This window comes from Paenibacillus tyrphae (genome assembly GCF_027925525.1).
In the GTDB taxonomy this organism is placed as follows: domain Bacteria; phylum Bacillota; class Bacilli; order Paenibacillales; family NBRC-103111; genus Paenibacillus_G; species Paenibacillus_G tyrfis_B.
The window spans coordinates 1-57,671 of sequence record NZ_BSDJ01000002.1 but is presented as its reverse complement, the minus strand read 5'-3'; the positions used below and the strand labels follow the sequence as shown (position 1 = coordinate 57,671).

General features: G+C 54.6%; 16 protein-coding genes and 5 pseudogenes (1 of these 21 running past the window's edge). All 21 read left to right on the top strand.

Annotated elements, in window-relative coordinates; translation table 11 throughout:
- Positions 1–727: the 3' portion of an FAD-dependent oxidoreductase gene (locus tag QMG93_RS02415; RefSeq protein ID WP_281933303.1), read on the top strand. It extends 515 nt beyond the left edge of the window; only the last 727 of its 1,242 coding nucleotides appear in the window; its start codon lies beyond the left edge, outside the window; the stop codon is at positions 725–727.
- Positions 728–767: 40 nt separating this feature from the next.
- A complete protein-coding gene (locus tag QMG93_RS02410; RefSeq protein ID WP_281933302.1) occupies positions 768–5,948 on the top strand; it encodes an SDR family NAD(P)-dependent oxidoreductase in 5,181 nt (1,726 codons plus the stop codon).
- Positions 5,949–6,005: 57 nt separating this feature from the next.
- A pseudogene (locus tag QMG93_RS35335) lies at positions 6,006–6,989 on the top strand (class I SAM-dependent methyltransferase); the annotation flags it as partial.
- 267 nt (positions 6,990–7,256) lie between these two features.
- Positions 7,257–9,752, top strand: a pseudogene (locus QMG93_RS35330) (beta-ketoacyl synthase N-terminal-like domain-containing protein); the annotation flags it as partial.
- A 129-nt stretch (positions 9,753–9,881) separates the two neighbouring features.
- Positions 9,882–11,819 (top strand): SDR family oxidoreductase, encoded by a 1,938-nt coding sequence (locus tag QMG93_RS35325; RefSeq protein ID WP_413789258.1) that lies wholly within the window; start codon positions 9,882–9,884, stop codon positions 11,817–11,819.
- A 39-nt stretch (positions 11,820–11,858) separates the two neighbouring features.
- Positions 11,859–29,372: an SDR family NAD(P)-dependent oxidoreductase gene (locus QMG93_RS02400; protein ID WP_281933300.1), complete on the top strand. Its 17,514-nt coding sequence runs from the start codon at positions 11,859–11,861 to the stop codon at positions 29,370–29,372.
- Between the two features lie 4 nt (positions 29,373–29,376).
- Entirely contained in the window at positions 29,377–40,056 is a 10,680-nt protein-coding gene (locus QMG93_RS02395) for an SDR family NAD(P)-dependent oxidoreductase (RefSeq protein ID WP_413789257.1), read from the top strand.
- Between the two features lie 20 nt (positions 40,057–40,076).
- Positions 40,077–44,345 (top strand): annotated as a pseudogene (locus QMG93_RS35320) (SDR family NAD(P)-dependent oxidoreductase); the annotation flags it as partial.
- A gap of 384 nt (positions 44,346–44,729) precedes the next feature.
- A pseudogene (locus QMG93_RS35315) lies at positions 44,730–46,952 on the top strand (beta-ketoacyl synthase N-terminal-like domain-containing protein); the annotation flags it as partial.
- A gap of 144 nt (positions 46,953–47,096) precedes the next feature.
- Positions 47,097–47,309: an acyl carrier protein gene (locus QMG93_RS35310; protein WP_413789256.1), complete on the top strand. Its 213-nt coding sequence runs from the start codon at positions 47,097–47,099 to the stop codon at positions 47,307–47,309.
- A 25-nt stretch (positions 47,310–47,334) separates the two neighbouring features.
- Entirely contained in the window at positions 47,335–47,850 is a 516-nt protein-coding gene (locus QMG93_RS02385; protein ID WP_281933297.1) for an isoprenylcysteine carboxylmethyltransferase family protein, read from the top strand.
- A 36-nt stretch (positions 47,851–47,886) separates the two neighbouring features.
- On the top strand, positions 47,887–49,110 hold the full coding sequence (locus tag QMG93_RS02380) for a cytochrome P450 (protein ID WP_281933296.1): 1,224 nt from the start codon (positions 47,887–47,889) through the stop codon (positions 49,108–49,110).
- A gap of 480 nt (positions 49,111–49,590) precedes the next feature.
- Positions 49,591–50,172 (top strand): TetR/AcrR family transcriptional regulator, encoded by a 582-nt coding sequence (locus tag QMG93_RS02375; protein WP_281933295.1) that lies wholly within the window; start codon positions 49,591–49,593, stop codon positions 50,170–50,172.
- A gap of 327 nt (positions 50,173–50,499) precedes the next feature.
- Entirely contained in the window at positions 50,500–50,646 is a 147-nt protein-coding gene (locus QMG93_RS02370) for a hypothetical protein (protein WP_281933586.1), read from the top strand.
- 212 nt (positions 50,647–50,858) lie between these two features.
- The gene (locus QMG93_RS02365) at positions 50,859–51,890 is read left to right on the top strand and encodes a Cfr family 23S rRNA (adenine(2503)-C(8))-methyltransferase (protein WP_281933294.1); all 1,032 of its coding nucleotides are present in this window, start codon (positions 50,859–50,861) and stop codon (positions 51,888–51,890) included.
- A gap of 514 nt (positions 51,891–52,404) precedes the next feature.
- Positions 52,405–53,289, top strand: coding sequence for a carbohydrate ABC transporter permease (locus QMG93_RS02360; RefSeq protein ID WP_281933293.1), 885 nt, complete (start codon positions 52,405–52,407; stop codon positions 53,287–53,289).
- A gap of 12 nt (positions 53,290–53,301) precedes the next feature.
- On the top strand, positions 53,302–54,171 hold the full coding sequence (locus QMG93_RS02355) for a carbohydrate ABC transporter permease (RefSeq protein ID WP_281933292.1): 870 nt from the start codon (positions 53,302–53,304) through the stop codon (positions 54,169–54,171).
- 13 nt (positions 54,172–54,184) lie between these two features.
- Positions 54,185–55,357: an efflux RND transporter periplasmic adaptor subunit gene (locus QMG93_RS02350; RefSeq protein WP_281933291.1), complete on the top strand. Its 1,173-nt coding sequence runs from the start codon at positions 54,185–54,187 to the stop codon at positions 55,355–55,357.
- A gap of 181 nt (positions 55,358–55,538) precedes the next feature.
- Entirely contained in the window at positions 55,539–56,720 is a 1,182-nt protein-coding gene (locus tag QMG93_RS02345; protein ID WP_281933290.1) for an ABC transporter substrate-binding protein, read from the top strand.
- 34 nt (positions 56,721–56,754) lie between these two features.
- The gene (locus QMG93_RS02340; protein ID WP_281933289.1) at positions 56,755–57,387 is read left to right on the top strand and encodes a hypothetical protein; all 633 of its coding nucleotides are present in this window, start codon (positions 56,755–56,757) and stop codon (positions 57,385–57,387) included.
- A 157-nt stretch (positions 57,388–57,544) separates the two neighbouring features.
- Positions 57,545–57,671: pseudogene (locus QMG93_RS02335) on the top strand (phosphohydrolase); the annotation flags it as partial.

Genomic DNA, 57,671 nt, shown 5'->3' with positions numbered 1-57,671 from the left:
GCTTGCCCTGAAATATAATCTTTATCCTTACGAAGAGAAGAAGGCCAAAATGTTCGTTTTTACGCTTCATACGGCAATCACTCCGGAGGCCGAAGCCAGCTTTTATTTTGGGCAGGGCGTCAGCTGCGGCGCATTTCCACTGCCTGATAACCGGGTTCGGGTGTATTTGGCTCTCCGCAAAGACTTATGGCAGAAAATCAAAGACGAAGGCATCGAAGCTTTGCAAGCATTGCTGCATTCCCTGTACCCCAGCCTGAAAGATGAGGTGGCCCAAATCGCCGACTTTAAGCAGGTTCAGTCCGTACCGGCCTTTTATTTGCATACTCCAAAATGGGCGGTGGACGGAGCTGTTCTGCTGGGAGACGCTTGCCATGCTCTAAGTCCGGCGCTCGGACAAGGGATGAATTTGGCTATCCAAGGGGCGATGGAGCTGGCGGGCACGCTGGAAGCGGCGCTGAGCACCGGCGATTATTCCGAAAATACGCTGCGTTCGTATGAAAAGAAGAGGCGCAAATACGTCCGGTTAATTCAGCAGAACAGCACCGCCCACACGTTTTGCTGGTTCGTGAAAAACGCAGCTTTCGTCAAAATGCGCAACGCCGCCTTCCGTCGAATGGGAAACTGCCCGAATTTGCTGAAAGAGCAAATGCTTACGACATCCGGGTACAGCGATAAACCGCCCTCGCTTTCCCATTTGCTCCGCTTCGCCGGGCTAATGAAGCCGTGACGCTTACGACGAAGTTCAAGTTAATGGAAAGGAGAGGAGGATGACGTTGAATCGTGTGGATATCGCGGTTGTAGGAGTGTCTTGCCGGTTTCCCGATGCCGATGGATATCGTCAGTTTTGGACAAATCTTGTGTCCGGGATGAATTCGATCCGCGAAATTCCCCCGGACCGATGGAATGTAGAGGATTACTATTCCCCGGATGTCAATGAAGCCGGCAAAAGCAACAGCAAGTGGTGCGGTTCGCTTGACAACGTGTATGACTTTGATCATCGTTTTTTTCATCTATCGCCCCGCGAAGCCGGAAGTATGGACCCGCAGCACAGATTGCTGCTGGAGGAGACGTGGCGCTGCATTGAGGATTCGGGCATCCCGCTTCGGTTGCTTCAGGAACGGGTGACTTCCGTGTACGCGGGAATCATGTCACCCGATTATCTTCAGGAGCTGAGCGGTAGCGGTGCGTCCGCAGCAGACAGCTACGCCTGCCTGGGCACCTATGAGAGTCTGCTCGCCAATCGGATCTCGTATGCATTCCACTTACGGGGAACGAGCATACCCGTCAACGCGGCATGCGCCTCATCGCTGGTCGCCGTTCATGAAGCCCGGCGCGCTTTGATGCAAGGAGAATGCGATTACGCTTTCGCTTCAGCGGTAAACTTGAATCTCCATCCTTTGAAATATGTTTCTTTCTCCAAGTCGAGGATGCTGAGTCCGGACGGGCAGTGCAAGACGTTCGACAAAGATGCCAACGGTTACGTTCCGGGAGACGGCGTAGGCGTGCTGCTGCTGCAGCGGCTCGATCAAGCCGTGGAGGAAGGCAACCGTATCTATGGGATCATCAAAGGCTCCGCCGTCAATCACGTCGGCAAAAGCCCGTCTATCACGGCGCCGAAAGTCCAAGCGCAGCGCGATGTCATTCTAAGCGCGTACAAGTCGGCGGGCATTCGTCCCGAGACGGTGACGTATGTCGAAGCGCACGGGACGGGAACTTCGCTCGGTGATCCGATCGAGGTGGAAGCTTTAACCCAGGCATTTCGCCAGGATACGGAAGACTCCGGATTTTGCAAAATCGGCTCGGTCAAAACGAATATCGGCCACTTGGAAAGTGCAGCGGGGATGGCCGGAATCATTAAAGTTCTTATGATGATGAAACATCGGACCATCCCTGCATCCCTTAACGTGAAGGTGCCGAATCCGATCATCGATTTCGCGGCAACTCCTTTTGAAATCGCAACCGAGTCAAGCGAATGGCGGAGCAGGGAAGAGGGGCAGCCATTGAGAGCGGGGGTCAGTTCATTCGGTTTCGGCGGTGTCAATGCGCATGTCCTGCTCGAACAGTACAAGGAAGCGCCGAATGCAGCGAAAAAAAGGAAGAGCAGGAGCGGCAAAACCGCTGCTTCGGCCGGCGGCAGGCTGTTCGTTTTATCGGCCAAAAGCGAGGAAAGTCTGAAGCGGATCATCACCGATTGGAAGCAGTGGACGGCAAGCACGGAGTTCATGAATGAGGTGGCGTTGGACGATATATGCATGTCGCTGCTTATGGGACGTGAGTCGTTCCTATACCGGTTCGGCGGATTGGTTGAGAGCAAGCAGGATCTATGCGCGATGCTGGAACAAAACGCCGACATCGCGCGCGCAGCGGAACAGCTCTGGTGTTTGCACGTTGACGATCCGAAGTGGCAGGGCTATAAGGATATCGGTTGGAGCGGGGCGGAAAGTGTTCTGCTGAAGAGGAGAGAGGAACAATTCATCGCCGTCCTGAGGAAGCTGGGAATAGAGAGCAGCATCGCGCGCGGGTTTTATGACGATACGTGGAGCTGCGAATATCGGGAACTATATTTGTTCGCAGCCGGTTATATTCATGCATCGGCTCTTATGGAACTTGGATGGTCTCCGGCCTGCGTGGCAGGATCGAAGTCGGGAGCATGGGTCAGCCTGGCGGTCAGTGGCATGCTCTCTCTCGACGACATCGTGGCCGTCCTTACCGGTCATAAGAAGCGCGACGATATCCAACCGGGAAGGCCGTCCATGCCGCTGTATCTATCCGGCGGGCAGATGCTGATGCCTTATGCTTTTGATGAAGCGTATGTGGAGAAAATCGTTGGTGCGTTAAGGCATATTGCCGATAGCCGGTACGACGGTGTGTACGCACAATTGATGGACAAGGCAAAACAGCTGTACGCGAATCAATATACGTTTAAAACGTTGATGGATGAGTGGCATACGGCGATTCAATCCGTTACAGGGGCAAATAGTAAAAGGTGGCTGGACGAAGGGGCTGACGGAGTTACCGCAGCGGCTGAACTTTTCAATCCGGCGGAAGCGAAGCGACTGTTGATGCTGATGATTGCAAGTTCCATTCAAAAATTGAATCGGAAATGGGACTTGCAAGAGCAGCGGCAATTTGATCATCCGCCGTTTTACGAACTGCTCGATTTGCTGGCGGACGATGTGATCACGAAACAAATGGCGGTGCGGCTCGCTGCGGACAACTATCACGATTTTCGGGAAGCGGCGGCTGTAATGAACCGCAACTGGAGCAAAATGAAACCGGGCCGCCCCTATTCGGTTATTAAAGAACATAGCAGGCTTGTCGGCGTTGCCCGTAATAACGGACAATGGCTGGAATCCTTTATCCATGCGGATGATGAAACGGATCAAATCTTGTCGGCTGTAACGGCGCAGCTGGAAGCAGGGACGCCAATCACTTGCCTGAAGCTGGACCGGCCTTTCATGGAGAACGCGCTCAATCTTTGGCTCTGCAATTCGGACATGCGCTTGACCGAGCTGAACAGTGACAAGAGGTATACCAAAATCAGCTTGCCGCTTTATGCTTTTCAGCGGAAAACGTTTCGCTTGTCCAACCATCGGTCCGTGCAGGGGGCAGAGGCGGAGGGTGCCGTCATGCTTCATCCTCTGCTGCACCGAAATCGTTCCGGCGCTCATCAACTGCAGTTCAGCTCGGTCTTCAGCGGGCGGGAGTTTTTTATCGCCGATCATCAAGTGAAAGGCAGCAGGGTGCTTCCCGGCGCCGCTTATTTGGAAATGGCCGGAGCGGCGGTGCGGCAAGCCGGAGGGCTGCTTGCGCAAAGTCAAGAAGGATTTACGCTAAGAAATGTCGTTTGGATGAACCCGATTCGCGTAGGCCAAGATGCGGTCACGGTTCATACCGCTCTATACCCGGACAATAACGGCGACATCCGGTATGAAATTTATTACGAGGAGCGGGTGGACAACCGGACTGTCGTATGCGGAAGCGGCAGGGCGTCCATACAGACAGCCCTCGCCGGGGCCAATCTGAATATCAGTGCTGTACAGACACAAGTCGGCGGCCGATTGTTGAGCGCTGCTGCTTGCTATGAACGATTGCGAAAGCTGGGCCTTGAGTATGGGCCGAGTCATCAAGGGATACAAGAAATGTACTTGGGGCGGGAGCAAGCTCTTGCCAAGCTGGCGCTGCCGTCCTGTATTTCGGATACAGGAGAACAATATCGGCTTCATCCGAGCTTGCTGGATGCAGCGCTCCAGGCGGCCATCCTCTTTGCGGATGGAGATCGACAATCGGACGCCGCCGCAGCGAAGTCGCCGCTTCCATTTGCGCTGGACACGCTAGAGCTGATACGTCCGTGCACGCCGCGGATGTGGGCGTATATTCGGTTCAGCAGCGGCAGCTCCAGAGGCGACAAGGTGGAGTATCTCGATATTGACATGTGCGATGAATCCGGCGCATGCTGCGTGCGGATCAACAGATACACCTCCAGAAACCTCGAAGGAGAATTGCCGCAGCGGCCATTTGCCGACGATTTGCCGACAGGGCTGCCTGAAGACGCTGTGCTCTTGACACCGGTATGGGACACCTTCCGGCTTACAGCCGATGTCGTCGCACCGGTCCCCTTACATGATCGCATGGTCGTCATTGGCGGGAATATGCACGATTGGAATGCGATTCAAAAGCGTTATCCGGGTGCGCTGGCCATGGACGGAACGACGGATTACACGCTGGACGAACTGGCTCATAAGCTGGAAGCTTGCGGACCCATCGATCATCTCCTCTGGATTGTACCCGCTTCCCCTGGGGATATGGAAGCACCTATCTCGGGCGAAGCGATGATCATGGGGCAGCAGCGGGGAGTGATTCAACTGTTTAGACTGGTGAAGAGCTTGCTTCGGATCGGATACGGAAGCAAGCCGCTCCAGTGGACTGTACTCACTTTCCAGACACAGCCCGTCCATAAGGCCGATCGCGTTGATCCTGTTCATGCCGGCGTTCATGGCCTGATCGGATCGCTCGCCAAGGAATATCCCGGCTGGAGCATTCGGCTTGCCGATCTGGAGGCCGGAGCCGATCGTCCGTGGGAGGAATTGTTCGCGCTTCCGGCGGACCCGGCGGGAGGCGCATTCGTTTATCGCGGTAAGCAATGGCATAAGCGGGTGCTGGTGCCGGTCGCATGTCCGGCACCAAGCGGTTCGGCCTACCGGCGCGGTGGCGTATACGTTGTCATCGGAGGCGCGGGCGGGCTGGGGACTGCATGGAGCGAATACATGATCCGCACGTATCAGGCCCGTATCTTTTGGATCGGCCGAAGGGAGATGGATGCGGACATCGAAGCAAGCTTGCAAAGGCTTGCGCGGCACGGCCCTCCGCCACAGTATATAAGTGCGGATGCGGCGAACCCGGAAGAGCTGCACCGCGCGTATCAAACCATTAAAGAGCGCTGTACGCGAATCCATGGTGTCATCCATGCAGCGATCGCTCTGCTGGACAGCAGCATACTGAAAATGGACGAAAGCCGATTCCGGGCCGGATTGGTTGCCAAAGCGGATGTTTGCGTCAGCATCGATCTCGTATTTCGGCACGACGACCTTGATTTCGTATTGTTCTTTTCCTCCATGAACTCCTTCGCTACGCCCCCCGGCCAAAGCAACTATGCTGCCGGATGCGCGTTCAAGGACGCTTTTGCGCAATGGCTTGCACATGAACGCGCGTATGCGGTTAAAGTGATGAACTGGGGATACTGGGGAAGCGTCGGAGCCGTGGCTTCCGGCGATTACCGGAAGCGGATGGCGAAGATGGGAATCGGGTCCGTAGAGCAGCCGGAAGCGATGTTGGCTTTGGAAATACTTCTTGGAGGGCCTTTGCATCAATTAGGTCTTATCAAGACGGAAGGCGGACGTAACCCATACCATATCGATCGGCGGGAATTGGTTACCGTACATCCATGACACATGGCGCGGTAAATGGTGAATTGACGGTGATGAGCAGAGGGGGAGGGTGAGAACATGCGAAACGATGAGCGGCTGGCACAACAACATCGTCAGGTGGTGGAACTCGATGAATTTCTCATCCGTTTGCTTCGTGTGCAGCTGCATTCCATTGGATATAAGCCCGATGCAGCCGATTGCCGCGTGAAGGAAAATGTTTCGGAAATACGCGACCTGTATCGCAGGTGGCTGGAGCATACCGCATTCGTGCTGAAGGAGCAGCCTCCAACCGGCGCCGGGGATAGCGGGGAGCTGTGGAAGGAATGGGATCTCCGCATGCAGCAATGGCTTGCGGATGAGAACATGCGGGCGAAGGCGCTGCTGGCCGATACGATGCTGAAAGCTTTGCCGGACATTTTGACAGGCCGCCGGTCAGCAACGGACATCATGTTCCCGAATGCCTCGATGCGAATGGTGGAAGGCGTTTATAAACAAAATCTCATCGCAGACCACTTCAATGAAGTCGTCGCGGAACAAGCCGTGAAGCATGTGCAGCAAGTGATTGATAGCGGCCGAAGGCAGGGCTTGCGCATTTTGGAGATCGGGGCGGGTACCGGGGGTACTACCGAGATGCTTTTATCGCGGCTCAGCCCTCACGGCGCGCATATTCAGGAATATGGCTACACGGACATTTCAAAGTCCTTTCTAAGCTATGCCAAAACAAAATATAAAGAAAAGTATCCGTATCTTGCCTATCATATTTTAAACATTGAAGAACCAATCGCGGACCAGAATTTGGCTGCGGGCCAATACGATCTGGTTGTGGCAACGAACGTGCTGCATGCGACCCGCAACATAAGACAGACGCTTCGCAATGCAAAAGCGCTCCTGAAACGCAAGGGCGTTTTATTAATGAACGAAATAACCGAAAACTCCTTGTTCAACCATGTGACCTTCGGTTTGCTGAAAGGCTGGTGGCTGTACGAGGATGAGGAGGTGCGCCTGCCCGGCTGCCCAGCATTAAGCCCGGAGATGTGGAACGTGGTGCTGGAGCAGGAAGGGTTTGAATCGGTCGCTTATCCGGCGGCGGATGCCGATTTTTTGGGGCAGCAGGTCATTGCCGCCGTCAGTGACGGAATTGTGCGGCAAATGCGAAACGCTGCGCCGGGAGGCGCCGTTCAGGAAGCGGATCTTGTGGCGCCGAACGACCAAGCGAGCCAGGCTAAGCAGGCCGACCTGGCCAAGCAAGCTAGCCAAGCTGCCGCCGGCGAAGAAGGCGACAGCGCGAATCGTCTGTCGGACAAACAGTTCAGGCAAAAAGGCAGGGCGTATTTCAAAGCGCTGATCGGGGAAATTTTGGAGGTCGAGGCGGGCAGCATTGATGCCGGCGAAGCCTTGGAGATGTACGGCATGGACTCGATTTTAATTATTCAGCTAACTGATCGTTTGAACAAAGTGATGGATGAGCATGTGAGCAGTACGCTTTTCTTTGAATATTCGACGATTGACACTTTGGTGGACTACTTTATGCAAAATCGGCGGCAAGCGCTGATCGCGATGGTCGGGGATGGGGAAGCGGGGGCTGCCCCACCGGAGGATGCCAGAGATATCGAACAGCGCTCTGATGCGTCGATGATGAAGCGGTCAGTCGCTGTGACGGTCCGGCCGGCGGAATCCGCTTTCGGAAGCAAAGATATAGCGGTCATCGGTCTTGCGGGGCGATATGCCCAAGCCGATCATCTAGGCGAATTTTGGGAAAATTTAAAACGAGGCAAACACTGCATCACGGAAATTCCCGAAGCCCGCTGGAACTGGAGGGAGCACTATCATCCCGAGAAAGGCCGGAAAAGTTCGACATACAGCAAGTGGGGCGGATTCATCAGGGGGATCGATACATTCGATCCTTTGTTTTTTTACATTTCCCCTAAAGAAGCCGAGCAGATGGACCCGCAGGAGCGGCAGTTTTTGCAAATAGCCTATTCGAGCATAGAAGATGCGGGCTATAGCCCGGAGGCTTTGAGCTGTTCGCGCAAAGTCGGCGTGTTCGTCGGCATTATGAACGGCAATTATCCGACAGGTGCTTCTTACTGGTCTGTGGCGAACAGAGTATCCTACAGTTTAAATTTTACCGGTCCGAGCCTTGCGGTCGACACAGCTTGCTCCTCATCGCTGACGGCAATCCATCTGGCGCTGGAGAGCCTGTACAGCGGCAGCAGCGACTGCGCTATCGCCGGGGGAGTGAATTTGATCGTGGACCCGGTGCATTATGTGCGGTTGTCGGAAAAGACGATGCTGTCGGGTGGCGATCAGAACCGGGCGTTCGGCGATCGGGCGGACGGCTTTGTCGATGGCGAGGGAGTAGGGGCCGTCGTATTGAAGCCGCTGCCGCTCGCGGAAGCGGACGGCGATCACATTTACGGCGTCATTAAAGGCAGCGCGATTAACGCCGGAGGCAAGGTGAAGGGCTACACGGTTCCGAATCCGGGCAAACAGTCGCAAGTCGTGATGGAAGCCATTCAGCGGGCAGGGGTCGAGGCGCGGGCAATCAGCTATATAGAGGCGCACGGGACGGGAACGGCATTAGGCGATCCTATCGAAATTGAAGGACTGCGGAGAGCTTTTGAACACAATACGCAGGACAAACAGTTTTGTGCGATCGGTTCGGTCAAATCCAACATCGGCCACTGCGAAAGCGCGGCAGGGATAGCGGGCCTGAGCAAAATATTGCTGCAGATGAAACACGGCCAACTGGCGCCTTCCCTGCATGCTGAAGCGCTTAACCCGAATATCCGGTTCGGCGAGACGCCGTTTTACGTGCAGCAAGAGCTGACGGAGTGGAAACGGCCTGTCATCGAATGCGACGGAGTCTTCCGGGAGGTGCCGAGAACGGCCGGTATTTCTTCATTCGGGGCCGGAGGAGCCAATGCGCATGTGATCGTGGAAGAGTACATCCCGGATCGGGCAATGCTTCCTGCAAAGGCGGTATCGTCGGGAAAACCCCATATGATCGTGCTGTCCGCGCAAAATATGGACCGCCTTCGGGCGAAGGCTTCCCAACTGCTTCATGCTGTCGCAGCGGGAATTTACGCGGACGGCCAGCTAGGCGACATTGCCTATACGCTGCAGACGGGGCGGGTGGCAATGGAAGCCCGGCTTGCTTTTATCGCGTGTTCCGTGGAGGAGTTGAAAGAGCAATTAAACCGTTTTATTGCCGGGCATGCGGAGCAGGCGCAGCAGTTCTTCGGGGAAGTACAGAGCCGTAAAGAAGCGGTGGCCGAGCTGGCCGCAGACGAGGCCATGCAGGAGATGGTCGCAAGCTGGATCCGGGACAAGAAATATGCGCAGCTGCTGCAGATTTGGGTCAAAGGGTTCGAGATCGACTGGGATGCCTGTTACGGCAGCGATAGGCCGGGCCGCATCAGTTTGCCTGCTTATCCGTTCGCCCAAGAACGTTATTGGGTTCCAGTCCGTCAGGACAAAAAAGACGCGGACGAAGGGCATGCTGCGTCGTCGTCCGCGGATGGGTTTTTGCACCCGCTGCTGCATCGCAACACGTCGCATTTGCTGGAGCAGCGGTTCAGTTCCGTATTCGACGGCCGGGAGTTTTTCCTAAGCGATCATCGCGTCAATAACGTCCGCGTCCTGCCTGGGGCTGCTCAACTGGAAATGGCTCTAGCCGCTGTGATGCGGGCTGCGCCGCCGGACGGCGCAAATGCCGGCGTTGCGCTCACGAATATGGTGTGGGTACGCCCGGTTACGGTGGAGCAAGAGCCTGTTTCCGTGCATATTGGCCTGCATCTTAACCAAAACCGGGAAATCGACTTTGAGATTTATAGTGTTCCCGAACAAGGGGAAGAAACCGTTCTGTACAGCCAGGGGCGGGCAACGTTAACCGGAAAACCGGAAAGCAGACGCATCGATATATCTGCTGTCAAACCGTTATGCGACAAGGGAATGATGTCGTCTGAGGAATGTTACGCGGCTTTTGCGGAGATGGGACTGTTCTACGGCGAGAGGCACAGAGGCATTGAACGGCTTTATTTGGGCCGCAATCAGGTGCTGGCCAAGCTGGCGCTGCCCGCTTCCGTATCGGATACGCTGCAGGCGTACACGCTGCACCCGGTTCTCATCGATTCGGCATTCCAGGCGTCGCTTGGCTTGACTTTGGATTTGATGCAGCGGCCGCTTCTTCCGCTTCGGACGCCGCTGCCGTTTGCTTTGCAGCGGCTTGAAATGCCGGGCGGCTGTGCTCCCGTCATGTGGGCGCACGTTCAATACAGCGTTCCCCGCGGGGCAGAAGATGGCGTGATGAAGCTGGACATCGATTTGTGCGACGAGAGCGGCAACGTTTGCGTGCACATGCAAGGATTCACGACCCGGCTGTATTCAGCGGAGGGGGAAAGTTATGCACAGGCGCAGGCCTTAGCACAGGTGCGCGATTCCGTCGCGGAAGAGGCCGTTTCTTCGTCCGGTCCCCCGGCGGCGCGAGCGTTAATGCTAGCTCCGGTGTGGGAAGCTTTTGAAGCCGAGCACCGGCTCCAACGTCAAGATCCATTATCCGTGTCAACCGCCAAACCGTTATTCGTCGGCGGAAATGAAGACTTGCTTGAAACGCTGCGTGCCGCAGTTCCGGATGCAAGTGTGGCGCATATTCCCCACAACGCTTCGGTCGCACAAATAAAGGGAATATTGGAAGCGTTCGAGGGACGTATCCGGAACATCGTATGGGTGGCGTCAACCCCTGCCCACGCTGTTAAAGCGGGAGCGGAGCAGAGTACGGTTCGCCGCCAGGAGAGCGAGCTGATCCAAGTATTCAGACTGACGAAAAGCTTGCTTCAGCTTGGCTTCGGAAGCCGGGGGCTCGACTTGACCGCAATTACGTTCCAAGCGGAGGCCGTTTATCCCGATGACCGTGCCAATCCCGGGCAGGCGGCCGTGCACGGGTTCATGGGTTCGCTGGCCAAGGAATATCCAAATTGGAATATTCGCGTTGTCGATCTCGAAGCGGCGGAAGGATGCACGTTGCAGGATATATTGGCGCTGCCCCCCGATCCGCTGGGCAATGCTTATGTGTACCGCGAAGAGGAATGGTACAGGCAAGAGCTCGTTCCCGTAGAGTATGGGCCTTTACAGCATACCGTCTACCGGCGCGGCGGCGTTTATGTTGTAATCGGCGGCGCGGGCGGCATCGGCGAAGTATGGAGCGAATATATGATCCGTACTTATCAAGCCCGCATCGTCTGGATCGGCAGAAAAAACATGGATGCCGTTATTCAGGCGAAGCTGGACCGTTTGGCCGCTGCAGGTCCGCAGCCGGCCTATATCCAGGCAAACGCGGCGGACCTAAGCGAGTTGCAGCGGGCATATGAGCGGATCAGAGGGCAGTATTCCCGTATCGACGGTATCGTGCATTCGGCGCTTGTGCTGTCCGACCGCAGCGCTGCCAATATGGAGGAAGAGGAATTTCGGGCTGCGCTTGCCGCGAAGCTGGATGTGAGCGTGAATATGGCGCATGTGTTTAGAAATGAAGAGCCGGATTTTGTCCTTTTCTTCTCCTCCTTAAATTCATTTCTGAAGCTGCCCGGCCAAAGCAATTATGTGTCAGGCTGCACCTATGCGGACGCTTTCGCCCGCCAACTGTCACTGGAATGGCCTTGCCCGGTCAAAGTCATGAACTGGGGGTATTGGGGCAGCGTGGGCTCTGTGACGTCCGCGCAAATTCGTCATAGCATGGAGCAAAAAGGAATCGGTTCGATCGAGCCCGCTGAAGCCAATCAGGCGTTAGAGCAGCTTCTGGCAGGCCCGCTGGATCAAATTGTGATGATGAAGATCATAAAGCGGCCCGACTTGCCGGCGCTGAATGAGAGTAAGACGGTCACCGTATTTCGCTGAACGACACATTTTACCCAACGGCAAAAGGAGTGACTTCGCATGGAAAACACCCGGCGCCTGGATTCGGTTCAAGAGCAACTGGAGCAGCTGGACAGTATAAACCGGCTGCTCGTGAAATTGATGTGGGCCCAGTTGCATCGGTTAGGATGCTTTGCACCGCATTTTGCGCTGAACAGCGGAACAAAAGCGTTTTATTCCAAGTGGTTGCACGAAAGTTTGAACATCCTGCGCGACCATCGGCATTCGCTGCCTGTGAACGATGCAAATGCCGATGCGGAGACAGCGTCTTCCTTCATCCAAGAGGCGTGGAAGGAATGGGATAGCAAGCTGCCGGAATGGCTGGCCCATCGTGATCTCAAAGCGCATGTGCGGCTGGCGGACAAAATGGTGCGCCATTTGCCGGATATTCTTGGCGGAAACAGGCTGGCGACGGAAACGATGTTCCCTGAGTCGTCCATGGAGCTGGTCGAAGGTGTCTATAAGCATAACGCGATCGCGGATTATTTTAACGAGACGCTGGCGAAAGAAGCGGCGAATTACGTGCACAACCAGGCGCAGAGCGCAAGGGAAATGCGGATTCTGGAAATCGGGGCCGGCACGGGCGGCACAAGCGAAGTCGTATTTCAATATTTGCAGCCTTTGCAGCAGTTCGTCCGGGAATATTGCTATACCGACATTTCCAAGGCGTTTCTCATGCACGCGGAACAGACATACGGTCCCCGGGTCCCTTATTTAGGGTACAAAATAGCAGATTTGAGCTTTCCCTTCACAGAACAGGGACTTGAAGCAGGCGCATACGATTTGGTCATCGCCAGCAATGTGCTGCATTCGACGCGGGATATCAGACATGCACTGCGCATCGTCAAAACGGTCATGAAGAAGAACGGGCTGCTGCTGTTGAATGAGATTACAGACAAAACGGTCATCAACCATTTGACTTTCGGGTTGCTGGAAGGCTGGTGGCAGTATGAAGACAAGAGGCTGCGCGTACCCGGCTCCCCGGCGCTGTCTGCGGAATCGTGGAGGAAAGCGCTGCAGCGGGAAGGGTTTCATTCCATCGCTTATCCGGCTATTGAGGCTGCCCATTACAAACAACAGATTATTGCCGCCAGAAGCGACGGGGTCGTCATCCAGTCCGTTACTTCCGGCAGCAAGTCGGTGGAAGCATCGTCTCCTGCAGCGCCGCAGCGGAAATATGCAGATGTGAACAAGTCGCTTTCTTCAGATGCCCATGTGGAGCCTGAAGCGGCCTCCGATCGAACGGCGGCAGATGATGAGGTGCAGACAAGCGGCATAGCGCCGGTTCCAATAGCGGTGACCGACCAAATGATCGAGGAACACGTAAGATCGGCCATCCGCGAGAGCATCGCCGGCGATCTGAAAATCGACGAAGGCCGCATCCAAAATGACCGCAGCTTTTCCGAATACGGCATAGATTCGATTATCGCCGTTCACTTGGTGAATCTTATCAATAAGAAATGCGGACTGACGCTGCAAACGACAGTTGTGTTCGATTATAACAATGTGGATCAACTGGTGCGGCATATTATACGGGAGCATCATTCTGCGATTAAGACGCTGCTGTACAGCGTTAAGGCGGAGGCCTCCCGTACAGAGCAAGCGGCGGGGGTGTCTGGCGGGGCGCTCGAAACAACGTCCTCCGGGGAGAGGCATTCCGTTACCGCTGCCCCCCGTGAAAGGGAGCGGATTGCTTCGGCTGCGCCAGAGCGGCGCGACGCTCTCCGAAGCGCGGTAGCCACGGCACCGGGGCGGCATGAAGCCCGCATGTTTCACAGAGCGGTCATCGAGGGGCCGTCAGCGGATTGCGATGTGCAGATCCGTCAGGCCGAGGCACCGACGCTTCACGAAGACGAGGTGCGCATCGCCGTTCGCGCATTTTCTTTAAATTTTGGCGATTTATTATGCGTGAAGGGACTATACCCAACGATGCCGCCCTATCCGTTTACACCAGGATTCGAGGCCGGGGGAATCGTCGTTGAGACGGGAACGGCCGTGACCTCCGTCCGCTGCGGCGATGAAGTGATCTTTTATGCCGGAGAGCATATGGGCGGGCATGCGTCTGCCATAACATGTCATGAGTCTCAAGTATTTCCGAAGCCGCAAGGACTGTCTTTCGAGGAAGCTTGTTCTTTGCCTGTGGTGGCGATGACCGCCATCGCCGCGTTCCGCAGGGCGGGAGTGAAAAAAGGCGAGCGCGTGCTCATTCAAACCGCTGCAGGCGGTGTCGGTCTCATTGCGGTGCAATTGGCCAAGCATTACGGTGCGGTCATCTATGCAACGGCGGGTAAGCAGGCCAAACTCGAGCATTTGCGGCAGATGGGGGTAGACTATGCCATCAACTACGTGGAGAGTGATTTTGAACAGGAAATCAAACGGCTGACGGAAGGAGAGGGCATTGACGTCATTCTGAATACGCTGGCCGGAGAGGCGCTGCAAAAAGGATTGAACTGTTTGGCTCGAGGTGGCAGATATATCGAAATTGCGATGACGGCTTTGAAAAACGCCAAAACGGTCGATTTATCCGGGCTGAACCACAACCAGTCGTTTTACAGTATCGATTTAAGAAAGCTGGGGTTCGAAGATCCGGAACTGCTTCGATCGTACCGGAATGAAATGCTCCGGCTCGTTGAAGAAGGCGTTATACGGCCGCACGTTGGGAAGGTGTTTTCGTTTGACCAACTGAACGAGGCTTATCGCTTCATGGAACGCAGAGAGCATATAGGAAAAATCGCAGTCACGATTCCGGAGCCGCTCCGCTTCCCGTCCGCAACGGCATTGGCGGCATCAGCGCCATCCGCATCGGCGGCATTAGCCGCATTCCACGGCAGCCGGCCGGCACACATGAACACGAAGGAGCCGGTGGCCATCGTCGGGATGAGCGGCCGCTTCGCGCGCTCGGGCCATGTCAATGAATTATGGGAGCACTTGGAAAAAGGCGCGGATTTGATTCAGGAAGTGTCGCGGTGGGATCTTTCCAAATATTTTCCCGACGGTTCAGGTTACTGCAATTACGGCAGCTTTTTGGAGGATATCAGCACATTCGATCCGCTCTTTTTCAATATTTCGGGTCAGGAAGCGAGTTATATGGACCCGCAGCAAAGAATTTTTCTTGAGGAATCGTGGAAGGCGCTCGAAGATGCCGGGTATGCGGGAGCCGGCATGCAGGGACGGCGCTGCGGCGTTTACGTAGGTTGTACGGGAACGGACTATCGGCACATTCCAGGCGACAATCCGCCGCCGCAATCGTTTTGGGGCAAGGCGGGGTCGATCATCCCCGCACGGATTGCTTATTATTTGGATCTTCACGGTCCGGCCATTGCAGTGGATACCGCCTGCTCCAGCTCGTTGGCTGCCGTTCATCTGGCTTGTCAGGCGCTGTGGTCTAACGAGATCGACATGGCACTGGCGGGAGGCGTGTTTATTCAATCTACGCCACAGTTCTACATCGACTCGAACCGGGCGGGCATGCTGTCGCTCCATGGCCGCTGTCACACGTTCGATGACCGCGCGGATGGGTTCGTGCCCGGTGAAGGGGCGGGGGCGGTCGTATTGAAACGCCTGAAGGATGCTTTGGCCGACGGGGATCAGATCTATGGGGTTATCCGCGGCACAGGCATGAATCAGGACGGCGCGACGAACGGCATTACCGCACCGAGCGCCAAGTCGCAAACTCGCCTGGAACAGGAAGTGTATGACACGTTCCGGATCGATCCGGCGGACATTCAAATGGTGGAAGCGCACGGCACAGGCACCAAACTGGGCGATCCGATTGAATTTCAGGCTTTGACTAGCGCCTTCTCATGTTATACCGGCAAGTCGTCCTACTGCGCGATCGGCTCCATCAAAACGAATCTCGGGCATTTGGCCACGGCGGCCGGCATTGCCGGTTTGATCAAAATATTGCTTTCTTTGAAAAACAAGCGCATTCCGGCATCGCTGCACATGCAGAACGGAAATCCAAACATTGCGTTTGAAGGAAGTCCGTTTTACGTGAACACGACAACAAAAGACTGGGAAGCGGAAGAGGGGAAGCTTCGCCTCGCTGCGATCAGCTCTTTCGGCTTTAGCGGGACCAATGTGCATATGGTCATTGAAGAAGCGCCTCAGCCGGGCAGGCGCAAACGCGATCCACGACCGGGCTATCTGATCGCATTGTCTGCGCGGACAGAACACCAGCTGCGCCAGCAGGCGGTTTTGCTCGCTGAGCATTGCGGCCGGCAGCCCGCGGATTGCGGAGATATGAGCTACACGCTGTTAACGGGCCGGCAGCATCTAGGCCACCGCTTGGCCTGTATCGTACGCAGCCGGGAAGAGTTGGCGGCGCGTTTGAACAGCTGGCTGGAGAAAGGGAAGGCGCCGCAGCTGTATACGTCTGCCGTGAACCGCAACGAGCTTCGAGAACAGACTGCGCTGAAGCGTTATGCCGACGAGTGCATCCGAAAATGCAGCCAAGCGGGCAACGCAGTCGATTACTTGGAGAACTTGTCTGCTGTGGCGGAATTATTCATACAAGGGTATGAATTGCGTTTTGAAGAATTGTTCCCCGCAGGAGCGTACCGGCGAATTTCGCTGCCGACCTATCCGTTCGCAAGGGACAGCTACTGGGTTCCGCCGAGCGCGGACAGCGGCATTGATGTGCGGGCCGAGAGGGAAGCGGACCAGAACGTCCGCCTTCACCCATTGTTGCATGTCAATACATCGGATTTATCCGAGCAGCGTTACAGCTCGTTTTTTACCGGAGAAGAGTTTTTTCTGGCCGACCATATTGTACAAGGGGAAAAAGTGCTGCCGGGCGTAGCGCATTTGGAGTGGGCGCGGGCAGCTGTTGAACACGCGGCGGGCGGTGTGGACGAGGCTCACATGATTCAACTGAAAAATGTCGTGTGGACAACTCCGCTCGGCGTAAGCGAAACCGATGTGCCGGTCCATATCGGCGTATATCCTACAGATAACGGCGATTTAGCCTTTGAGATCTACCGGGAAACGGATGACGAGGGGCAGCGTCTGATCTACAGTCAAGGCGTTGCGGTCCTATGCGAGCGAAATGAAGCGCCACAGGAGGACCTTCCTGCGCTGCGGGCAGAGTGCAGCCCGAGCCAAGTGACGGCGGAAGCTTTCTACGACGTCACGAGAGAGGCGGGGATTGCCATCGGCGACAGTCTGCGCGGGATCGAGACCGTGCTTTTGGGAAGAGAGATCGTGCTGGCCAAGCTGTCGCTGCCTCCCTGCATCTCCATAGCGGAAGGGAAGTATGTCCTTCATCCGAGCATGATGGATGCCGCTCTGCAAGCGGCGATCGGATATTTGGTCGGTACGGCTGTTGATCAAGCGGAAGCCCGCAAGCCTGTACTGCCGTTTGCTCTGCAAAATCTGCAAGCGTATCGCCCCTGCACGGCGAGGATGTGGGCTATCGCCCGGTACAGCGAGGGCCGCTCGGCTTCCGATAAGGTGGATAAACTCGATATCGACTTGTGTGACGACGACGGGAACGTTTGTATGCGCATGACGGGCTTTACACCGCGGGCACTGGAGCGGCGCACCCTTCAGGACGGCGGGGAGGTCGGGCAGTCGATCGTGCTGGTGCCTGGGTGGCGCGAGAAAGAGGCGGATAAGGAAGCTGTAGAACAAATCTACGACCGGCATTTCGTGTTATTGTCCGATCCTTTCGCGCGTTGGGCCGACCGGATTCGTGCGGACATCCGCGATGCCGATTGTACGGCGCTGCGGGCGGATTCGCTTAATGGCGCTGCGGCCGGGTCAGAGCCGAATCTTATCGCCCGGCGATTTCTTGACGCCTCGGTTCAACTGCTTGAAGCTATTCAACACGCAATCCGCAGCGGCTCGAAAGAACGGGTGCTGATCCAGGTCGTCGTCCCGAATCACGGGCGGGACCGGCTCTTGGCGGGACTGTCGGGGCTACTGCAAACAGCGAGACTGGAACACCCAAGGCTGAACGGGCAAGTCATTGAAACGGACGTCGATGAAGGGGCTTCCGCGCTAATCGCCAAGCTGACGGAGAACAGGAACGGTGCGCCGGAGCGTCTGATCCGCTATGCGAACGGGAAGCGGTATGTGCGCGCATGGAAGGAGACGGAGGTCTCCGCAGCACCGGCAGCCGTCCCCTGGAGAGATAAGGGGACCTATTTCATTAGCGGCGGACTCGGCGGACTGGGATTTATTTTCGCCCGGGAAATCGCGCATCAAGTGAAGGGCGCCACGATTATTTTAAACGGCCGCTCGCCGTTGGGTGCGGAGCAGCAGGCAAAACTGAGGTCGCTGGAGATCGGCGGAAACCGGATTCATTACCGCGCAGCGGACATCTCCGATCGGCAAGCCGTTAGCTTGCTGATGCAGGAAATTCAGGCCGACTTTGGCGGTCTGAACGGAATCATTCATAGCGCAGGAATTGTCAACGACCGCATGCTTCTTTCAAAGTCGGCGGAAGAGATGCAGGAGGTTTTTGCTCCGAAAGTAGACGGAACGATGCTGCTGGACGAAGCAAGCGCAGCGATGAAGCTTGATTTTTTCCTTTTATTCTCTTCGTTGGCAGGCGTGCTGGGAAATCCGGGTCAGGGCGATTATGCGGCGGCAAATGCTTTTATGGACGAGTTCGCACGGCATCGCAATGAACAGGTGGCCGCCCGCGAGCGCAGCGGCTATACGGTGGCGCTAAATTGGCCGCTCTGGAAGGACGGCGGCATGAAGGTGAGTGGTCCGGCGGAGAAGATGATGCGGAGGCAGCTCGGCATGATGCCGATGGAGTCGGACGAGGGGATGCGTTCATTCCGTCAGGCTGTCGCTAGCGGGAGCAGCCAGGCAGTCGTATTCCACGGGCAAATGGCCCGCCTGACGTCCAAATTGATGCCCAGCGGGCCGATTCCGGCGGTTGCGGCGCGAGAGATGGCAGACGCAAACGCCGGCAAAAATACGCAGCGAATTGACGCTGCCGGAATTGTTGTCAGTCCGCTGTCCGTCAACTTGCAGGAAGCTCTAATACAAATCGTATCCCGGATGCTGAAGGTGAACAGAAGCGATCTGTATCCGGATGTCGAGTTCGGCGAATACGGCTTCGATTCCATCTCGTTTACCGAATTCGCGAACAGACTGAATGAGCAGTATAAGCTCGAGCTCACGCCTACCGTCTTCTTCGAGCATTCCACGATCCGGGCGCTTGCGGACTATTTGGCGGCTTCGCATGAACAGCAGCTAAGTCGCGTATTTACCATGTCCGCTGCCGGGCAGCATGCTTTGACGCATGACAAGGCGGAGGAAACAAAAGGGGCCTTCATTGCCGATTCCGATCGCCGATCCTTCCGGCAGCAGGACGTTATGGTCGGCCGAGCTCGTTTTCGCGCTACCCCTAATGATGCGGCACGCGAACAAGAGCGGGCTGCCGTCGAGCCAATTGCCATTATCGGAATGAGCGGCAAATTTCCGATGGCGGACAATGTCAACGAGCTATGGACGAATTTGAAGGAAGGGAAAGATTGCATTTCGGAAATTCCACCGGACCGTTGGGATTGGCGTGCGTATTACGGGGACCCGGAGCAGGAGGCGAACAAAACCAACATTAAATGGGGCGGATTTATGGATGGGGTTGCCGACTTCGATCCGATGTTTTTCGGCATATCGCCGCGCGAAGCCGACCTGATGGACCCCCAGCAGCGTTTGCTGATGATGTATGTCTGGAAGGCGATCGAAGATGCCGGGTATTCCCCGCAATGCTTGTCCGGCAGCAGGATGGGCCTGTTCGTCGGAACGGCAAGCAGCGGTTACAACGGCCTGTTATCGGCCACGAACAACGTCATCGAAGGATACTCGTCCACGGGTCACGTGTCCTCGGTTGGCCCGAACCGGATGAGCTATTTTCTCAATGTGAACGGACCGAGCGAACCGATCGAGACAGCTTGCTCCAGCTCGTTGGTGGCGCTGCACAGAGCGGTTCTGGCGATTCGTGGCGGCGACTGCGACACCGCGGTCGTCGGCGGGGTGAACACCATCCTGGATCCGAGCTATCATATTAGCTTCAACAAAGCCGGCATGCTGAGCGAGGACGGCCGCTGCAAGACGTTTTCGGATCGGGTCGACGGGTACGTCCGCGGCGAAGGTGTCGGGATGATTTTCCTGAAAAAACTTCGGGATGCAGAGCGTGACGGCGATCATATTTACGGCCTTGTGCGAAGTACGGGCGAGAACCACGGCGGAAGAGCAACCTCGCTGACGGCCCCCAATCCGAGAGCGCAGGCCGATTTGATTAAATCCGTGTATGCGAAGGTGGAGATTGATCCCGCAACCGTCACTTATATCGAGGCGCACGGCACGGGCACGCCGCTTGGCGATCCGATTGAAATTAACGGGCTGAAGACCGCCTTTGCGGAACTGAGGCAGCTGCCGGATTCCCCACCGGGCGCTGTATGCGGGCTTGGCTCCATTAAGACGAATATCGGCCATCTGGAGCTTGCGGCGGGCATCGCCGGCGTAATCAAGGTTTTGCTGCAATTGCAGCATAAAACGCTGGTTAAGACGGTGCATTTTGACAAGTTAAACCCGTACATTCGATTGGAGAACAGTCCTTTCTATATTGTGAACGAAAATAAGGAATGGCCGGCTTTGCGGGATTCCCGAGGCAAGGAGCTGCCGAGGCGGGCCGGGATAAGCTCCTTCGGATTCGGCGGCGTGAACGCTCACGTGCTGATAGAGGAATATATCCCCAGCTCTGCCTCGGAGACCGAATGGAGCGCATCCCCGGACGGCCCCGCTCTCATCGTGCTGTCGGCAAAAACCGAGCAGCGGCTGCTGGAGCAGGCAAGACAGCTTTTGGACGATCTGCAAAAACGGAAGTATCCGGATGATCGATTGGGGAGCATCGCCTATACGCTTCAAGTGGGCAGACTGGAGATGGAAGAACGACTCGGTCTGATTGCCGCTTCGATTCACGAACTTAAAGAGAAGCTTAGGGGATATATCGAACAGAAGCTGGACATGGGAGGTATTTACAGAGGTCAAGTGAAACGCAATAAGGAAGCGCTGTCCGCTCTCGCGCAAGATGAGGACGTGCAGGAAGCGGTGCAGCGGTGGATACGGAAGAAAAAGTTCGCCAAACTGCTCGAGCTTTGGGTCAAGGGCCTTCATGTCGACTGGTCCGGATTGTACGAAGGCCGCAAACCGCAGCGGATGAGTCTGCCGACGTATCCGTTTGCCAAGGAGCGCTACTGGGCGCCGCAAGCAAGGTGGTCGGCCGCTGCCGGGCCGCTGCCGCCGCAGACCGCTTTTCTGCATCCGCTGCTGCATCGCAATACGTCCACACTGTCCGGACAGCGGTTTACGTCCACATTTGGCGGCAGCGAATTTTTTCTGGTTGATCATGTGGTTCGGGGCCGCAAAATGCTGCCCGGGGTCGCCTATCTTGAAATGGCGCGAGCCGCCGTGGAGCAGGCAGCTGAATCGGGAATGCGAGAGCACGTAACTGTGAGGCTGCGAGACGTCGTTTGGGCCAGCCCGGTTACCGTTCATGAGGAACGGGAGCAGGGGAACGTGCAGGTTCATCTCGGACTGTATCCGGAAGAGAGCGGAGAGCTGCGTTATGAAATCTACGGCTCGGAAGGCCTAGAGGGTGATCACGCAGTTCTATATAACCAGGGGACCGCTGTTCTGCAAGAGCGGCGCGGAGGAGGCGCTATCGATATTACGGCCTTACTGGCGGCGTGCAATCTCAACACGTTGGGAGCGGAACAGTGCTATCGGATATTGGCAGAGGCAGAGTTGAATTACGGGCAAGGCTATCGGGGAATTGAAAATGTTCATGTCGGAAATAATCAGGCTCTCGCGCAGATCGCTCTGCCGATAGCCGTATCTTCGACTGCGAATGAGTATGTGCTTCATCCGAGTTTATTGGACTCCGCCGTGCAGGCCTGCATCGGACTGCAGGCATTCGGGGGCGAAGCGGTCGCTCCGTTTGCGCTTGACGAGATGGAAATCTACGGTTCATGTATGCCGCGAATGTGGGCATGGGTGCGGCGGTCAAATGCGACGATGCCCGGAAGTTCTGTGGAAAAGCTGGACATCGATCTATGCGACGAGCAAGGCCGACTTTGCTTGCAAATGAAAGGACTAGCCGTCCTGCGGACAGACGAGGGAAGCCATGACGACGGGAGAAGCGTCCGTACCGTACACGGGCAGACAAGGGGGAAGGATTCGCAGACCAAAGCGGATACCGGGCTTTTTTCTCCGCAGGAAACCGGGGCATTGCTGCAATACCCGGTGTGGGATGCGGTCCCTTTCGAGCGAAGCGCCTTGGCTCCGGCCCCGCACGACAAGACGGTTTTCGTCGGGGGTACGGAGGAGCAACTGCTCGCCATCCGGCAGCTCTACCCGGACGTACAATCGATTCGGACCGACGGTGTGATCGATACGGAGGAGCTTACAACTTTGCTGGATCGGTACGGCCCGATCGATCATCTGATTTGGGCGGCACCTTCGGCATGGGATTGCGCTCTTATTGGCGAACAAACGCTGGAGCAGCAGCAGCATGGGCTCAACCAACTGTTCAGGGTAATAAAATCTTTGACCCGTCTTGGCTATGACACAAGGGAACTGGGGATGACCGTCATCACGAACCGGACGCAGCCAATACATCGTTCCGATCCGATTCACCCGGTACATGCAGGAATTCAAGGGCTGGCCGGCGCGCTGGCCAAAGAAATGCCGCACTGGAGCATCCGTCATGCGGATGTGGAGGGAGAAGCGGATTTGCCCGTTCATGAACTGTTTGCGCTGCCTGCCGATCCTGAAGGAAACACATGGGCCTATCGGGGACGGGAATGGTACCGGCAAAAACTGATTACCGTTCAGCAACCCGGTCTGCCGGCGAAATGCTGCAAAGATGGGGGTGTATACGTTGTCGTCGGCGGCGCCGGGGGCATCGGCGAAGTATGGAGCGAATACATGCTCCGCACCTATAACGCCAGGCTCATATGGATCGGCAGACGAGCTTTGGATGAGCGCATCCAGACGAAGCTGGATAGAATGGCGACGATCGGCCTCCCGCCGCTGTACTTGTCGGCCGATGCTTCCGACTACAAAAGTTTGAAGCAAGCGTATGACGTGATCAAACGGACTTATCCGGCGATCAACGGCGTGATCCACTCGGCGGTCGGGGTGATGGACGAGAGCCTGACCCATATGACGGAAGAACGCTTTAGGGCCGGATTATCCGCCAAAATCGACGTCAGTATCCGCATCGCGCAAGTTTTCGCCAACGAACCGCTCGATTTTATGATGTACTTCTCATCGATGAGTTCGTTCAGCAAGCCGCTTGGACAAAGTGGTTATGCGGCAGGTTGTACGTTTGCGGACGCTTTCGCCCACGAAACTGGCCGGGTACTACCGTTTCCCGTCAAGGTTATAAATTGGGGATATTGGGGCGATATCGGAATTGCCGGAATGGTACCTGCCGCATTCAAACAGCGGCTCATCCGGTCAGGAATCGGGTTCATTGAGCCGGATGAAGCGATGCAGGCTCTGGAGATTTTGCTTGGCAGCTCCGTAAACCGGATGGCCTTCATCCGCACAACGATGCCGAATGCAATGGCGGGAGTTTGCCGGGACGACGTGCTGCTCGCGGTTCCCTGCGTTCAGGAAGTGCCTGCGGAGAATTTGTGGCAGCGGATGCCTGCTCCAGCTTCCTTCGTACAGCAGTTGAAGCTGGAAGAAAGCCGCTTTTCCCAAGAGCTCGACAGCATGCTTCTTGCCATCATGGGCGGACAGCTTCAAGCCAGCGGACTTTTGACAGACAGCGCACAGCTGCTGGGGAATTACGGTTGCTGGCTGGACGAAAGCAAATCCGTACTGGCGCGGCATCGTTGGACCGATCGCCCTTCTCCATCGCTGGACGCCGTCTGGAGCGAGTGGGAGGAGCGGAAACAGGCATGGATGCAGGAGCGTAATCTGAAAGCGCAAGTGCAATTGGCGGACGCGATGCTGCGTCACTTGCCCGACATCTTGACAGGGAAAATTCCGGCGACGGACATCATGTTCCCCGACTCCTCCATGCAGCTCGTAGAGGACGTGTACAAGCATAACGCCGTGGCAGATTATTTCAACGGCATACTCGCCGACACCGCTGCCGCTTATGTGGAAGAACGGCTCCAGCGGAATCCGCACGCCCAAATTCGCATTCTTGAGGCAGGTGCCGGAACGGGGGGAACCAGCGCCATGGTTCTGGACAAGCTGAAGCCTTATGCCGGGCATATTGCGGAATATGCCTATACCGATCTGTCGAGAAGTTTTTTGCTGCACGGCGAACAAAATTACGGTGCAGAAAATCATTACATGAAATGCCGGATTTTCGACGTGGAGAAATCGCCGGCCGAGCAGTCACTGGACATCGGCGGCTACGATCTGGTGATCGCTGCGAATGTGCTGCATGCGACCCGCAGCATCCGCCGGACTTTGCGCCATGTCAAAGCGCTGCTGAAGGGGAACGGGCTGCTGCTATTAAATGAACTGACGCACAGCTCTCTGTTTAGCCATCTTACTTTCGGCCTGCTGGAAGGCTGGTGGCGCTACGAAGATGAGCAGGTGCGCATTCCGGGCTCCCCGGTGCTTGATGCGGAGCACTGGCGGACCGTGCTGGAGCATGCCGGATTCGGGTCCGTGCTGTACCCGGCCGCATCGGCCGCAAGCCTGGGTCAACAGATCATTGCCGCGAAGAGCGACGGGATGGTCCGCCTGCCCGTTGCAGCGGCTGTGCCCGGTATGCCGGACGCGGCCGAGAGCGAAGACGCCCCGGCCACCGGGAATCATCGCGGGTTTTCCGGCCAGAATGGTCCGGAAGCGGAGAAGCAAAGCCTTCGCAAGAGAAGCACCCTTTATTTCCGACGATTGGTCGGAGAAGTTGTCAAAATCCCGTATGAGCAAATTGACGAGAACGAGCCGCTGGAAGCATACGGAATCGACTCTATTCTGATCGTTCAACTGACGAACAGGCTGCGCAAGCATTTCAGCGATGTCAGCAGCACTTTGTTTTTCGAATATCGGACTCTCGCGGCATTGATCGGTTATTTCTTGGACCGGCACAAAGAGGAGCTTATTGCGCTCCTGGGACATGGCGAAACGGAACCGGCGGCCGCAGAGCAAGCGGAGCGGAAGCAGCCCGCTTCGAGCCGGCAGCGAAACGATCCGGCGCAGCGGACATGGCGGCAGCCGCTTCTGCGAACAGCTCCGCAGCCCTTGCCAGATGCCGGCCCGGCTTGTGCGCCGCAACCGATCGCGGTCATCGGGATGAGCGGACGTTATCCGCAAGCGAGCAATCTGGAGCAATTTTGGGACAATTTAGTGCAAGGCAAAGACTGCATCACCGAAATTCCGGAAGAGCGGTGGCCATTGGCAGACTTCTATGTGCCGGATCGAAAAACAGCGGTTTCTCAAGGGAAGAGCTACAGCAAATGGGGCGGATTCGTGGACGGTTTCGCCAGCTTTGACCCGCTGTTCTTCCATATGTCACCGAGGGAAGCCATGGATACAGATCCGCAAGAGCGGCTATTCCTTCAGTCCGTATGGGAAGCCCTCGAAGATGCCGGCTATTCCACCGAACTGTTCGCCGGGCAGCACAAAGGCAAAGTAGGGGTGTTCGCCGGCATTACAAAAACAGGCTTCAGCCTGTACGGCCCGGGATTATGGCAGCAAGGGAGCGAGCTGTTTCCGACGACATCTTTCGGCTCCGTGGCGAACCGGGTGTCCTATTTGCTGAATCTTCACGGCCCGAGCATGCCTGTGGATACGATGTGTTCTTCATCGCTGACGGCCATCCATGAAGCTTGCGAAAGCTTGCGCAGCGGGGCATGCGAAGCTGCGATTGTGGGCGGGGTGAATCTGTATCTGCATCCTTCCAATTATGTTGGCTTATGCGCAAAGCGCATGCTGGCATCGAACGGTAAATGCAAAAGCTTCGCACAAGACGCGGACGGGTTTGTGCCAGGGGAAGGCGTCGGCGTTTTTATTTTGAAGCCTTTGTCGAAAGCGGTTCAAGATCGGGATCCGATCCATGCCGTGATTCGCGGAACAGGCATTAATCACGGCGGCAAAACGAACGGATATACAGTGCCCAATCCGGCGGCGCAAGCAGAGCTCATCCGCGAAACGATGGACAAGGCGGGGGTTCACGCCCGTTCCGTCAGCTATATTGAAGCTCATGGCACGGGAACGAGTCTCGGTGATCCGATCGAGATCGCCGGGCTGACGCAGGCGTTTCGCAAGGAGACGAGCGAGACCGGGTATTGCGCAATCGGCTCGGTAAAAAGCAATATCGGTCATCTGGAGTCGGCCGCAGGCATCGCCGGTCTGACCAAAGTCATTCTCCAAATGAAGCATGGAACGATCGCACCAAGCCTGCACGCGCGGGAGCTGAATAGCGAAATCCGCTTTGGCCAAACGCCGTTTGTTGTCCAGCAGAAAGCCGCGGAATGGAAGAGACCGGTGATCGAAATCGGCGGCTCCAGGCAGGAGGTTCCCAGAATCGCCGGCATCTCTTCATTCGGCGCCGGCGGTGCGAACGCTCACGTCATTGTCGAAGAGTACACGGTTCAGCATGAAGCAGGCAGCGATTCCCGGCCAATCGGTCCCGAGCATCCTGCCGTTATTGTGTTGTCCGCGCGGAATGGAGACAGGCTTCTGGCGCGGGCCAAGCAGCTCCTTGCGTTCATCCGCCGTCAGGAAATAGAGGATACGCAGTTGGCCGATGTGGCCTACACTTTGCAGGTCGGCCGCGAAGTTATGGAAGACCGGCTGGCGTTTACCGCCAGCTCGGTGGAGGAACTGGTCCGAAAGCTGGAAGCCATCGTTGCGAATGGAGCGCAAAATTTTCCTGACGACATCTACACAGGACAGGTTAAGCGTCTGTCTGACGCTCTCTCTCTCTTTGTTTCCGAAGAAGAGATGCGCGAAACGGTCTTGACCGCGCTTGAGCGCAAAATGTACGCCGATCTGTTACAGATGTGGGTAAAGGGCGTGCCGGTTGACTGGGACAAGATGTATGGGGACATCAAACCTCGCAGAATCCATTTGCCTGCTTACCCTTTCGCCGGCGAAGCCTATTGGCTGCCGCCGGCTGACGTGAAGCGGCCCATGCCGGCAACGGAAGCGGTGCATATATACGGCCCACTTCATCCGCTTCTGCACCGGAATACGTCGAATTTGGCGGAACAACGATTCACCTCGACGTTTACGGGGCAGGAGTTTTTTCTGGCGGACCATATCGTCAAAGGGCGCAAAGTGCTGCCCGGGGTTGCCTACCTGGAGATGGCCCGCGCAGCCGTAAAACAGGCGGCGGCAAAGCAGCCTAGCGGACAGAACGTCCTATCGCTTCGGAATATCGTGTGGGCAAGCCCTATCTGTGTGACGAGCGGGGAAACGACCGTTCACATCAGACTGTACGAGGATGACAGGAACGAAATCCGGTACGAAATCTATACCGGGGAAGCCGCGCATGACGGAGGCATGGACACAGAGGTAATTCATGGTCAAGGAAGAGCAGTTCTTCAGGAAGAAGCTTGCGGCCCGCTCCGGCTTGATCTCTCCGCCATCCAGGCGTCTTGTACGCGCGAACTGAATTCGGAAGAGTGCTACGCGGCTTTTGCCAAGATGGGACTTGCATACGGGGCAGCTCTGCAAGGCATCGAAGTTTTATATACAGGTCAAGATCGGGTGCTTGCCAGATTGTCCCTGCCTTCCGATGCGGCGGATTCGTTGGCTTCTTACGTGCTGCATCCCAGTTTGCTGGACGCTGCGCTGCAGTCTTCCATCGGCCTTGCGATCGGCGCCCAGTCCCGTTCGCTGCACATGGTTCAACCGATGGTGCCGTACGCGCTGGAGCAAGCGGATGTGCTTCACCCGTGCGCTTCGCAGATGTGGGCGTATATCCGCTACAGCGAGAACTGCGGCCCGCAGGACCGCGTGCAGAAGCTTGACCTTGATGTGTGCGATGACGAAGGACGCGTATGCGTACGGCTTAAAGGGTTTACCGCCAAAAGCTGGAGGGACGACCTTTCTGTGGAACAGGAAGCCGTTGTCCATGATACGCTCCTTCTGGTTCCCGAATGGCAGGAGCAGGAGGAGGAAATCGTTCCGCAGCTTTTGTTCAGCAGCCATATCGTCATGCTGTGCGAGCCTTGGAGCGACAGCGCCATACACGATCGCATTTCGAGGGAGATGGACCCGGCCTTGTGCCTCCGGCTGAATGCCGATAACCGCCAGCGCGTTCCGGGAGGCGAAAGCATAGAACGCGGCTTTTCATTCGCCGTGTCTCAAGCTTTCGGGCAGATTCAGCGCGTACTGAAGTCCAGGCCGGAAGGGCCTGTATTGATTCAGTTGCTCACCGCCGGTCAAGGGCAATGCGAGCTGTATTCGGCTTTATCCGCGCTGCTGAAAACCGCCGAACTGGAAAATCCGCGAGTGATTGTGCAAATCATCGAATCGGAGCCGGGCGAAGAAGCTTCACCGCTAATTCGAAAACTGACGCAAAACAAATCAAGCGCCGGAGACACCTATATCCGCTATGATCGGGGCAAACGATATACGGAGACGTGGAATGAACTGGACGAACCGGGGTCCCCGGAAACAGTTTGGAAGGATGGGGGGATTTACTTAATCACCGGCGGCATGGGCGGACTAGGTTATGAGACGGCTCAACACATCGCCCGCTGCGCGAACCGTCCGACCTTAATCGTTACCGGCAGATCCCCATTGGACCGAACGCGCGAGCGGCAGTTGCATCAGCTTGAGTCCATGAGCGCCAAAGTGGTTTACAGGCAATCCGACGTATCCGATCTGGAAGCCGTAAAGGAACTCATGCGCGATATTCGCCGGCAATTCGGGGGCCTGAACGGAATTATCCACAGCGCGGGCATAATTCGCGACAGCTTCATGATCAATAAACCGCTGCATGACATCGATCAGGTTCTGGCTCCGAAAGTAGCGGGCACCGTTTATTTGGACGAAGCGAGCCGGGAGTTTGAACTCGATTTTTTTGTGCTGTTTTCTTCATTGTCGGGAATCGTCGGCAATACGGGCCAGGCGGATTATGCTGCGGCCAACGCTTTTATGGATCGATATGCGAAGTACAGGAACGCACTGGCGGCGGCTGGCGAGCGCCACGGCCATACGTTGTCCATCAACTGGCCTCTTTGGGAAGATGGCGGCATGCAGATGGATGAGCGGGCGCGCAACAAAATGAAGCAGCTATCCGGTATGACTCCCATGGACCGTGAAACCGGCATGAAGGCGCTCGATCTGGCGCTTGCTCTGAGGGAGCCGCAAGTTGCGGTCATGCACGGCGATGTCGGCAAAATCAGAAGCTTCATGGGACTGACCGGACGCGCCGACTTGAATGCCGCGAATGCCGATACATCCGCGCAGCCGGACCGGGAGACAATTTGGCGCGAGCTTGTTGAAAAAGTCAGAAGCGGTGAATGCTCGTTGGAACAATTTACCGACCCCGAAGAGCTGGAGAAGCTGTTGGCTACACTTATTCAATAGCGAGGTGCCACCGATGAAAGAACAACTGTCACTTCTATACAACCAGATTAAACAAGGCCGAATCGGTCATGAAAACGCTGCGGAGCAGCTCCAATCCCTGCTGTCCGCAGCCGATGGCAGACGCAGCATCCCCGCTGAACCGGAGCCGGGAGAAGACGAAGTTCTTCGGGAACGTGCGGCTGACTATCTCAAAAAGCTGCTTGCGGCCGTCATCATGCTGCCGGAGCGGCAAATTGAAGCGGACGCCCCGCTGGAGCAATACGGGATCGATTCCGTTATGGTCATGAAGCTGACGGATCAACTGGAGACGGTCTTCGGACCGCTGCCAAAAACGTTGTTTTTCGAATATCACAATATGCAGGATTTGACCGGATATTTTTTGCGTTCCCACCGCAGCAAGCTGACGGAGCTGCTCGGCACGCCCATTGGCGCGCCGGGCTTCCCGGCCGCAGACAGGAGCGCCGCGCAAGCCCGGCACTCCGAAAGCGGGAAGAAGGAGCGCTTCAGACGACCGGCCAAAGCCACACGCTTGGCAGAGACAGTCCTGACGCAATCGGCACCTTCTACGACGGTTTCTTCGACTGCCGCGCAGCAACCGCCCGAAATTGCGATTATCGGTCTGTCCGGGCGTTACCCGGGGGCAGCCAATATTCACGAGTATTGGGACAATTTGAAAAACGGCAAAGACTGCATTACGAAAATTCCGCATAGCCGCTGGAATGATCGGATTCATGCCGGTGAGCGGCAGGGCGGGGCAGGCGCGCCTTCCGGCATATGCGGCGGATTTCTGGAAGGCGTCGATCGGTTTGATCCGCTCTTTTTCCATATTTCTCCCAGGGAAGCAGAACGGATTGATCCGCAGGAGCGCCTTTTCCTGGAATGTGTGTATGAAACGCTTGAAGACGCAGGGTATACGCGGGAAACGGTGGCCGGACCGCCGGGGACGGAGTCGGCGGGCAGCGCAGGGGTGTTTGTCGGCGTCATGTATCAGGAATATCAGCTATATGGCGCCGAAGCTCAACTGACGGGCAAAGAACCGTTTGCGTTGAACGGCAATCCGGCTTCTATCGCCAATCGCGTCTCCTATTTTTGCAATTTCCACGGCCCAAGCATGGTCGTAGATACGATGTGCTCCTCATCCCTTACCGCCATTCATCTGGCATGCCAAAGCTTGCAAAAAGGAGAATGTGCGGTCGCGGTCGCGGGAGGCGTCAACGTCTCGGTGCATCCGAATAAATACTTGATGCTGACGCAGGGCGGGTTCTTGTCGAGCAAAGGCAGGTGCGAGAGCTTCGGAGAAGGCGGCGACGGTTATGTGCCGGGAGAGGGAGTGGGGGTCATTCTGCTCAAACCCCTCGCCAAGGCAATTGCCGATGGAGACCGGATCTATGGCGTAATTAAGGGGACGGCCGTCAACCACGGCGGCAAGACGAACGGATATACCGTCCCTAACCCCAACCGGCAAGCGAGTGTCATCAGCAGGGCGATCAAAGAGGCCGGCATTCATCCGCGCAGCATCAGTTATATCGAGGCTCACGGCACCGGCACTTCGCTGGGAGACCCGATTGAAATTGCCGGCCTGACCAAAGCTTTCAGAGCGTACACGCAGGATACAGGCTTCTGCGCCATCGGCTCAGCCAAATCGAATATCGGCCACTGTGAAAGCGCTGCGGGCATTGCCGGCGTCACCAAAGTGCTTTTGCAGATGAAATACGGGCAGCTTGTTCCGTCCATCCATTCGCAGCGGACCAACGCGAACATCGACTTCGATCAAACTCCTTTTGTTGTCCAGCAGAAGCTGGGCGACTGGGAGAGACCCGCGGTCGAGATCGACGGAGTCATGATAGAAGCGCCGCGGATCGCGGGCATTTCATCTTTCGGCGCAGGCGGTTCGAACGCTCATGTCGTCATCGAGGAGTATGTGCCGGGCGAGCCGGCAGCTTCTTCTGCTCCTGCCCAGCCGGCCCGTCCGGCAATGATCGTGCTGTCCGCGAGAAATGAGGAGCGGCTTCACGCATTGGCAAGCCGGCTGCTCGCCGCCCTGCGGGAGCAGCGCTATGCCGACCGCCATTTGGCGGACATGGCCTATACGCTGCAGACAGGGCGGGAAGCGATGGAAGCGCGGCTCGGTATGCTGGTCGAATCCATAGCGGATTTGATGGAGAAGCTGGAACATTTTATGGAAGGCAGGACCAGCCTTGAAGGTATCTACAGCGGACAAGCGAAGAGCGGCCAAGAGCCGCTGTCTCTGCTGTCGTCTGACGACGATATGCAGGGCACCGTCGCGCAGTGGGTTCGAAAAGGAAAGTACAGCAAGCTGCTTGAGCTGTGGGTGAACGGGCTGCGTTTGGATTGGACGATACTCCATCAAGATGGCGCGCGCAAACGCATCGGCTTGCCGACGTATCCTTTTGCCAGAGAGCGCTGCTGGGTGCCGGAATATGAGAAGAAAGCAGCCCTCTCGCTGTATTCGGGCGCTGCGTCCGCAGTCGGCGCTTCCTATCTTCACCCGCTGCTGCATCGGAATATTTCGGATTTGATGGAGCAGAAATACACTTCCACCTTTACGGGGAACGAATTTTTCCTCGCGGATCATGTGGTGAAGGGCAAGAAAGTATTGCCAGCAGCCGGCTATCTTGAAATGGCGCGGGCCGCCGTGGAGAATGCGTTGGGCGGGTTGGCACCGGAACGTTCCGTCGTCTCGCTGCGGCAGATCGCATGGACGAAGCCTATCGGTCTGGAGGACGAGCCGATCGAAGTGAACATCGCAATTCGTCCCGGCGAAGACGATGGAGAAATCCGTTACGAGATATTTGCGCGGGATTGCAGTCAACAGGCTGAGGAACCTGTTCTATCCAGCTTCGGCAGTGCAGTGATTATGGAATACGCAGATTCGCTGTCCGTCGATTTGGCGGAAGTGCGGTCCCGCTGCAGCCTGAATACCGTTTCTAAAGAAGCTTGCTATCAAGCTTATGACGAGCTGGGGCTGCATTACGGTCACTTTCATCAGGCGCTGGATACGCTGTATGTAGGGCAGGACGAAGCGCTCGCCTGCTTGAAGCTCCATTCCGCTCTGGAGGACGATCAAGCCCGGTACGTCCTGCATCCCGCCACCATAGATGCCGCTCTCCAAGCGTCCATCGGGTTATGGCTGGGAACCGGGCATGAAGGCCTGCCCATAAAACAGCCTGCGGTACCGTTTGCCCTGGAACGGCTTGATGTGTTTCGTCCCTGCGCGTCCTCCATGTGGGCGTATGTTCGGTACAGTGAAGGCAGACGCAGCCCGGATACACTGCAAAAGCTGGACATCGACATTTGCGACGATAACGGCGGCATTTGCGTGCGCATGCAAGGGGTGAGCAGCCGGATATTGGAAGGCGAACACGATGCGGCGATGAAGCTTTCTGACGAAAATACGCTGCTGCTGGTGCCTGAATGGAAAGAGCGGGACTTGCAAACCGACGCTCCCGCTTCCGCTTACGACCGGCATATCGTCATGCTGTGCGAGCCTTATACTGATCTGAAAGACCAGATTGCCGTCGAAATGAACGGCGGCGCGGCATGCATCGCGCTGGCTCCGGAAGATGAGATGCGCCAGCATCCGGAAAACAACGGGATAGAACAGCGATTCCGCGCGGCCGCTTTGCGGGCGCTCGGCGAAATTCGGCGGATGATCGGCCATAACGTGGATGGAGCAGATGGGAAAGTTTTGATCCAGACGGTAGTAGCGAATGAGGGGCAGCTGCATTTGTTGTCGGCGCTTTCGGGGCTATTGAGAACGGCTGTTCTTGAAAATCCGAAGCTGTCCGCCCAGTTGATTGAAGTCGACCCGGGAATGAACGCCAGCCAGATTGCTGCCCTATTGAAAGAAAACGGTACGGCAGCCGAGATGCATATCCGCTATAGCGCAGGTAAACGGTATGAGAAGTCATGGAACGAACTCCCATCGGCAGGGAAACGGGCTGACATGCCTTGGAGAGATGGCGGCGTTTATTTGATCACGGGCGGAATGGGCGGACTCGGACTTATTTTTGCCAGGGAAATCGCTGCGAAAGCGCACAGGCCGGTGCTGATTTTGACCGGCAGATCGGAGCTAAGCGGCGATACGCTGCAAGAGCTGAATAAACTGGAGCAAGCCGGCGCCCAATTGGTGTACCGGCAGTCTGATGTAGCGGATCGGCAGGCGGTATCGGACCTTATGAAGCACATCCGACAAACATACGGCAAGCTTCACGGCATTATTCACAGTGCGGGAATCGTAAGGGACAACTTTATCCTGAACAAACGGGAAGCCGAAGCGGAAGAAGTGCTGGCGCCCAAAGTATGCGGAACTGTTCATTTGGACGAGGCGAGCCGGGAGATGCAGCTCGATTTCTTCGTTCTCTTTTCTTCGTTGGCCGGCATGTTCGGCAATCCGGGGCAAGCCGACTATGCGGCAGCCAATGCCTTCATGGACAGCTACGCGCAGTACAGGAGCGAGCTAACGGCGTCCGGACGGCGCCATGGGAAAACGCTGGCGTTGAATTGGCCGCTCTGGCAAGAAGGCGGCATGCGCCTGGAAGCGGATGCGGAACAACTACTTCTGCACAGCGTCGGGATGAAAGCGATGACGACGGAAGCGGGCCTCGGCATGTTTTACCGGGCGTTCCAATTGGACGACTACCAAGTGACAGTCGTTCACGGACGCACATCCCGACTCAAGGAGGAATTGCTGGCGAGATGGTACGTCTATGGAACTCGGCACGAGAGAGCCGCTTCCGGGCCTGCTGCGGGAGCTGCGGGCGACGTAACGAAGCAGGGACTACTGCACACTTTGATGCATATGGCTGCAAGCATCCTCCATGTAGCGCCGGAAAAATTGGACAAGGACGTTGAGCTTGCGGAATACGGATTTGACCAGACGATGCTGGCGGAGCTGGCAAGCATGATGAACCGGCAATTCCGGCTGGAGCTGACCTCTGCGTTCTTCATTGAATACTGTACGCTGCATAACATTGCAAAGCGCCTGATGAACACTCATCCCGGCAAATTCGGGCAGCAGGTTCAGGTCCTAGGCGAGGGACGTCCGCGACGGGGTGCGGAAATGTCGGAACGATCGCTGACGGAACAGACGGCAGATTATTTGAAAAAGGCACTCGCCTCCGTGCTCAAGCTGCCGATAAATCAAATCGAACCCGATGCTCCGATGGAGAACTACGGAATCGACTCGATCATGGTCATGCAGTTGACCAAGCAGTTGGAATCCGGCTTCGGCACCTTATCGAAAACATTGCTGTTTGAGTATCAGACCATTGGAGCGTTAGCCCGCTATTTTGTAAAGTCTCATCGGGAACGGCTGATCGAACTGCTTAGCATACCGTCGGGCGAAACGCATGCCTCGACCGCTTCGAACGGGAACGTCATCACTGCCAACATCGTCAAACGCACGTCTCGTACGAAGGCGGGGCATAGGTTTGCATCCGCTGCCGTCGGCCCATCTGCCAAGCCGTCAACGGATATAGCCATCATCGGCCTCGCGGGCCGCTATCCGCGAGCCAATAATCTGGAACAATTTTGGAGCAATTTAATGAATGCCGAAGACTGTATAACGGAAATTCCGCAGGACCGTTGGGATTACCGCCTGTATGCTAACGAAGCCGAAGGCCGGTCGAATAAAGGTGGCGGCAGATGGGGCGGATTTTTGGACGATGTCGATTGCTTCGACCCGCTGTTTTTCAATATTTCCCCCAAAGAGGCGGAGCTGATGGACCCGCAGGAGCGACTGTTTCTGCAAACCGTGTACGAAGCTTTGGAAGATGCGGGGTATACCAAGGATACCCTGGGGGAACAGAGAAACGGCGAGTTCGGAAACCGCGTCGGCGTCTATGTCGGCGTCATGTACGAGGAATACCAGCTCTACGGCGCCCAAGCGCAGGCATTGGGGCATAAGCCTGTTGCGCTCAGCGGCAACCCGGCGTCCATCGCGAACCGCGTTTCTTATTTTTGCAATTTTCACGGGCCGAGCATGGCTGTCGATACGATGTGTTCTTCCTCTTTGACCGCGATCCATCTTGCCTGCCAGAGCTTGCAGAATGAGGAGTGCGAAGTTGCCGTCGCCGGCGGCGTGAACGTATCGGTGCATCCAAACAAATACATTATGCTGAATCAGGGCGGCTTCCTGTCCAGCAAGGGCCGCTGCGAAAGCTTCGGCTCGGACGGCGACGGTTATGTGCCCGGCGAAGGCGTGGGGGCGGTTATTCTGAAACCGCTATCCAAAGCCGTAGCGGACGGGGACCATATTTACGGAGTCATCAAGGGCTCCGCGATCAATCACGGCGGCAAAACGAACGGTTATACCGTTCCGAACCCGAGCGCGCAGTCCGGCGTCATCGGGAGAGCCATTGCCAAATCCGGCGTCGATCCGAGAAGCATCAGCTATATGGAAGCTCACGGGACGGGGACGTCGCTTGGAGACCCGATCGAAATCACGGGGCTGTCCAAGGCGTTTGCGGCGTATACCGCGGACCGGGAGTTTTGCGCGATCGGTTCGGTCAAATCCAATATCGGGCATTGCGAAAGCGCGGCCGGCATCGCCGGATTGACGAAGGTGCTTTTACAGATGAAGCATCAGTTGCTAGTGCCGTCGATTCACGCTCATACGTTGAATCCAAACATCGATTTTGGCGCGACGCCCTTCGTTGTGCAGCGACAGTTGCAGGAATGGAAAAGGCCGGAAATCGAGCGGAACGGGAATAAGGAGAAAGCCCCGCGCAGGGCGGGCATTTCCTCTTTCGGCGCGGGTGGAGCCAACGCCCATTTGATCATTGAGGAGTATAGGCCTGGCGAAATCGAGGAGCCGACATTGTCATCCGCGCCTCGCGAGCCGGCCGTCATTGTGCTGTCCGCGAAGACGGAGGAACGCTTGCAGGAACGGGCGAAGCAACTGCTGGGCGCTCTGCTGAACGGGAGCAGCGATTCGGCATGCCGGTTAACGGACATTGCTTTTACTTTGCAGACCGGCAGGGAAGCGATGGAGGAGCGGCTTGGCTGCCTTGTCCATTCCACCGCAGAACTGCAGGAGAAGCTTCAAGCGTTTATTTCAGGAAATATGCAGGGCGTGGAGGGGATCTATCGGGGGCAAGTGAAGGCTCATAAAGAGACGATGACGTTATTGGCATCCGATGAAGCATGGAACGAAGTTGTCCGCGCATGGTTTGATCAGCGGGCTTACGGCAAGCTGCTGGAGCTGTGGGTGAAAGGACTGCAAGTGGACTGGAGTCCGCTCCATGCGGAAAGCGTTCCGCGGCGCGTCAGTCTGCCTCCTTATCCGTTCGCCAAAGAGCGCTGCTGGGCCCCTCAGCTCGGCCCCAGTCCAGGCGGCAGCTCGGAGGGGGACGATCGGTCGCAGCATGCAATTCATTCCCCTTCGGTGCCAGCCCGTACGATGACGTTCCTGCACAAGCGCTGGCAGCTATCCTCCGCGGGTAAAGCCAGAGACATCGAAGGAACAATTGCCATTTTGACGGCAAAAGAAAACAAGCTGCTGGCCTCGGAGTTGGCGCGTGATTTGGCAGAGTCCGTGATTTGGGAAGAAGACGAGCTTCCGTCCCAGCTGTCTGAGGACCGGTTGTCCCGATTGATCGGGGTTATCGATTTAACGGGCTGTGCAGTGGAAGCGGGGCCCGGGGAATACGGGGAAGCAACGGTTCACCATGGCTGGCTAACGTGGCTGCAGCGGTGGATCGAAACGAACAAACGGGACGATGTGACATTGCTGTTTGTTACGAGAGGTCTAGAATCGTTCAAGAATGCCTCCATTCAACTTAAAGGGGCGGGGCGCGCCGGGCTGTACCGGATGCTGCAAAGCGAATACAGCCGCCTTCGTTCAAGGCATATGGATGTGGAGCCGGGGACGCCTGCCGCACGGTTGGCTCGGCAAATTGCGGATGAGTTCCTGAGCGACAGCAGGGACCCGGAAGTGTGCTACCGGGATGGGCAGCGCTGGAGCTCTTATTTAAGCGAAGCGGATGAGATCCGCAGCTCATCCAGGATAGCCGGCCCGTTTCCGCGCGATCAGGCGCTTTGGATTACCGGGGGCACCCGAGGGCTTGGCCTGCTGTGCGCCCGGCACTTTGTGCAGAAGCACGGGATTACGCGCTTGGTGCTAAGCGGGCGGGAGCCGCTACCTCCTCGGGAACAATGGGGCCAGTATGCGGAACGTGCGCAGCTTGCGGAACAACGATCCGATGTGGCCGAGAAAATCAAATCGGTCATGGAGCTGGAAGGTCAAGGCGTGCAGGTGCAAGTTTTGGCGGTCGATCTGACCTGCGAGAAGGACGTCCGGGAGGCGGTGGATCATATTCGCCGCACACTCGGTCCCGTCGGAGGACTGATTCACTGCGCGGGTCTGGTCGATGGAGCAAATCCTGCCTTTATCCGCAAGACCGCGCCTTCTGTGCAGAGAGTCATGGACCCTAAGGTGCGCGGGCTTCATGTGCTTTACGATGCGCTCCTTCAGGAGCCTTTGCGCTTTTTTGCGCTGTTTTCTTCCGTATCGTCCGTCATTCCGGCACTCGCTGTCGGGCAAAGCGATTACGCCATGGCCAATGCGTACATGGATTATTTTGCGGAAGCCCGGGCAGGCGATTGTCCGATCGTCAGCATCCAGTGGCCCAGCTGGAAAGAGACCGGCTTTGGTGAAGTTGTAGGCGCTGCTTATAAACAGACAGGACTGCTCACCCTTACCGATGCCGAAGGGCTGCAGCTGTTGGACCGGATTGTGGCGGGAGGATTGGGCCCGGTTGTGCTTCCGGCTGTGCTGGACAGGGAAGCTGCCGGGCCAGACATAGGGTTGAGTCGCAAAAGCAGCTACAGAGCTCCATCCGCCTCCAGAGAGCGGCCGACCGCTGCAAGCGTAAACCTGACCTGGAGCCATGACCGGCTGCACGGCCACACATTGGCTTGGCTGCATGACTTATTGGCTCAAGAGCTGAAAATAGACGCTTCGAGGATCGATGCGGATACGCCTTTTCAGCAGTACGGCATGGATTCCATCCTGCTGGCTCAGGTCATTGTGTCGATGGATCGTCATTTGGCAGGCGTGTCCGTCGATCCGTCCATTATTCTGGAGCATCCGACACTGCGGCAGCTGGCGAATCATTTCGTCCGCGCTTATACGGCAGAGCTGACGGCTCTGTTTGCTTCATCGGAGCATTTCGTTGCGGCAGCACGCAGCGAGCTCTCCGACCGGCAGCCGCAGCACGAATCGGTGCACCCGCAATCCGGAAAGTTCGCCGGCTGGTCGCCTGAAGAAGCTGCTAATAAAGTCGCCGTTATCGGTATCGGCTGCCATTTCCCGGATGCCGCCAATCCGCTGCAATTTTGGTCTAACCTGAAGCAAGGGAAGGACAGCCTGAAAGAAATGCCGGCTTCCAGACGGCGCTTGACGGCCGGAGCAGGACAAGCCAATAGCGCCGAAAGAATGGGGGCGTTCCTTGACGATATCGAGCAATTCGATCCTGCCTATTTCGGTATAAGCGAGTCGCAGGCCGTGCAGCTGGACCCGCTGCAGCGCCAGCTGCTTGAAGTGAGTGTAGAAGCGGCAGCGGATGCCGGATATGGGAAGAAGGAGCTGTGGAACACGCAGACGGGAGTGTTTGTGGGAGCCAGAACAGGCAACTTTTCTTCCAAATTGGATACGTACGGCAAAGAAACGGTAGTCGGCATCGGACAAAACTTCATCGCGGCTCACCTGTCCCATTTTTATAACTTAAAGGGACCCAACATGGTCATTGATACCGCATGCTCCAGCGCGCTGACAGCCATTCACCTGGCGGTGAAAAGCATCCAAAACGGCGAATGCGCTCTGGCCTTCGCCGGGGGAGTCGACATCTTGCTGGATGAGGCGCCTTTCGAGGTGCTGGGCGCCGCTGGCGTATTATCGCCGGATTCGCGCTGCAAAACGTTTAGCGCGGACGCAGACGGCATCGGACTCGGAGAAGGGTGCGGGGTCGTTCTGCTGAAGCCGCTAACCAAGGCGATTGCGGACAATGACCGCATATACGGCGTAATTGACGGCAGCGCCGTCAATAACGACGGGCATACGATGGGCATTACGACGCCGAATCCGGAAGCGCAGAAGGAGCTGCTGGAGCAAGCGATTCAAGACGCGGGTATTCATCCGGAAACCATTAGCTACATCGAGACGCACGGAACGGGGACATTGATCGGCGATCCGCTCGAACTGAAGGCGCTGACCGGCGTTTTCGCCAAATATACGGATGTCAGGCAGTTTTGCGGCGTCGGCAGCGTCAAGAGCAATATCGGGCATCTGCTAAGCGCTGCGGGAATAGCCAGCTTCATTAAGGTGCTGCTGTCGCTCGTCCATCGGGAGCTGCCGCCCACGCTGCACTGCGACCGACCCAATCCGCGTTTTCAGTTCGACGATTCTCCTTTCTACATCGTGCAGACGCATCAGCCGTGGGGCGACGGGAACGGCGTTTTGCGTGCGGGCATCAGCGCTTTCGGCCTTGGCGGCAACAATGCGCATCTCATCGTCAGCAATGAGGGGATACCCGCTACGCACATGGTTCCACATCCATTGACATGTCCGGAAGTCCAATTCAACCGGATGAGACATTGGCCTGATCCGGCGGAACAGGCTCCAGCACCGGCGGCCGGCTTTTTTGACTACATCAAGGTTTGAGAAAGGAGAGGGGTTAGAGCATGAAGCTGCCGACAACAGACACTTTTTTACAGCGGCTCCGTCACGGCGACTATTTGGTGCAGCACCATCGTGTCCACGGCATCTGCACACTTCCGGGCGTCGTCCTGCTGGATATGGTATACAGGCTCAGCGCCAGCTCGTTGCGAACGCAGTCCATCGAACTGAGAAACGTCGTCTTCAAGCAGCCTATCGTAACTTCCGAACAGTTTGACATCGATATTTATGCAGCGTTCACGCGGTTTGAAGACCACACAGAAATTACCGTTTCAAGCCGAAAAGTGCTGTCTGAAAATCACGTGGATGCAGATGTAGCGGTTGTAGTTAACATGGAATGTCAGCTCTATGTGCTGAACGGAACGGAAGCGGAGAGGCGGCCCGTCATTCCGGCTTTAAACCGGCAGGCGGACAAGCGGTGGGATATGGATGAGGTATACGCTTTTGCCCGTAAAGCCGACATTGAGCACTTTGCGTTTATGAAGACGCTCGGAACCGTTTACCGGCAAGGGCGGCATGAATGGATGGAGCTGCATGTAAGCAGCCTGGCCGAGCGGCATCTCGATAAATTTTATGCTCACGCCGCACTGCTTGACGGGTCTACCTTCGCCGGAACGTCTTTCAGGCTGGCTCGGAATGCGTCTCAGGAGGAGGCGGAGGGTACGCCCTATATCCCGTTTACGATTGAAAGATTTGTCGTTTACGGCAAGCTGCCCGCCCAAATTTACACATATACGGAACAGGCGGAAAGCGACATGTCGACCGACGCGGATATGATCTCCCGCAGTATTTCCATCTGCAGTGAAGAAGGGAAATTGCTGGCTGAATTCAGCAATTTGAAAGCGAAGCGCATTCGCCGGCCGCAGCTTATTACCGGCCTAATCGAAGCCGCGCCGCAGCCCGGCCCGAAGGAAGCCAGAGCGGAGCTCCACCAAGCGGCGAGACCGAAAAATGCTGACGACGATGATGTCGAAGCCACGATCGCCACGTTTCTTATGCGGGAAATCGCTCGTGTGCTGAACACATCCGCCGAACGGATCGACCCTCAAGCCGGTTTTTATGAGCTCGGATTGGATTCAATCCAGCTGTTGGAATTCGTGAAGCTGTTGGAGCGAAAAGTACGGGCGTCTCTGTATCCGACGTTGCTGTTCGAGTACTCAACGGTTGAGAAGTTGACGCAATATTTGCGGACGAACTGGGAACAGGCTTTTCAGGACGCCGACGCTCCGAATTCATCCGATCCATGTCCTATTCACAGGGAGGCTCCTCCTGTAATGGGAACGGAAAGTCAGCCCCATGTCGAGAAGCCAGGGCGTCCGCTTATCTATGAGCCGGTGTGGATGCAGGCTGAACCGAATGAGCGATCTACAGCGAAAACATCGGGGAGCCTTCCTCGTATCGTGGTGCTCTACAACGAATCCGCGGGTTGGAAAACCCGAATTGAGCGGCAGCCGGGCGTCAGTCAGGTTGTTGCGCTTCCATCCGGGATGCTGGATGCGACGGCGGAGTACCGGCAAAAATTCGCAGCAGTGTTCAGCTTGCTTCAACAACAGCTTCATTTGCATCCTGAAGGGCTGCTGCTGCAAATCGTCGCGGACGCCGACGATCGGGAGGGGGATGTCTTCGGGCTTGAGGGCCTGCTGAGAACTGCGGTTCTGGAATATCCCAACCTGTGCGCCCAGATCATCAAATTGGACTTGTCCAGTCCGGCAGCGTGCGAGCAAGCTGTCGGGTTGATCGAGCGCGAAGCCTTGTCCCGTTCAGCAGGCACGGCCAGTATTTGGTATAGAGGCGATCTTTTGCAGCGCTGCGTTCGTCGACTGAAGGAAACGGCGCTTTCAGAGCTGCCTCACCAGACACCGTACCAGTCGCCGTATCGACCGGGCAGCGCGTACATCATTACAGGCGGAACGGGGGGGCTAGGGTATAGGCTTGCACACCATATTGCCGGACAAACGAAGGTCAAGCTTGCCTTGATCGGCAGATCCGGCCACGATGCGGCTATCGAACAGAAGCTTGAACGGATTCGCGAAAAAGGATCGGAAGCCGTCTATGTGCAAGCGGATGTAACGAAACTCGGCGGGCTTGAGCAGGCCATAAACTTCTTCAAAACGCAGTGGGGCCGGATTGAAGGGGTATTTCACTGTGCAGGCACAGTCAACGATCAACTGATCGCACACAAATTAGCCTCTGATTTGGACGATGTGCTGCTGCCCAAAATCCAAGGGATGTGGAATTTGGATCAGGCGCTGCAAAACGAAGTGCTGGGCTTTTTTGTCGCCTTCTCATCCGTATCGGCCGTGCTCGGCAATCGGGGGCAATCCGACTACGCGGGTGCAAATGCCGCCATGGACCGCATGGCGCTGCAGCGCAGCGAGAATGCAAATCAGGGCCGTCGATCGGGGCGAACTTATACGATCAACTGGCCACTGTGGGCGGAAGGCGGCATGCAGATCGATGAAAAGCTGCGGCGGGCATATGCTTCTTCGGGATTGACTTTGCTGCCCACAGAAGAAGGGATGCAACTGCTTGATCGCATCTTGTCTCAAGATAAGCCGCAATTGACCGTACTTTACGGGGAAGAGCATCTCATCCGCGAACATTTGCGGGCAAACTTGTTGCTTGAGGAAACGAATCCGAATCCCAATGAAACGGGAGGGCAGCCTGTATCGTTTCATAAGGAATCAAGCCGGGAGGACATGCTTCGTCGGGAGCCGGATGGGGAAGACATCGCCGTCATTGGCGTGGCCGGCCGCTATCCCAAAGCCGATAATCTGGACGAGTTTTATCGCAATCTGAAGGAAGGCAAAGATTGCATCGCGGGCATTCCGAAGGAAAGATGGCAAAATCAACGCCTGCCCTATAATATCGACGATTACTACAGGTACGGCGGATTTTTGAACCGGATTGACGACTTTGATCCTTTGTTTTTTCATATTTCACCTTATCAAGCAGAGATGATGGATCCGCAGTCGAGATTATTTTTGCAAACCGCATGGGAAGCATGTGAAGACGCCGGTTTCCTCATTGACCGAAATCGCCATGACGATGCGTCGTCAGGCAGCCGGAGCGTGGGCGTTTTTGCAGGAGTGTTCTGGAGCCACTACGAGCTCTTCAGCGCAGAACTGTCGCAGCGCGGCGAGCCTGCAGCGTTCGGCGTCAATGCGGCATCCATTCCGAATATGGTGTCTTACCATTTGAATTTTCACGGCCCGTCCATGGCAGTAGACAGCATGTGCTCGTCGTCGTTGACGGCCATTCATCTGGCTTGCGAAAGCATCAGGCGGGGGGAGTGCCGTTATGCCATCGCCGGGGGAGTCAACCTGGTTACGCATCCCCATAAATATGTGTTCCTTAAACAAGCCAAGTTCTTATCTACGGAAGGGAAGTGCCGCAGCTTCGGGAAGGGCGGCGATGGATATGTGCCGGGCGAAGGGGTAGGAGCGGTCCTTATCACGACGGTGGCCGAAGCGGAAAAACAGGGCTACCCGATTTATGCCGTGATCAAAGGCTCGGCTCTTAACCATACCGGGCGAACTTCCGGAGCTACGGTTCCCGATCCTGTCGCCCAGTCTGAAGTTATTGCAAGCGCATTGGACGCAGCCCATATCGCCCCCGGAACCATTGGCTATATTGAAGCGCATGGAACCGGTACGTCTTTAGGCGACCCGATTGAGCTGCAGGGGCTTGAGCGCGTTTTTGGGGCGGCAGGCACCGATAAGCAGACGTGCGCCATCGGCTCCGTTAAGTCCAGCATCGGGCATTTGGAGGCGGCGGCGGGCATAGCCGGCTTGACCAAATTGCTGCTGCAATTCAGGCACAAAGAAATATTTCCTTCCTTGCATGCGGAAGAGCTCAATCCGTTTATTCCTTTCGAGTCTACTTCCTTTTATGTCGAGCGCGGCAATAAAGCCTGGACCAGAAAAGTTATGCTTGCGAACGGGCAAAAGTGGGAGATTCCGCTCCGCGCGGGCATCAGCTCCTTTGGCGCAAACGGCAGCAACGCTCATCTCGTTATGGAAGAATACGTTCCGCCGGCGCAGCCCGGGCCGGAATCGTTATTTAGCGCGATAGCGACGATCGTTCCATTGTCGGCTAAAAGTGATGAGCGGCTTAGGCAGTATATACTCAAGCTCGTGCACTATTTGTCCAATCCCCATCAGGACGTTCGACTAGCCGATATCGCTTATACGTTCCAAACCGGACGATGCGCCATGAACAGCAGAGCCGCTTTTGTAGCTTCGGATGTTCGTGATCTTGTCGAGCAGCTCAAGCTTTATTTGGAAAGCGGGCGGAAGCGGGGCAACTCCGCTACTTCCGGGAACGCTTCCGTTCCGTTAACGGCTTGTCCTTCGGGCGAGGGTCGGCTTGATGCGGAAGCGCTGATTCGCGAACTCGCCAGCGCCGGGGATCAGGAACGAATTGCACAATTATGGGAGGAGGGAGTGTCTGTAGACTGGAACAGCTTGTATGGGGATGTCAAGCCAAAGCTCCTGCACGCCCCGACTTATCCTTTTGCCCGAAACAGCTATTGGGTTCCCGACGATCTTACGCATTCCGAGGCGGGAGAATCGACACCCGACGACTACGAGCCGGAATCGGAACATGCCGCTGTTTCTTACGCCGGCAAAACCGGTACCGACAAGTTAGCGGAAAAAATCCGGTCGTCCGTGACGCAGATGGCGGCCAAAATGCTGAAGGTCAAACCGTCGGATATCGATGCGGCTGTCGAGCTGAGTGAGTACGGTTTCGATTCCATCCTGTTTACGGAACTGGCGAACCAAATGAATCTGGCATACGAGTTGGAGCTTACGCCAGCATTGTTTTTCGAGCGAACTACCGTTCTCCAGCTTGCCGAGTACCTCGTTCAAGAGTATCCAAACAAGCTGAGCGATGTAATGGTGGTCCCGGCAACGGCTCCGGCACCCACAACGAGGCCGCTGACCGCGTTCAACCGACCTTCTTCCGACCGGCCCAACGTTGGCCCGCAGTTGGCGGCAGACGCAACCGTTCCTTTAGCCGATTACGCTTCGGCACAAAATGAACCTATCGCGATTATCGGCATGAGTGCCAGGTTCCCGATGGCGGACGATGTGGATCAGTTCTGGGAAAATCTTGTCGGCGGCAAAGATTGTATGTCCGAAGTCCCCAAAGACCGTTGGGATTGGGAGGCGCATTACGGGGATCCGCATCAGGAACGGCGTAAAACAAACGTCAAATGGGGCGGGTTTATAGCCGACATCGACAAGTTCGATCCGCTGTTTTTCGGCATATCGCCGCGGGAAGCCGATCTTATGGACCCGCAGCAGCGTTTGTTGATGATGTATGTATGGAAAGCGATCGAGGATGCGGGTTACTCGGCTTCAAGCCTGTCCGGCACTGATTTGGGCTTGTTCATCGGCACTGGCAACAGTGGTTATAACGTACTGATGGCCCAAGCTGATGAAGCGCTTGAAGCCTACTCGATTACGGCGACCGTGCCATCGGTCGGTCCGAACCGAATGAGCTATTTCTTGAATGTGCACGGGCCCAGCGAACCGATTGAAACTTCCTGCTCAAGCTCGCTTGTCGCGATTCACCGAGCCATCGCGGCGATCCGCTCTGGCGATTGCAACGCGGCGGTGGCAGGAGGCGTGAACACCATTTTATCGCTCGATGCGCATATCAGCTTGAATAAAGCAGGCATGCTGAGCAAGGACGGCAGATGCAAAGCGTTTTCGGAACAAGCGGACGGTTATGCGCGCGGCGAAGGAGTCGGCATGATCGTCCTGAAGAAGCTGAAGGATGCCGAGCTTGCCGGGGATCATATTTACGGCATCATCCGCGGCACCGGCGTGAACCACGGAGGCAAAGCAAACTCGCTCACCGCCCCGAATCCAAAGGCGCAGACGGCTCTGCTGAAAACCGCGTATGCCAAAGCCAATATCGATCCGGCGACAGTCAGCTTCATCGAAGCACACGGCACCGGCACGCCACTTGGCGATCCGATCGAGATCAACGCGCTTAAATCGGCATTCCAGCAGCTCCAGCAGTTCGGTTCCCTGAACAGTGCCGCACAGACGAGACCAGCCTATTGCGGCATCGGCTCGGTCAAGACGAATATCGGTCACTTGGAAATGGCTGCGGGCATTGCCGGAGTCATCAAAGTACTACTTCAGATGAAGCACAGGAAGCTCGTAAAAAGTCTGCATGCCGACAAACTAAATCCTTATATCCAGCTCGAAGGCAGCCCGTTCTACATCGTCCGGGAAACACAGGAATGGACCGCTCTTAAAGATCAGCACGGCTACGATATGCCCAGAAGGGCGGGAGTCAGCTCCTTCGGATTCGGCGGGTCCAACGCACATGTCATATTGGAGGAATATATTCCGCAGGACGCTGCCCAAGCATCGGATACGTTCGTCGTGTCGCCACAAAACCCTGCGGTTATTGTGCTGTCGGCCAAAACGAAAGAGCGCTTGCAAGAACAGGCAAGACAATTGTTGAATGAGCTCCGCAAGCGCGATTACACGGACGAACAATTGACCAGAATCGCCTACACGCTTCAGACAGGACGGGAAGCGATGGAGGCACGTGCGGGCTTCATCGCCTCTTCCATCGGAGAGCTGGCCAATAAGCTGGGGATTTATTTGGAACACGGCGGGGAAGCGGCAGAGGCGCATGAAGGCCTCGTGCAACAAAACAAAGAAATGATAGCCATATTTAAAGCGGATGAAGAATTGATGGAAGCGGTAGAGCAATGGATCAAACGGCGCAAGTACAATAAATTGCTGGAGCTGTGGGTGAAGGGACTCGATGTGGATTGGGAGGTGATTTACGGTGAATCCAGACCGCAGCGAATCAGTCTTCCGACTTACCCGTTCTCCAAGGAGAGCTGTTGGATCGGAAATCGGCGCCAATCCTATTCCGCCGATATCGCCAGTTTGGCGAGCGGGGAGAAGGGAGGAGCGGGACAGCCCGAAAATGAACCGGCAGTAAACGGCTCCGCTCCATCCGGGTTCGAGCCTGAGCATTCCGAGCATGAGGTGCTGCATATCCTAGCCGACTTGCTGGGAGTGCAACCGGATGACTTGAAGCTGCAGGCTCCGTTATCCCAATACGGTATGAGTTCCATCTTAATGCTGCAACTGCTGCAGCGGCTGCAGGCGAAGTTCGGACCGGCCGTCAATCCGTCCGGCATTGCGGCGTGCGGTACGATCGGCGACATCATCGATATACTGACCGTTCCAAGCCATTGATTTCATTTCAAAAGGAGTTGACTACATGATCATCGGTTTTATTTTGCTTGTCATATGCTTGCTTCGTGTCCCGTCAGCTCTCATCTCCGCCCACAACGAGAAGCAGATCAAGGCCCGCGGGGGGATTGAGTACGGAACAACCAACAGCAAGCTGTTAATTATTGTGCAAGGCTTCATTTATTTGAGCTGCATCGTATTCGCTTTTGTAAATGACGTTCAATTTAACGCGTTGACGATCGCCGGACTGTTGGTGTATGCGTTCTCCATGGCCAGCTTGGTTTACGTTATTCGCACACTTGGCCCGTTCTGGACGTTTAAGCTGTATATCGCCAAAGATCATAAGCTTGTGCAAAGCCCGCTATTCAAACACATCCGCCATCCAAATTATTATATGAACATCATACCGGAACTGATCGCATTCGCGCTCATTTCTCAAGCATGGATCGTGTTTACGCCATTGTTTGTGCTGCATCTGCTCACGCTGTTCAACCGCATTGCACTGGAAGAGAAAGTGATGAAGGAGACATTTCGGCAGTACTAAGCTCGTGACAAAATCCCCATGAAGAGAGGAATGAATATGACAATGAAAACAAGAGAAAGCTTCCCCGATCTGAATCAAGTTACAGGGTTTACTACCGATGAAGAGAAATTCGAACCTTTCGGCTGGTACAAAAACATGAGGGAAAATTCCCCGGTGCATTATGATGAAGGGCAGGATGTATGGAGCGTATTCAAATATGATGATGTGAAGAGAGTCGCAGAGGATAAAGATTGCTTCTCCAATGCCGTGCTCATTCCTGATATTTTGAAGGGAACCTTGATGGGGCTTGATCAGCCCAAACATACGATTACTCGCTCCTTGATCAGCAGAGCCTTTACACCGAATGCGATGGCATCCTGGATTCCGCGCATCGATTCCATCGTAGCGGAGTTAATGGCGTCTATTCGCGATCGCAGCAAGATCGATATCGTGCACGATTTTGCCGTACCTCTGCCGATGATTGTCATATCGGAGCTGCTGGGCGTCCCATCTTCAGATCGCGCGCAGTTCAAAGAATGGTGCAGTGCGCTGACGTTGGCGCCGCAGGAAAATACGCCCGAAGAGTACATGCGAGTATACGAGAAACAGATGCAGGCCAGCGCAAAGCTCGTGTCTTATTTTCAGGAGATTATTGAAGTGAAACGAAGCCAGCCTGCTAACGATATTATTTCCGACTTGATTCAGGCTGAGGAGGACGGATTTAAGCTCTCTTCCGAGGAACTGCTTTCCAACTGCGTCTTTCTGCTGATTGCCGGCAATGAAACGACGACAAGCCTCATAACGAGCGCCATCTACAGCTTTCATGAATACCGTTTGTTCAGGACATTATACAATCAGCCGGAATTCATTCCATCCGGCATCGAAGAAGTGCTGCGTTACCGCTCGCCGTTTCAAAGATCCGTCCGCAAAGTCATTCAGGAAACAGAGATCGGCGGCAAAAAATTAAAGCCGGGCGACTATATCGTGTACTGGATCGGTTCCGCAAACCGGGATGAGGAGCATTTTGAACGTGCGGATGAACTTGTCCTTGACAGGCGGAACAATAAGCATTTAGCCTTCGGCAAAGGCATACACGTCTGTTTAGGCTCCCAGCTTTCCCGTTTGGAGGCCAAAGCCGCACTCACTGCGCTGATTCAAGCTTACCCGGATATGACCGTTGATCCGCTTTATCGGATCGACATGGCATCCAGCAACGTTTACGGCCTGAGAAGCTTGCCGGTGCAGCTTGGACAGCTACATGATTTAAGAGAGGCGAACTGAGTTCTTTCATTGAGTTAAAGGCGGGAGGCGGGGCTGGGGAAATCCCCGTCCTCCCATGTTTGCCCGGTTTGAAGTTGAATTTGACATATAGATTGCACATCCATATAATTAGAATGAACGTTCGATCTAATCTTTTTTAAATAGAATGAACGTTCAATTTAAACCGGAGGTTTTAGCATGAATAAATCAGTCTTTATTACGGGAACAAGTTCAGGATTGGGAAAACGAACGGCGATACGTTTTGCTCAAATGGGCTGGAACAGCAGGCAACGATCTGATGGCTCTTAGAAACTCCGTGCCGATCGAAGAATACTTGGAGAACATCGCAAAAAATTATATGTAACGATATTAAAACTGAAGGCTGATATCAATTCATTAACCCGGCCTCTTTAGTTGACAAATCCAATATTAATGCCTAAAATTACGAATGAACATTCGATTTATGGGACGAAGTATCATTTTTATTGGAGGCAAGCAGCGGTGTTCGATAAATATCATAGAGTCCAGAAGGCGGTTCTGGAGACTACATTGTCCCTCATTATTGAGAAGGAGCTTCAGGCGACTTCCATGTCATTGATTGCCAAAGAAGCAGGTGTCTCAACAGGAAACATCTATCACTATTTCGATAGCAAAGAATCGATTATTAATGAACTATACAAAGCGATCGTCCAGTTTAATGGAGAAAAAGTGCTTGATGGCTTTTACTCCGACGAACCTATACGAGTCCGCATAGAGCGCGCATGGGAGAATTTGATTCGATTGTCCCTTGAATATCCGCAAGGATTTCGGTTCATTGAACAATATTCTTTCTCACCGTACATTTACGACGACATTAAAAAAGAAGCGTATGATGGCGGATGGTGCGGCCCTTTGGAAAAGCTGTATGCGGAGGCGATTCAAGAGAAGTTGTTCATTGATATGGATCCGTCGCTCATGGCTCAAATGCATTACGGCTCTTTCGTTTACGTAATAAAAGGATATCTGCATGGCAAGTTTACGATAGCGGACGAAGAAATCAAACGTATTATCGAAGCCACCTGGAATAGTGTCAGTGCTCGCTAGAGAAGGAATTTGCTCCGACGTGTCCAGGCTGGATTTTGGGTAGTCATTAGGATATTGCAATGTAGAAGCAGGTATGTTAATATCGTGCTGACACTTAACGATTGGAGTTGAAGAGGATAATGTAATATTTCTTCCCAATAAAGAATAAAGCAGAATTTGTTTTTTTCTTTATTGGCAAGAAAGTTACCTTATTCTTTTCACTCAAAAAATATATCCTTTTCATATCCTGCACCGGGTTGGATGTGTCGTATTTTTTGAGCTACAAGAAGGGTAACTTTCTTGTAGCTCTTTTTTATTTTGACAAAGGAGGTTGACGTCATTTAACGGGTGCAAATCGAAGAACTGCTGCTGGAGCATTCTCCGACCATCCTTTTTGTGGGGCATGATAGCGAGTTTTGCAAGCATATCGCGACAAAGATTGTGGAATTGAAAGAGAAGAACCATTTCCAGGAGGATGAAAGCGATGAAGATTGAGGTTGTAGATGATTTTGTGAACCGGTTCCTGCTAGGTGAAGCGGTTCACAAAAAAACAAATCGGTTGCCGGAGGTTTACCAATCTATCGACAGATGCACGTAGCGATCCGTCTGCAAACGTATGCGCTTTTTCTGTATAGTTGGTTAATGACGTGCCAAAGCGCCAACTGACGGTTGCTTTTTTACGTTTTCTCCGGCGGTAAGGAGAAGACATGAGACTAACCTCGAAATATGAAACGATTCGGCGAATGTTATCCGACTTCAAGCAGCCCGCGTATCGGTATGCTCAGATTATGGACGCGATTTTCAAGCATAACATCTGTGAATACGAACGAATGACCATATTGCCCAAATTTTTGCGTGACGAGTTGGCCCGGACGCTTGGTCCGAACGTCTGCAGTATCGTTCCGGTAAAGGAACTCACGTCGAAGCAGGTCAGCAAGGTGCTGTTTGCCATTGCGGGCGACGAACGCGTGGAAGCCGTACGACTTACTTATGAGCAGGGGTGGAAATCGTATTGTATTTCCACCCAGTGCGGCTGCGGATTCGGGTGCAGGTTTTGCGCCACAGGTACTATCGGCCTGAAACGAAATCTGACGGCCGACGAAATTACCGACCAATTGCTGCACTTTCGCTTGAACGGCCACGCCTTGGATAGCGTCTCATTCATGGGCATGGGGGAGGCGCTCGCCAACCCGCATATTTTTGATGCAATCACGATTTTGACCGACCCGCATCTCTTTGGTTTAGGACATCGACGAATTACGATTTCCACCATCGGCCTGTTGCCGGGGATCGACAAGCTGACTCGGGAGTTTCCGCAGGTCAATCTAACCTTCTCGCTGCATTCGCCGTTCGACGATCAGCGAAGCGAGCTGATGCCGATCAACGACCGATTCCCAGTCCGTGACGTGCTGAAGGCATTGGATCATCACATCCGGCTTACAGGGAGAAAGGTGTATATTGCGTATATTCTTCTTCGAGGAGTCAACGACTCGACGGAGCATGCGGAAGCAGTTGCCGAGTTGTTAAGGGGAAGGGGACCTGGGGAACATCTCTACCACGTTAACCTGATTCCCTTCAATTCGTCCGAAGTTACGCCAGACAGCTATCAGCAATCTGATCCTGATCGGATTAAAGCGTTTGTTCGGATTTTGAAGTCAAAGGGGATCAGCGTCACGGTCCGAACTCAATTCGGATCGGACATTAACGCGGCATGCGGTCAGCTATACCGCTCCGAATAATCGATGTGGAAATTAAATTTATTACCGGACGCAGCGGGTCTGCGACTGGAAAGAGAAACGGCTGCCATGAAGAGGGCAGCCGTTTTGATTTGCGCCACGCATGGCGATTAACCAGGCGGTGAAAGTCCGCAAGGGTGTGCTTTAAGAATTTGCGAATGTATCGAAAGGACAATTTGGAATAACAAACAACTGCAGGAGCGGATTCTTGATTCAGAGAATTTGCTCTTTTTCATGCTAAAGGAATTGACAAAATGTCGGGTGACAAGACAATGCCTAATGTACCCATGATGGGTCATAGTGCTCCTGGTTGTTTTCCGGACCAAAAAAAATAAGAAAAGAACCGAACCTTTTTCCGATACAGTGACAATATAGTGTGTAAGCTGCTCACTCAGGCGTACCCTCCGGCCATTAACTTATTATAACGAACCGATAGAAAAGATGACGAGGATCAAATCGCAGCAATTTCATGGTAATGAAAGCTGGGATTTATCCGGTCCGAAGGAGGGAGGTGAAAATGTCGTTGGGTTTGCGATTTCAGCGCTTGATGCACAAGCAAGGTGTAATAGCTATGGGCTTTTTGGCGCCGAGCGTGCTTGGCTTCTCCCTATTTTATTTAATCCCGTTTGTGATAGGCATTGTGTATTCGTTTATGGATAAGACGAGCGGAGGCGTGTTCGTCGGCTTGGCTAATTATGAGACGGTGCTGGGCAGCGGCTCGTTTCGCAAGGCGGCATTGAACACATTGTGGTTTACAGCCGTTGGTGTGCCTCTTCTCATCGTAGTGTCACTGGTTCTGGCGTTGCTATTGAATGGAAATGTATATTTCCGACGTTGGATACGAACAGCTTATATTTTTCCGCTCGTCGTACCGGTCGCCTCTGTGGTGATGATTTGGCAAATTATATTCGACTGGAACGGTTCGCTTAATGCGTGGCTTTATGGTCTGGGCTGGGGGCGGATCGACTGGATGAAGTCAGAATGGGCAAGAGCTGTGCTGCTAATTGTTTATTTGTGGAAGTACGTCGGCTACAACATGATCCTGTTTCTGGCGGGATTGCAGGGCATTCCGAAGGATTATTATGAAACGGCCGATCTGGAAGGCGCCGGACCTGTTCGGAAGCTGTTCAACATTACGCTCGTCTATTTGACCCCAACGATGTTCTTTGTCGTTCTGATATCGATTATTAACTCGTTCCGTATTTTCCGAGAAACGTACTTGATTGCCGGAAACTATCCGCACGATAGCATTTATATGCTGCAGCACTATATGAACAATATGTTTATGTCTTTGGATGTACAAAAGCTAACCGCGGCGGCCGTTCTTATGGTCATTTGTATACTCGCCATCGTCTCCGGCATGCTCTCGCTTGAACGGTGGTTCAGGCGATTCATGGAATGAAGGGGGAGGGAAATGAACGTTTTTCATAAAACTGCACGGTCGCTGTTTCTTTTAGCGACTGCGTTGATCATGATGTTGCCGCTGGTCATTCCGGTCACGAATTCGCTTATGAGCGAGAAGGAGATCGCAAGCAATTACGGCTTCATTGGCAAAATGCTGGACGCAGGATCAGGCGCCAGTGACATATTTGTTAATTTAAAGCTCATACCTGACTGGGTATCGTTCGAACAGTACGGGAAAATACTGCTGGAGACGCCGATCTTCTTGAACATGTTCTGGAACTCTGTGTGGCTGGTTGTACCGATCATAGCAGGACAGGCCGTTGTCGGAGCGCTTGCCGCATACGCTTTTGCCATGCTGCGATATCGGGGAAGGGAAGCGTTGTTCATGGTATATTTGATGGCTATGCTAATGCCTTTTCAGGTAACGCTTGTCCCAAACTATATCATCGCTGACATCCTGGGGCTTGGAAACAGTGCCGGCGCTATTATCTTACCAGGCATTTTTTCCGCATTCGCAGTGTTCATGCTGCGCCAGTTCATGCTTTCCGTTCCGTATGCTTATGTCGAGGCGGCCATTATGGACGGTGCATCGCATCCATTCATTTTCTCCAGAATCATCGTCCCATTGTTAAAGCCGGGGATCGCGGCACTCGTCATTTTGCTGTTCGTGGATTACTGGAATATGGTGGAGCAGCCATTGATTTTTCTCGATGATGCCTTTAAACAGCCGCTATCGCTGTATTTATCGCGCATTCAAAAGGAGGCTGTAGGGGTCGGCTTCGCCGCATCGGTCATGTATATGTCGCCGATTGTCCTCTTGTTTCTGTATGCGGAGTCTTATTTCGTACAAGGTGTTCAGCTTTCCGGTATTAAGGGGTAAGGGGGAATGGTGTGTGGAACCGGGCGATGAAAAACAAACACTTGCAGGTCACCAAAAAATGCTCCGGCTGCTCATCATTGTATTTATGAGCGTAACGCTGATTCTTACGTTATACAGCAATACGCTATGGACGATGAATCTCCCCAGAGTTTGGACGGAGACCGGGAGACAAGGCCAGCTTGTTCAAAACTTTCGGGCCAGCGGAACGCTGCGGCCTGCCAACGAGATCGAGCTTTCAAGCACCCAGGGATGGACTGTAAGCAGCGTCCTCATTAAAGCAGGAGACCTGGTAAAGAAGGATCAAGTGCTGGTCACTTATGAAAATCGGGCCGCCGATAGCCTTCTGCAGGATGAGCAAGCGATGCTCGCACAGATGAGGCTAGAGCTGGAGGGGCCGAAGGAGCGTTACGTCGAAGCGATAAAAAACGACGACGATTCGGGTAAGCGCACCGCCAAACGGGAGATCGAGATCGCGCAGCTGAAAATCGGCGTTCAAGAGAGAAAGATAAGCAACTTACAGCAGAATATTGAAACCAATCGGCAAATCGTCGCGCCATTCGACGGCGTAGTCGCCAAGGTAAATGCAGTCCAGGGCATGCCATCTGCAAAAGATAGCTTCGATGTGCGTCTATCCAACACGAGCTTGGGGTACCAGGCTGCATTCCTGCTTCCCGTCTCAGCCACCGAACAGCTGAAGCCCGGCGATAAGCTTAACGTGAACGTAAAAAGCCGCAACGTCACCAAACGAGTGGAAGGTACGGTTGCGGCAGTGGAATATTCCGATGCTAGTGTCGGAGCAGCCTCTCCTATGTCACCGATTGAAGGAGGTGAGCAGCAGAAGGCAACGGCCACCAGGACCAGTCGCCTGCTTGTGACGGTGCACGGAGAAGAACTGCAAGGTGGCGAGCAAGCAAGTGTACATTTAACCGTTACATCGGCTGAAAAGGGCGGCATGCTCGTGTCGAACAAGGCGATCCGTCATGTGAGCGGTAGCCCGTACGTTTACGTAGTGGAGGAGAAAAAAGGGCCGCTTGGCAACACCTACCACCTCCGCAAGACGGAGATTGAAACAGGCGATGCGAATGACAGCGAAACCGTCGTGCTAGCCGGTGCATCTCCGAATCAAGCAATCGTCGTCGAAAGCAGTGAACCGTTAGTGGATGGGCAGAGAGTCAGAATGAAGTAGAGCATATCCATACTAGAGTTTTTTGAACTCGCCATAATAAACGAAAGAAGGGTTTCTTTTGAAAAAATGGTTGACAGTACTCAGTTGCGCAGTACTAGCGCTTTCCTCAACAGCATGCTCCAGCGGGAGCGATAAAACTACGAATAATGATACCAAGGAGCGCAAAAAAGTTGTTCTATCCATGTATGAGGCGAGCGATTTCTACAAGCAGGCGAAGACGAAATTCGAGGAAAAGCATCCGGATCTGATGATTGAAATAAAGGAGTATGCAGCGGAAGGTGGGAGTGAGGAGGGGAAGCTTGAGAAATATGTTCAAACAACGAATACGCAGCTTCTTTCCGGTAAGGGAGCCGATTTGATCGATCTGGACGTGAGCGGGCTGCAAGTCGGGAAATACGTCAACAAAAACGCGCTCGTCAACCTGAATGAATTTATGAATAACGATAAGTCGTTCGATTCGAACCACTATTATATGAACATTTTTGAACATGTCAAAATGAACGGCGGCCTTTACGCTCTGCCAACACGATTTTTCCTCGATACATTGGCCGGAGATTCCGGAGGCATCAAGAAAGCAGGAGTCCAAATTGACGATAAAGATTGGACGTGGAGTCAGTTCGCGAAAGCCGGAAAGCTGCTGAATAGCAAGGAAGGTCGCTATGCGATGGGAAATACGCCTCCTGAGCAAATGCTCGGCTATCTCGTTGCGGACAATTATTCGACACTGGTCGATACGTCCAAACGCAAAGCCGACTTTTTGTCGCCGTTCTTTACCGACCTGCTTAAGCAGGTGAAGACGATGTATGACGACAAAGTGATTACAGCGAGCCCGGTCAATTTCGGGGATGCTTATTTTTATCCATCTCTGCTCATTTCACCTGAGGAATATTTTACAGGGCCTGCGCAATTTTTTGAGCAAGGAAAAGTGTATTCGAAGCCGCATGTGAACGGTCAGAAGTCGGGAGTTTCGTTCCAGGGGAACAAGTCGATCGCTATGAACGCGAACTCGAAGGTTAAGCCGGAAGCTTGGGAGTTCATCAAGTTTCTGCTGTCCGAAGACGTTCAAGCACAGCCACGGCTGCAAGGGTTCTCCGTAAACAAGTCGGTCAATGAGAAGATATTGGGGGAATTGGCCGCTAAAGGCTCGGCGGCGACTAACTCAGGGACAGAAGTTCCTGTATCTGCTGAGGGCATTCAAGCGCTGAAGCAAATGATTGCGGGCGCGAATATTTACATTACGGACGACGGCAAGATTCAATCTATTATAGCTGAAGAAGCCAAGGCATATTTCAGCGGACAGAAATCAGCCGATGACGTAGCCAAGTTGATCCAGAACCGTGTTACGACTTATATCAACGAATAAATCCCACAAGCTCACAAAGAAAGGAAGATTTTCAATGAAAAAATGGATGACATTCTCCCTGCTTGTTGTATTTACAGCCACGATGACGGGTTGTTTTGGAACCGAACAAGGCACGATGCCAAGCAAGGAATCAAGCAAGATGATTGATGGGCAACAAACACAAACCCAAGCGTCTACAACACAATCGTCCCCTGCGTCCCAATCGCCGAAGCCTGATCCTGCTGCGGTTGCAGACGGCAAGTCTGAAACAAAACTTTTATTTTCCGAACAACTGGAAATTTTGATTCCAAAAGAGTTCAAAGAAAAATCAAACAAAACAGGGGAGGTTATCTATAATGATAAGAGCGAAGAAGTGACGATTAGGGTCCACCATGATCCCGAACAATCGACAACGAATGGAGATATGGATCCACGTTTTTTGCAGAAGCTTGCTGCCATTATGAAAGAAAATTATACAGACGCCAAGCTGCTCCGTGAGGAAATGATTAAAGTGAATGGCAAGCAGCTTATTGTTGTCGAAGCGGATTCTAAAGATAAATACGCCCTGAGATCGTGGGGATTTTTAAACGGAGAGTTTTTGGAAATCGAAATCACTTGCCCGGTAAAGAAGAAAGCGGAGTGGCAAGCCGTTGCGAACGATATCGTGAATTCGATCAAGATGAAGTAGCAGTCGCGTCACCAGCCACTTTCGCAGAAAGTGGTTTTGTTTTGTCTGAAGATAAAGGCGATTCAATGACTTAATAAGCCGAAAGTAGTTCTAGAAGGCAATAAGGCGTATGTTGTCGAATAACTCATAAACCACATTGGTAAGGAGCGACAATACAGTGACTTTGATTAGAACTTTTACTGAGGGTGACGAAATCATCGGATTTTATTTACTGAAGAAAGCCGATATAAAGCAAACCAATTCAACACCTCCGAAAGATTATTTTGATATTGTCTTGGCTGATA

Excerpts from the sequence above, each read along its gene's own strand:
- QMG93_RS02340 (WP_281933289.1), top strand. The coding sequence starts at position 56,755 with ATGAAAAAATGGATGACATTCTCCCTGCTTGTTGTATTTACAGCCACG.
- QMG93_RS02345 (WP_281933290.1), top strand. The coding sequence starts at position 55,539 with ATGTATGAGGCGAGCGATTTCTACAAGCAGGCGAAGACGAAATTCGAG.
- QMG93_RS02400 (WP_281933300.1), top strand. The coding sequence starts at position 11,859 with ATGGAAAACACCCGGCGCCTGGATTCGGTTCAAGAGCAACTGGAGCAG.
- QMG93_RS02380 (WP_281933296.1), top strand. The coding sequence starts at position 47,887 with ATGACAATGAAAACAAGAGAAAGCTTCCCCGATCTGAATCAAGTTACA.
- QMG93_RS02355 (WP_281933292.1), top strand. The coding sequence starts at position 53,302 with ATGAACGTTTTTCATAAAACTGCACGGTCGCTGTTTCTTTTAGCGACT.
- QMG93_RS02365 (WP_281933294.1), top strand. The coding sequence starts at position 50,859 with ATGAGACTAACCTCGAAATATGAAACGATTCGGCGAATGTTATCCGAC.
- QMG93_RS35325 (WP_413789258.1), top strand. The coding sequence starts at position 9,882 with ATGATGTCGTCTGAGGAATGTTACGCGGCTTTTGCGGAGATGGGACTG.
- QMG93_RS02360 (WP_281933293.1), top strand. The coding sequence starts at position 52,405 with ATGTCGTTGGGTTTGCGATTTCAGCGCTTGATGCACAAGCAAGGTGTA.
- QMG93_RS02385 (WP_281933297.1), top strand. The coding sequence starts at position 47,335 with ATGATCATCGGTTTTATTTTGCTTGTCATATGCTTGCTTCGTGTCCCG.
- QMG93_RS02410 (WP_281933302.1), top strand. The coding sequence starts at position 768 with ATGACGTTGAATCGTGTGGATATCGCGGTTGTAGGAGTGTCTTGCCGG.